This is a genomic window from Pantoea sp. (assembly GCF_039594315.1).
GTDB lineage: Bacteria > Pseudomonadota > Gammaproteobacteria > Enterobacterales > Enterobacteriaceae > Pantoea.
Genome location: NZ_JBCNNP010000001.1, coordinates 1 through 57,671, shown reverse-complemented (window position 1 = coordinate 57,671; position 57,671 = coordinate 1). Strand labels below are relative to the sequence as shown.

Annotated in this window: 45 protein-coding genes (1 of these 45 running past the window's edge); 28 read left to right on the top strand and 17 right to left on the bottom strand. The window is 52.8% G+C overall.

Annotated features, from left to right (window positions below; all coding sequences use genetic code 11):
• Positions 1 to 897, top strand: the 3' portion of a protein-coding gene (locus ABDW13_RS00225) for a LysR family transcriptional regulator (RefSeq protein ID WP_343550357.1). Its footprint begins 18 nt before the window's first position; 897 of the gene's 915 nt are visible here — the last part of the coding sequence; its start codon lies beyond the left edge, outside the window; it ends in the stop codon at positions 895 to 897.
• A gap of 70 nt (positions 898 to 967) precedes the next feature.
• Here ABDW13_RS00225 and ABDW13_RS00220 read toward each other — a convergent pair whose 3' ends face one another.
• The 4 genes from ABDW13_RS00220 to ABDW13_RS00205 are packed head-to-tail and all read right to left on the bottom strand — an operon-like array spanning position 968 to position 5,996.
• Positions 968 to 1,591 (bottom strand): ANTAR domain-containing protein, encoded by a 624-nt coding sequence (locus ABDW13_RS00220; protein WP_343550356.1) that lies wholly within the window; start codon positions 1,589 to 1,591, stop codon positions 968 to 970.
• Complete coding sequence (locus ABDW13_RS00215; protein WP_343550355.1) at positions 1,588 to 2,748, bottom strand: transporter substrate-binding domain-containing protein; 1,161 nt, start codon at positions 2,746 to 2,748, stop codon at positions 1,588 to 1,590. The genes ABDW13_RS00220 and ABDW13_RS00215 overlap by 4 nt, the downstream gene beginning before the upstream one ends.
• 48 nt (positions 2,749 to 2,796) lie before the next feature.
• On the bottom strand, positions 2,797 to 4,503 hold the full coding sequence (locus ABDW13_RS00210) for a nitrilase-related carbon-nitrogen hydrolase (RefSeq protein WP_343550354.1): 1,707 nt from the start codon (positions 4,501 to 4,503) through the stop codon (positions 2,797 to 2,799).
• A complete protein-coding gene (locus ABDW13_RS00205) occupies positions 4,503 to 5,996 on the bottom strand; it encodes a cytosine permease (protein ID WP_343550353.1) in 1,494 nt (497 codons plus the stop codon). The genes ABDW13_RS00210 and ABDW13_RS00205 overlap by 1 nt, the downstream gene beginning before the upstream one ends.
• Positions 5,997 to 6,828: 832 nt before the next feature.
• Here ABDW13_RS00205 and ABDW13_RS00200 point away from each other — a divergent pair.
• From ABDW13_RS00200 to ABDW13_RS00155, 10 genes are all read left to right on the top strand, one after another.
• The gene (locus ABDW13_RS00200; protein ID WP_343550352.1) at positions 6,829 to 8,415 is read left to right on the top strand and encodes an arylsulfatase; all 1,587 of its coding nucleotides are present in this window, start codon (positions 6,829 to 6,831) and stop codon (positions 8,413 to 8,415) included.
• A gap of 54 nt (positions 8,416 to 8,469) precedes the next feature.
• Positions 8,470 to 9,762, top strand: a complete 1,293-nt coding sequence (locus tag ABDW13_RS00195) for an anaerobic sulfatase maturase (RefSeq protein WP_343550351.1) — start codon at positions 8,470 to 8,472, stop codon at positions 9,760 to 9,762.
• Positions 9,762 to 10,760 carry a MoxR family ATPase gene (locus tag ABDW13_RS00190; RefSeq protein ID WP_343550647.1) on the top strand — a complete coding sequence of 333 codons (999 nt, stop codon included), beginning with the start codon at positions 9,762 to 9,764 and terminating at the stop codon, positions 10,758 to 10,760. Before ABDW13_RS00195 ends, ABDW13_RS00190 begins: the two co-directional genes overlap by 1 nt.
• On the top strand, positions 10,760 to 11,686 hold the full coding sequence (locus ABDW13_RS00185) for a DUF58 domain-containing protein (RefSeq protein ID WP_343550350.1): 927 nt from the start codon (positions 10,760 to 10,762) through the stop codon (positions 11,684 to 11,686). The genes ABDW13_RS00190 and ABDW13_RS00185 overlap by 1 nt, the downstream gene beginning before the upstream one ends.
• Positions 11,667 to 12,107, top strand: a complete 441-nt coding sequence (locus ABDW13_RS00180) for a DUF4381 family protein (RefSeq protein ID WP_343550349.1) — start codon at positions 11,667 to 11,669, stop codon at positions 12,105 to 12,107. The genes ABDW13_RS00185 and ABDW13_RS00180 overlap by 20 nt, the downstream gene beginning before the upstream one ends.
• Positions 12,100 to 13,077, top strand: a complete 978-nt coding sequence (locus ABDW13_RS00175; RefSeq protein ID WP_343550348.1) for a VWA domain-containing protein — start codon at positions 12,100 to 12,102, stop codon at positions 13,075 to 13,077. The genes ABDW13_RS00180 and ABDW13_RS00175 overlap by 8 nt, the downstream gene beginning before the upstream one ends.
• Positions 13,074 to 14,600, top strand: coding sequence for a VWA domain-containing protein (locus ABDW13_RS00170; RefSeq protein ID WP_343550347.1), 1,527 nt, complete (start codon positions 13,074 to 13,076; stop codon positions 14,598 to 14,600). The genes ABDW13_RS00175 and ABDW13_RS00170 overlap by 4 nt, the downstream gene beginning before the upstream one ends.
• Positions 14,597 to 15,613: an oxygen tolerance domain protein gene (locus tag ABDW13_RS00165; protein ID WP_343550346.1), complete on the top strand. Its 1,017-nt coding sequence runs from the start codon at positions 14,597 to 14,599 to the stop codon at positions 15,611 to 15,613. Before ABDW13_RS00170 ends, ABDW13_RS00165 begins: the two co-directional genes overlap by 4 nt.
• Positions 15,613 to 16,620: an HAD family hydrolase gene (locus tag ABDW13_RS00160; protein WP_343550345.1), complete on the top strand. Its 1,008-nt coding sequence runs from the start codon at positions 15,613 to 15,615 to the stop codon at positions 16,618 to 16,620. The genes ABDW13_RS00165 and ABDW13_RS00160 overlap by 1 nt, the downstream gene beginning before the upstream one ends.
• A gap of 65 nt (positions 16,621 to 16,685) precedes the next feature.
• A complete protein-coding gene (locus tag ABDW13_RS00155; protein ID WP_343550646.1) occupies positions 16,686 to 18,260 on the top strand; it encodes a mechanosensitive ion channel domain-containing protein in 1,575 nt (524 codons plus the stop codon).
• A 43-nt stretch (positions 18,261 to 18,303) separates the two neighbouring features.
• On the opposite strand, the gene ABDW13_RS00150 is transcribed toward ABDW13_RS00155, so the two are convergent.
• The 5 genes from ABDW13_RS00150 to ABDW13_RS00130 form a co-directional block, all read right to left on the bottom strand.
• Entirely contained in the window at positions 18,304 to 19,770 is a 1,467-nt protein-coding gene (locus ABDW13_RS00150) for an aspartate aminotransferase family protein (protein WP_343550344.1), read from the bottom strand.
• A 12-nt stretch (positions 19,771 to 19,782) separates the two neighbouring features.
• Positions 19,783 to 21,168, bottom strand: coding sequence for a diaminobutyrate--2-oxoglutarate transaminase (locus ABDW13_RS00145; protein ID WP_343550343.1), 1,386 nt, complete (start codon positions 21,166 to 21,168; stop codon positions 19,783 to 19,785).
• A 380-nt stretch (positions 21,169 to 21,548) separates the two neighbouring features.
• Positions 21,549 to 22,349: a prepilin peptidase gene (locus ABDW13_RS00140; RefSeq protein ID WP_343550645.1), complete on the bottom strand. Its 801-nt coding sequence runs from the start codon at positions 22,347 to 22,349 to the stop codon at positions 21,549 to 21,551.
• 272 nt (positions 22,350 to 22,621) lie between these two features.
• The gene (locus tag ABDW13_RS00135) at positions 22,622 to 23,074 is read right to left on the bottom strand and encodes a hypothetical protein (RefSeq protein ID WP_343550342.1); all 453 of its coding nucleotides are present in this window, start codon (positions 23,072 to 23,074) and stop codon (positions 22,622 to 22,624) included.
• 409 nt (positions 23,075 to 23,483) lie between these two features.
• The gene (locus ABDW13_RS00130) at positions 23,484 to 23,693 is read right to left on the bottom strand and encodes a hypothetical protein (RefSeq protein WP_343550341.1); all 210 of its coding nucleotides are present in this window, start codon (positions 23,691 to 23,693) and stop codon (positions 23,484 to 23,486) included.
• 519 nt (positions 23,694 to 24,212) lie between these two features.
• Between ABDW13_RS00130 and arnB the strand changes: the two genes are divergently transcribed.
• From arnB to arnF, 7 genes are read left to right on the top strand one after another with little or no spacing between them, the layout of a single operon-like run.
• Entirely contained in the window at positions 24,213 to 25,349 is a 1,137-nt protein-coding gene (arnB, locus tag ABDW13_RS00125; RefSeq protein ID WP_343550340.1) for a UDP-4-amino-4-deoxy-L-arabinose aminotransferase, read from the top strand.
• 1 nt (position 25,350) lies between these two features.
• Positions 25,351 to 26,337, top strand: coding sequence for an undecaprenyl-phosphate 4-deoxy-4-formamido-L-arabinose transferase (gene arnC, locus ABDW13_RS00120; protein ID WP_343550339.1), 987 nt, complete (start codon positions 25,351 to 25,353; stop codon positions 26,335 to 26,337).
• Entirely contained in the window at positions 26,334 to 28,313 is a 1,980-nt protein-coding gene (gene arnA, locus ABDW13_RS00115; RefSeq protein ID WP_343550338.1) for a bifunctional UDP-4-amino-4-deoxy-L-arabinose formyltransferase/UDP-glucuronic acid oxidase ArnA, read from the top strand. Before arnC ends, arnA begins: the two co-directional genes overlap by 4 nt.
• Positions 28,310 to 29,194 carry a 4-deoxy-4-formamido-L-arabinose-phosphoundecaprenol deformylase gene (arnD, locus tag ABDW13_RS00110; RefSeq protein WP_343550337.1) on the top strand — a complete coding sequence of 295 codons (885 nt, stop codon included), beginning with the start codon at positions 28,310 to 28,312 and terminating at the stop codon, positions 29,192 to 29,194. Before arnA ends, arnD begins: the two co-directional genes overlap by 4 nt.
• Positions 29,195 to 29,213: 19 nt before the next feature.
• Entirely contained in the window at positions 29,214 to 30,875 is a 1,662-nt protein-coding gene (arnT, locus tag ABDW13_RS00105; RefSeq protein WP_343550336.1) for a lipid IV(A) 4-amino-4-deoxy-L-arabinosyltransferase, read from the top strand.
• Entirely contained in the window at positions 30,872 to 31,204 is a 333-nt protein-coding gene (arnE, locus tag ABDW13_RS00100) for a 4-amino-4-deoxy-L-arabinose-phosphoundecaprenol flippase subunit ArnE (protein ID WP_343550335.1), read from the top strand. Before arnT ends, arnE begins: the two co-directional genes overlap by 4 nt.
• Entirely contained in the window at positions 31,201 to 31,569 is a 369-nt protein-coding gene (arnF, locus tag ABDW13_RS00095) for a 4-amino-4-deoxy-L-arabinose-phosphoundecaprenol flippase subunit ArnF (protein WP_343550334.1), read from the top strand. Before arnE ends, arnF begins: the two co-directional genes overlap by 4 nt.
• 28 nt (positions 31,570 to 31,597) lie before the next feature.
• Here the strand turns inward: arnF and ABDW13_RS00090 are convergent, their stop codons facing one another.
• Positions 31,598 to 32,755, bottom strand: coding sequence for an alpha-hydroxy acid oxidase (locus tag ABDW13_RS00090; RefSeq protein ID WP_343550333.1), 1,158 nt, complete (start codon positions 32,753 to 32,755; stop codon positions 31,598 to 31,600).
• 147 nt (positions 32,756 to 32,902) lie between these two features.
• A complete protein-coding gene (locus ABDW13_RS00085) occupies positions 32,903 to 34,246 on the bottom strand; it encodes an MFS transporter (RefSeq protein ID WP_343550332.1) in 1,344 nt (447 codons plus the stop codon).
• A gap of 543 nt (positions 34,247 to 34,789) precedes the next feature.
• Here ABDW13_RS00085 and ABDW13_RS00080 point away from each other — a divergent pair.
• From ABDW13_RS00080 to ABDW13_RS00065, 4 genes are all read left to right on the top strand, one after another.
• A complete protein-coding gene (locus ABDW13_RS00080; RefSeq protein ID WP_343550331.1) occupies positions 34,790 to 40,699 on the top strand; it encodes an autotransporter outer membrane beta-barrel domain-containing protein in 5,910 nt (1,969 codons plus the stop codon).
• A 270-nt stretch (positions 40,700 to 40,969) separates the two neighbouring features.
• Positions 40,970 to 42,415 carry a sugar porter family MFS transporter gene (locus ABDW13_RS00075; RefSeq protein WP_343550330.1) on the top strand — a complete coding sequence of 482 codons (1,446 nt, stop codon included), beginning with the start codon at positions 40,970 to 40,972 and terminating at the stop codon, positions 42,413 to 42,415.
• 115 nt (positions 42,416 to 42,530) lie between these two features.
• Positions 42,531 to 43,352: a TIM barrel protein gene (locus tag ABDW13_RS00070; protein ID WP_343550329.1), complete on the top strand. Its 822-nt coding sequence runs from the start codon at positions 42,531 to 42,533 to the stop codon at positions 43,350 to 43,352.
• A gap of 10 nt (positions 43,353 to 43,362) precedes the next feature.
• The gene (locus ABDW13_RS00065; protein ID WP_343550328.1) at positions 43,363 to 44,373 is read left to right on the top strand and encodes a Gfo/Idh/MocA family oxidoreductase; all 1,011 of its coding nucleotides are present in this window, start codon (positions 43,363 to 43,365) and stop codon (positions 44,371 to 44,373) included.
• A gap of 42 nt (positions 44,374 to 44,415) precedes the next feature.
• Here the strand turns inward: ABDW13_RS00065 and ABDW13_RS00060 are convergent, their stop codons facing one another.
• From ABDW13_RS00060 to ABDW13_RS00045, 4 genes are all read right to left on the bottom strand, one after another.
• Positions 44,416 to 45,519 (bottom strand): NADH:flavin oxidoreductase/NADH oxidase, encoded by a 1,104-nt coding sequence (locus ABDW13_RS00060; RefSeq protein WP_343550327.1) that lies wholly within the window; start codon positions 45,517 to 45,519, stop codon positions 44,416 to 44,418.
• Positions 45,520 to 45,679: 160 nt separating this feature from the next.
• Positions 45,680 to 46,675: a sugar phosphate isomerase/epimerase family protein gene (locus tag ABDW13_RS00055; RefSeq protein ID WP_343550326.1), complete on the bottom strand. Its 996-nt coding sequence runs from the start codon at positions 46,673 to 46,675 to the stop codon at positions 45,680 to 45,682.
• 290 nt (positions 46,676 to 46,965) lie between these two features.
• Entirely contained in the window at positions 46,966 to 47,466 is a 501-nt protein-coding gene (locus ABDW13_RS00050; RefSeq protein ID WP_343550325.1) for a GNAT family N-acetyltransferase, read from the bottom strand.
• 96 nt (positions 47,467 to 47,562) lie between these two features.
• A complete protein-coding gene (locus tag ABDW13_RS00045; protein ID WP_343550324.1) occupies positions 47,563 to 48,171 on the bottom strand; it encodes a LuxR C-terminal-related transcriptional regulator in 609 nt (202 codons plus the stop codon).
• A 139-nt stretch (positions 48,172 to 48,310) separates the two neighbouring features.
• On the opposite strand from ABDW13_RS00045, the gene ABDW13_RS00040 reads away from it, so the two are divergent.
• Positions 48,311 to 48,823 carry a GNAT family N-acetyltransferase gene (locus ABDW13_RS00040; RefSeq protein WP_343550323.1) on the top strand — a complete coding sequence of 171 codons (513 nt, stop codon included), beginning with the start codon at positions 48,311 to 48,313 and terminating at the stop codon, positions 48,821 to 48,823.
• Here the strand turns inward: ABDW13_RS00040 and ABDW13_RS00035 are convergent, their stop codons facing one another.
• Both ABDW13_RS00035 and ABDW13_RS00030 read right to left on the bottom strand, forming a co-directional pair.
• Positions 48,824 to 49,825 (bottom strand): LacI family DNA-binding transcriptional regulator, encoded by a 1,002-nt coding sequence (locus tag ABDW13_RS00035; RefSeq protein ID WP_343550322.1) that lies wholly within the window; start codon positions 49,823 to 49,825, stop codon positions 48,824 to 48,826.
• A gap of 82 nt (positions 49,826 to 49,907) precedes the next feature.
• Entirely contained in the window at positions 49,908 to 50,450 is a 543-nt protein-coding gene (locus ABDW13_RS00030; protein WP_343550321.1) for a D-lyxose/D-mannose family sugar isomerase, read from the bottom strand.
• Between the two features lie 219 nt (positions 50,451 to 50,669).
• Between ABDW13_RS00030 and ABDW13_RS00025 the strand changes: the two genes are divergently transcribed.
• Genes ABDW13_RS00025 through ABDW13_RS00005 form a run of 5 tightly spaced genes read left to right on the top strand, consistent with a single transcriptional unit; the run spans position 50,670 to position 56,823 of the window.
• Positions 50,670 to 51,704 (top strand): NAD(P)-dependent alcohol dehydrogenase, encoded by a 1,035-nt coding sequence (locus ABDW13_RS00025; RefSeq protein WP_343550320.1) that lies wholly within the window; start codon positions 50,670 to 50,672, stop codon positions 51,702 to 51,704.
• A 2-nt stretch (positions 51,705 to 51,706) separates the two neighbouring features.
• Positions 51,707 to 53,224 (top strand): xylulokinase, encoded by a 1,518-nt coding sequence (gene xylB / locus ABDW13_RS00020; RefSeq protein ID WP_343550319.1) that lies wholly within the window; start codon positions 51,707 to 51,709, stop codon positions 53,222 to 53,224.
• The gene (locus ABDW13_RS00015) at positions 53,221 to 54,726 is read left to right on the top strand and encodes a sugar ABC transporter ATP-binding protein (RefSeq protein WP_343550318.1); all 1,506 of its coding nucleotides are present in this window, start codon (positions 53,221 to 53,223) and stop codon (positions 54,724 to 54,726) included. Before xylB ends, ABDW13_RS00015 begins: the two co-directional genes overlap by 4 nt.
• 14 nt (positions 54,727 to 54,740) lie before the next feature.
• Complete coding sequence (locus tag ABDW13_RS00010) at positions 54,741 to 55,778, top strand: ABC transporter permease (protein WP_343550317.1); 1,038 nt, start codon at positions 54,741 to 54,743, stop codon at positions 55,776 to 55,778.
• 37 nt (positions 55,779 to 55,815) lie between these two features.
• The gene (locus ABDW13_RS00005; RefSeq protein WP_343550316.1) at positions 55,816 to 56,823 is read left to right on the top strand and encodes a substrate-binding domain-containing protein; all 1,008 of its coding nucleotides are present in this window, start codon (positions 55,816 to 55,818) and stop codon (positions 56,821 to 56,823) included.
• Positions 56,824 to 57,671 lie beyond the last annotated feature (848 nt).

The window sequence follows — 57,671 nt, the reverse complement described above, 5'->3', positions numbered from 1 at the left end:
TTGCTGCATGCGGTAGTTTCGGTAGCGAAAGCCGGTGGGTTTCGTGAAGCGGCGCGTATGACCGGCAGTAATCCTTCACGGATGAGCGATGCGGTGCGGCGTGCCGAAGAGCAGCTTGGCGTGCGGCTGTTTAACCGCACCACGCGCACTGTGGCGTTGACCGAAGCTGGCAGGGCGCTGATGTCGCGCTTGTTGCCAGCGATGAACGAAGTGGATGCTGCACTGGATGCGCTGAATACTTTTCGCGACACGCCGGGCGGCACGTTACGTTTGAATGTGCCGGTCAGCGCGGCACGTTTGGTGTTGCCAGCGATTGTGCCGGGATTTTTGCAGTGTTATCCCGATATCCAGTTGGAAATAGTCGCAGAAAGCAACGTGCAGGATATTTTCCGCGACAGCTGTGACGCCGGGATTCGTTATGACGACCATCTGGAGCAAGATATGGTGGCGCTGCCGATTGGTCCGCGCACCCAGCGTTTTGCGCTGGCGGCTTCACCTGACTATTTGGCGCAACACGGCACGCCACAACATCCGCGCGATTTAATGCAGCATCGCTGTTTGCATGGACGTTACGCCACTGGCGTGGTGGCGGAATGGGAGTTCGCTTGTGGCGAGGAAACGGTGCGACTGCAACCCAAAGGCCCATTGATATGCAGCATCGGCGCGGCGATGGATTTGACCGTGGAAGCGGCGATTGCCGGAAGTGGCGTGGTCTATCTGTTCGAAGATTGGATCAAACCCGCATTACAAAACGGCAGCTTGCAGCCGCTGCTGCCCGAATGGTGGCTGAGTTTTTCCGGCTTGTGGTTGTATTACAACGATCGCCGCCTGATCCCTGCGCCGTTACAGGCGTTTCTGGATTATGTGCGTGAGCTAAATGAGCGCACGAAACCGTAGCGGCGCGATTTATCGCGTTGTGTTGACCTGGCATTCAGCCCATCCAGGCATTGCGCAATAAATTGCGCCGCTATGGATGGTGCGGCTGTTCAGATTGCAGCAACTTTAATAGATTCAACCACGGCTGGCTGTCGTTAAGCAGCTCGCAACTGAGGTTTTCAATCGTCATATGCTGCGCCATCGCCGCGCGGCGCAGCAGGTTATACGCATCGTCTTCCTCCAGCTGTAATTCGCGCATCACCCGCAGCTGAGCGGAAAACAAAAACTTGCGCGCGCGCAGGCGCTCTTCCTGACGTTTCAACTGCGCTTCCAACTGATTGATGCGTGCGGCGCTATCGAGTGCCAGCGTGAATGCGGTCATCACGCCATCGAAACGCACCGGTTTGCGCATGTAGCTGTCAATCTTCTGCTCGGTGATCCATTGTAAGCGCGACGGCGTTTCCATCGCGGTGAGCACCACTTTCGGCAGCGCCGGCCACGGCAGCTTGTGTGTCGGGTGAAACAGTGCCGGATTATCACCATCAAACACCAACAGTTGCTGCTCGATTAACTGTGCGTCGCTGGGAAATTCCGCGTGAAAGTCACCTTGAATGCCCATGCGCGCAAACTGCTGCGCCAAATGTTGATTATCGCGTTCGGAGCAGCCAATCACGCACACTTTTAGTCCGCGCATTTGCACGTTTTTTCGACTCATGCGCTTTCTCCGCCGTCCGCCAAATGATCAATATCGGTCCACGCCAACCACGGGTCGGGTTTCACCGGCGCGGATTGCTGCCAGAAGCTTTCCAGCTTACCGTTGTGACAGCGCGCCAGATGTGGCGTGAGCCAGCAGTGATTGTTATCGGCGTCGATGTGAACTGGCCCAGCGGGGGAATCCATCTCATCCTGCAACACCGCATGACGCACACCTGCAACTTCATCACTGCCGTGACGCGCGATGGCGCGCGCCAGCAAATGTCCCGCCAGCCAGGCGCTTTGACTATCGACGGAAGGTGACACCTGATCGCCAAAGCGTTGGCGATAGCAGCGCAGAAATTCGCGATTGGCGGCATTGTCGATGCTTTGGAACCAGCTAGCTGAAACCAGATAACCTTCCAACGGTGCGGCACCAATCATCTGCACTTCCGGTTCACATAACGTCAGGCTGAGTTTAAGCGGTTGGTTCAACCACGGTTGTTGCAGGCTGGCTTGATGCCACGCGCGATAGAAGCTGTACGCGCTTTTGCCGACCATGGTGTTGAGGATCACTTTCGGTTTGCGTGCGAGGATATCGGCGATCACCTCATCAACGTTCTCCTCACCAAGTGGCAACAGTTTGCTTTCCACCATGCTGCTGCCAGCGGGAATCACCGCTTCACGCGTGATACGATCCATTTCCCACGACCAAACATAATTAGAGCCGACGTGATAAATCTCGGCATCTTGCTGTTGCAGCAGCCAACGCAGCAGCGGGATCACATGTTGATTGGGCGTGGCACCAAGATAAATCACGCTGTTGCTGCTTTCGAACCCCTCATAACGTGCCGGATGCCACAGTAGCGCATTGGCGGCTTCCACCAGCGGTAAAATGGTTTTGCGCGACGCGGACGTGTAGCAACCAATCAGATGACGCACGCCGTGGCGATGCAGCAGGTCGTGACAATATTCATGATATTTATCCAGCGATCCGCCGGGATCGCGCACCACGGGCGCCAGCGTAAAACCGTAGGCTGGATTGGCGTTGATCTCTTCAATTGCCAGCAAAATACCATTGAGCATTTCACGGCCGATCACCGCGTAATCGCCGGATACGGAATAGAGGATGCCAATCGGAATGACGTTTTTGGCAAGCGGCGGCGCGGTTGGGGACATATAAACTCCGTAGATAAAATGGGTCGCCAAAATTGGCGACCCTGCAAGTTATTGTGGATCGCGCATTACCAGCGGTGTGTAGAAATGGGGTTGACGCATCAGCACCAAATCTTTGCGGCGCACCACATGATTAGGATAGGCGCTCTCAGCCAAACCGGTACTCATGGCTAAACAGGCAACGCCATCATCACGCAACACTTTGCTTTCGCTACGCGGGAAGGCGAAGGTATCCGGGCCAAATACGCCACTTAGCCCAAAACTTTCACCTGCCGCTTCGGGCCAATTGGCAAACGCCAGCCACAAATTGTTTTCTCCGGCGCGCACGCGCGGCAACAGCCAATGATAAGGATCGGCACCGCGTGGAATCGGCCAACTGTGTGGAATTACCGTGCCTGCATGCGCCAGCGGCGTTGGCGTATTCAGCGCGGCCGGGCAGGCGATGATATCGCAGCCTTCCAGCGCCAAAATGCGTCCCGCTTCCGGCACCAGCAAATCTTCACCGAGCAGTAAACCTACGCGCCCACAGGGCAGATCGCAGGTTACCCATTGATCGCCCGCGCTGGCCCACTGTTTATCGGCATCGCTAACGTGAATTTGACGGTAATGCGCGCCCAATCCGGCGCTGCTCGCCAGTATCACGCTGTTGTAAAACTGGTTACCCGCGCGCTCGGCAAATCCCACCACCAAGGCGATATCCAACTCCATCGCCAGTTTGATCACCGCCTGAATCGGCGCATCATCCAGAGCCAGCGCATTCATTTTGCCTGCGTAGCCGGTTAAGGCATGTTCCGGCAGCACCAGCAACTCGACGCCGCGTGCTTTGGCCTGTTCAGCCCAGCTGCGGATGTGCTGCAGATTGGCGGCAACATCATTTTCCGGGCGGAATTGCGCCACTGCGATGGTTGAATCTTTGGCAGTTGGCAACGGATCGTTGCCGTACAAGCCGAAGAAGTCCTGCGGATTCCACATAAAAGTGTTGGTCATCAGCCGCTGATACAGTTCAGGACGACGTTTTTTCAGTAGCGGATTATCTTGCGGCAAGGTCAACTCGGCACTTAACACCTGATCGCCACTGTCGCAGCTTGCTAGTAATTTTCCATGACTATCGCTGATGCAACTGCCGCCGCTGAACTGCACGCCGCGTTCCCAGCCCCAGCGATTACTTTCAATCAACGCACAACCGTTTTCCCAGCCGCGCGTGAGCCAGTAAGGTGCAGGCGTACGTTCGGCCAGCCAATTGCTGATGTGGCAGATAATCTGCGCGCCGCCCACCGCTGCGAGACGCGCGGTTTCGATAAAGTGAATATCCATGCAGATCAGCAAGGCGATATTGCCGATTTCGGTCTCAAATACTTGATGGCCGTAATCGCCGTTTGCCGCCCATTTCGGTTCGGAAATGTACGGATGGGTTTTGCGATGCACGCCAATCAGCCCTTGCGGGCCGATCAGCAATGCGCTGTTGTAGTAGATATCAGTGACCGCGTCACGTTCTGGCATGCCGAATACCAAATAGCAGTTAAATTCACGCGCCACGGCGGCAAACGCCTGACTAGTTGGGCCGTCAGCGGTTTCCACGTATGGGGCAACTTCCGCGCGATCCTGCCAGCAATAACCGGTCGTCGCCATTTCTGGCATCACGATCAGCCGAGCGCCATCGCGTGCAGCTTTGGTGGAAAGCGCCAGCAAGCGCGCCACGTTCTCTTCTTTACGAAAAAGCGTCGGTTCAAACTGGATGGTAGCGACTTTGATGCTCATTATTCAGCCTCCTTGCTCAGCACACGATTGAACGCCGGTTTTGGCCCTTGATAGGCATCAGACGGTTTCCAGTTGGTCGGCATATCCTGCGGGAAGGTTTTGAAGTAGTAGCGGCCACGCGTTGCGGCACTGATCGCCACGTGCAATACCGGGCCAACCAGCATGGCGATAAACGAGGCGTAAACCATTGGATAAGCGCCGAGAACGCCTGCTGCACCAATTGCCACCGCCACACACAAGGCAATCACGCCAGAGGGATTCCACATGCGCAGATACTCTTTGCGGAACTCAACGAAATCCGACGGGGCCAGATGCAGCACTTTGCGGCATACGAAGTAATCAGCAAGGATAATGAACACCCACGTGTTAGTGAGAATGCCGGTAATCGACAAGAACGTACCGGTGTACTGCAAGATGTTGCAGACGTAGAACACCACGCCGAGCAGCCATACCAGCAGCATCCACCATTGACGACCTGGACGGTAGTTGAACGCCATATCCATAGTGTTCGACAACGCGATTGAACCGGAATAGAGGTTCAGCACGTTGATACGAATTTGCGTGATCACGGCAAACAATACGCCGGTCAGGCCAATAATCAGCGGGAAGACAAAGCCAGGATCGAGCGCCAATGACCAAACATCGGCACCTTCAATGTGCGGCATCAGCGTGTAGGCCATAAACGCACCAAACAACATCACCACCACGATTGGCAACAGCATGCCGAGCATAATCGTCGCGGTGCCTTTGTGACTGATGTTCGGACGCGCGAAGCGGCCATAATCGGTTGCCATCAAGCCCTGGAACACAATCTGACCGTTTGCCATGTTCATCACCAGCCACAGCGCGTTGCTATCCACTTCGCCTTTTGGCTGCCAGCCGCTGAAGCCGACCGAAGGATAATGATGCGTCAGTTGATAAATGCAGAAGCCAAACAGCAGGATGAAGATCGGCACGCCCCAGGTTTGCAGGAATTGCATTGAGGACATGCCTTTCCACACGAACCAAATCGCTGCCAGCCCCATCAACGCAAATATCGCGATGCCCGCCACCGAATTAACCGGCACGCCAGCATAGTTGGCAATCGCATGTGAGACGATGGTGCCTTCAAACAGGAAGTAGAAGATGAAGTTGATGGCGTAGATTAGCGAGGTGAAGGCCGATCCCATATAGCCAAAGCCCAAGCCGCGCGTCATCAGGTTGAGCGATAAACCCTCTTTGCTGGCCATTTTCATGATGCAGGAACCAATGATGGTGGCGAAAACCACCATGTAGCCAATCGGCAACAGCAGCAGCGGCCAGCCGACCTGGTAACTCATATCTGCACCGAGGCTGAACCAGAACATCGCCGTTGAGTTGCCGAGCAGCACCAGAATAATGGCGGGAATCGGCCAGCGATAATGCGTTGGTACGCGGCCGACCGCGTAATCTTCTACCGCTTCCGCTTCGGTAATGTCTTGCGGTCCCTGAAACCACGCTTTTAACTTGCTCATAGTTTTACTCCAAAAAAAAGCCCCGCCGACAGCATTGCCGGTGGGGCTTCTTCGCCTGAAATCGATGTATTGGAGTGACATGCAGCCACAAACCGCTTACCAGACTACGGCGCCTGTTCCTGCGAGGCAGGATGCGGTATGGAGAGCAAAGCAATTGGCATGCCAGATTGTGAATGGCGCTGAATCAGCAGTTTTGGCTGATTAATCGGATGTTGCTGCGTTAATTCGGTGCGAGCTGCACCGAAATGAGGCTTGCCCAGAAGTGACTGGATTACTGCTCAGTAAAATCCGAAAACAGGCAAGAGATGCATGCCAACGCGATTTTATTTTTTCATATTAAGTTTTATTCAGAGTGATTTTTATTAACAGCTAAATAAAAAATACAGATTTAAATCAAATTGATAATTAAAAATAAACAAATGGGACATCGAAAAGATAAAGTTTGATGGACATCATAATTTTGAGAATTGGCGAATTTGTCCATATGTTTCAGCTTGTGAAGATTAAGGGCTTTACTACTGTTTAAAGCGAAATGTTTTATTTAATCCACACCATTTCACCATTCCATAATTCTGACCTCATTTCGCAGTCCTTTTCCAGCCGAGCCTGGTTGGTTTCAAACACAGGAAAAATTCAATCTGACTTACTGTCGGAGGGGATGACGTGTGCAAAAAAAACAATATGCGCCACTTCTCCACGCTGAATTTTATCTTAAGCAACAACGTGCAACTCATTAACTAAGGAGGTGAAGAGATCGGCAGTTTATGACCATTTCCAGGCGGACAACTATTAGTCCAGCCGTTCAAGGGCCTATCAAAAAGTGGAGTGCAAAATGTCTCGAATGCCTTTTTGCAAAACGATGTTAGCCTCAATGCTCTCGGTTGCCTGTTGCTCTTTCAGTGCGCAAGCCGCACCGGACAATAGCCAACCTGCTACCGCGCCCGAACAAAATAAGGGCAAACCCAATATTGTGGTGATCTTTGGTGATGATATTGGCTATTGGAATCTCAGCACTTATAACCAGGGAATGTTGGGTTATCAAACGCCAAATATCGACAGTATTGCCGCCGAAGGGGCGAAATTCACTTCCTATTACGCCGAGCAAAGTTCCACCGCTGGCCGATCATCATTTATCACCGGACAAATGCCATTCCGCACTGGGATGAGTAAAGTGGGGATGCCTGGCGCGCCGCAAGGATTGCAGAAAGAAGATCCCACCATCGCCAGCATACTCAAGCAGTTGGGCTATGCCACCGGCCAGTTTGGTAAAAACCATCTTGGCGATCGCAACGAATTTCTGCCGACCGCACATGGCTTCGATGAGTTCATGGGCAACCTTTATCACTTAAATGCGGAAGAAGAACCGGAGAACCCGGACTATCCGCAAGATCCGGAATACAAGAAACAGTTCGGCCCGCGCGGCGTAATTAAGTCCACCGCGGATGGCAAAATTGAGGATACCGGACCGCTGAATACCAAGCGTATGGAAACGGTGGATGAAGAGACGCTGGCGGCCAACAACGACTTCATGGAAAGACAGGTGAAAGCCAACAAGCCGTTCTTCACCTGGTACAACACCACGCGTATGCACAATAAAACCCACATTAAACCGGCTGATAAAGGCGTGACCGGATTGGGTGATTATGCCGATGGCATGGTGGAGCATGACAAAATCATCGGTGAAGTGCTGAAGAAGATTAAAGATCTTGGCATCGAAGATAACACCATCGTGGTTTACACCACCGATAACGGACCGATGACCGCCACCTGGCCGGATGCCGGTATCACGCCATTCCGCGGTGAAAAAAACACCGGTTGGGAAGGTGGCTTCCGTGTACCGGCGATGATCAAATGGCCGGGGCACATCAAACCGGGCACGCTGGTTAACGACATCATTGGCAGCAACGACTGGTTCCCAACGCTGGTGGCCGCTGCGGGTGTGCCGGACATCAAAGAGCAGTTACTGAAAGGCTACAAAACCACCGCGATGACTTACAAAGTGCATCTTGATGGCTACAACCAACTTGATTACCTCACGGGTAAAACTCAGGACGATCCGCGTAAAGAGTTCTTCTACTGGAGCGATGACGGCGATCTGCTCGCGATGCGCTATGGTCGCTGGAAGGCGCACTTCATGATTCAGGAACATAGCGGTATGGACGTGTGGAAATACCCGTTCGTCAAACTGCGTGTACCGCTGATCTTTGACCTGAAAATCGATCCGCTGGAAAAAGGCACCGATGGGATGGATTACAACCATTGGTTCTATGATCGTCTGTTCCTGCTGGGCGGGGCGCAGAAATACGCTGCGGAGATGCTGCAAAGCTTCAAAGATTTCCCTCCACGGCAAAAACCGGGTTCATTCACCGTTTCTGATGTACAGAAAATGATTGATGAAGGCAGCCCGGCCACTAACTGATGCTCTGACCACCACGCCGGGTGATGTGATTCACCCGGTATTCAGGAGGCGATCATGAAATACAGCACCACTGTGCCAGTTAAACCCCTGCCGACGGCGGAAAAATTTAATGGTAAAGGCCCGGCGTACACCCGTCGTTTTCATGTGATGGCCAAGCCAACCGGATCGCGTTGCAATATCGACTGCAATTACTGTTTTTACCTGCATAAAGAGCAGCTGCTGGAGCAGGACAGACATAGCGGCATGAGTGATGAGGTGCTGGAAACCTTTATCCGGCAATACATCGACAGTCAGGATGGCGAACAGGTGGTATTTTCCTGGCAAGGCGGCGAACCGACGCTAATGGGGTTGGAATATTTTGAAAAAATCGTCGCGCTGCAACGCAAATACCAAAAGCCCGGCCAGCGCATCGAAAACGATTTGCAGACCAACGGCATTCTACTGAATGACAACTGGGCACGTTTTCTGCGCCAACACCATTTTTTGGTCGGGATTTCCATTGATGGCCCGGCAGAATTGCACGATCGCTATCGTGTAACGCGCAGCGGGAAACCCACGTTCGAGAAAGTGATGGCTGGTGTGGCGGCACTGAAACGCCATCAGGTGCCCTTCAATGCGCTGGTCACCGTTAACCGCACCAACGCGCGCTTCCCGCTTGAGGTCTACCGCTTCCTGACGCGTGAATTGGGTGCCACTTATATTCAGTTCAATCCCTGCGTTGAACCGGTGGATTTCAAACACACCGCACCACAATTCTGGCGTGATGACACCATTCCACTTACCGGTTCACGCCGTGCGCGCCCCGGCGACCTCGACTCCATCGTCACTGATTGGTCGGTGGACCCGGATGATTGGGGCCGCTTCCTGATTGCGGTTTTCGAAGAGTGGGTGAATAACGATTTAGGTCGCGTGCAGGTCAATCTGTTTGAAACGGCGGTGGCGCAGACCATGGGCATGCCAGCGCAGATTTGTATCACCTCGGAGTTTTGTGGCAAAGGGCTGGCGATTGAGAAAAACGGCGACATCTTCTCCTGCGATCATTACGTCTATCCCGAATACAAACTCGGCAATGTGCAAAGCACCAAACTGGCGCACATGGCGTTTTCCGAACGGCAAAAAGCCTTTGGCTTAGGTAAGCGCGATACCTTGCCCGCCGCTTGCAAACGCTGCCCGTATTTAAAACTCTGTTATGGCGAATGCCCCAAAAACCGCATCGTCAGAAGCGAAGAGGGCGAACTGGGCATGAATTATTTGTGCCCCGGCATTAAAGCGTTCTTCGATTATGCGCAGCCGATGTTGGTTGGTATCGCAACTTTGCTGCAACGCCAGCCGGTGGAGCAAGCATGATGAATAACCGTGAAAAGCTGCTGGCGCTGGAAGCCAGCATGAACCAACAAGTGATTGGTCAGCAGGAGCTGGTGCGGATGTTGATTGTGGCGCTGCTGTGTGACGGACATGTATTGCTGGAAGGTTTACCGGGCTTGGCGAAAACCCGTGCCGTTCGCGAACTGGCGCGCCATATCGAAGGTGAATTTCGCCGGATACAGTTCACGCCGGATCTGTTGCCTTCGGACATTACCGGCAGCGAAATTTATCAGCAGAACGCCACGCGCGAAGAGGATCAGTTCCGGTTTCGCCCTGGTCCGGTGTTCGGCAACATCATCCTCGCCGATGAGATCAACCGCGCCTCTGCACGGGTGCAATCGGCGCTGCTTGAAGCGATGGAAGAGCGCCACGTTACCGTAGCGGGAAAAACCTGGCCGCTGCCGGGCATTTTCATGGTGCTGGCGACGCAAAACCCGGTCGATCAAGAGGGCACCTGGCCGTTGCCGGAAGCGCAGCTGGATCGTTTTCTGATGAAAGTGATGGTTGATTATCCGTCAAAAGAGAATGAGCAGCTGGTGATGCAGTTGGTGCGCGCTGAGCAACAGGCCAAATATCAGGCAACTCCAGCGGCAAGCTCTGCCGCACAACGCGACGCGTTACTGATTAGCCAGCAGGATATTGCCGCTTGCTGGCGCGATATCGCCTCAATTTATGTCGCGCCAACGGTTGAACAATACATTGTCAATCTGGTGGAAATGACGCGCCATCCTGAACAGGTCAGTGAAACTTTTGCCAGCTATATTAGCCTCGGCATCAGCCCGCGCGGCACGCTGGCGTTGGATCGCTGTGGCCGCGCCAGCGCCTGGCTGGATGGGCGTGATGCGGTGTTGCCTGAAGATATTCAGCGCATTGCTCCGGCGGTGCTGCGTCATCGTCTGCTGTTGAGCTATCAGGCCAATGCTGACAACTGCACGCCAGATCAGGCGATTGGCATGCTGCTCAACGCAGTGGTGGCGTAATGGCAACTCCGCTTACGCTTGAACTGGCCGATTTGCTGGCGCTGGCGGCTGACGCACAGCGCCTGGATAATCCACCAGGACAGATTCCGCCCGGCGCGCTGACTGGCGAACGCGTATCACGGCAACAAGGGCGCGGCTTGAACTTTGACAGCCTGCGCCGCTATCAGCCGGGTGATGATGTGCGGCTGATTGACTGGAAAGCCACAGCGCGTCTGCGCTCACCGTGGATTCGGTTGTACAACGAAGAGCGCGAGCGTCCGGTGTTTATTCTGCTCGATCAACGTCTGGATATGTATTTCGCTACCAGCTTGCAGATGAAATCGGTGGCGGCGGGCAACATCGCCGGGTTGCTCGCCTGGCGCAGTTGGCATGACGGCGACCGCTTAGGCTGCGCGATTTTAGGTGATGATGAACTGGCGCTGCATCCCTGCCGCGCGCCGAAGCGTAATCTGATGCCAATCCTCAACGACATCCAGCGCATCAACAGCACGCTTCCTGAACATTATGCGCAAAATCATTCTTCAAGCGTGTCGCTATCTCAGGCGCTCCAGCGCATCGTCGCCTTGCTGCCGTCCGGCAGTTGGCTAGGGATTATCAGTGATTTTCACGATCTTGATGCGCGTTGCGATGCGGTGCTGGCTCATCTTCGTCGCCGCTGTGAGATTACTGCGTTTGTCACGCTCGACGACCTTCATCGCCGCCTGCCTGCGCGGGGACAACTTGGCGCTTATTACCACGACGTTAACACGACGATCTCGCTCTCCACGCAACTCGGCGAACGCATCAATCACAGCGTGACCGAACGCCTGGCGCAGCAGCAGCGGCGATTGCAACGTGTTGGCGTCAAGGTCAAAACCATCGTCACCGGTCAGGCAGTGCTGACGCAGCTTCAGCAGGAGGACGTGCATGCTGGCAAAAGGATTTAGCACGCCGGAGCTGGCACATCCGGCGCTGCCAGGAAAAGTATCATGGTTTCCGTTGCCGCCCGGCTGGACGCTGCTGGGCGTGCTGCTCTTGATCGCGATTATCATTGGCGCGTTGCTGTTACTTGCACGTTACCGGCGTGATCGCTGGCGGCGCGAAGCGCGCAAACAACTGGCGCGACAGCAGCAGGTTGATGGCTGGCTGTTATTAATCAAACAGGTGTTGCTGGTGCAGCATTCACGCGCTGAAGTCAGCCAATGGCAAACGCCGCAACAGCTGCTGGCGCATACCTCGCTGGATGATGAGGTGCGGAACCTGATGTGCCGCCGTTATTGCCAGCCGGATAATCAACTGGATGCGGAGACCAATCAGCGGGTTGCTGGGCAAATGCGCCACTGGCTGGAGAGTTTGCCTCATGTCTGAATGGTTATCACGTATCGATTTTGCCTGGCCGTGGGCCTTCTTATTGCTGTTTTTACCGCTGCTCACTCATTTTCTCATCACGCCGCAGCCGCAGGTCAGTGAGCAGGTGCGCGTGCCGTTTCTGCCGGTTCTGGCTCAAGAACTGCAACTGACGCAGGCGGCGCCTAAGCCCGCCATCGCGCAACGTATGTTGTTTTGGGCTGTATGGGTTTTGCTGGTGTTTGCGCTGGCGCGCCCGGAATATCTGATGCCGCCTAAAACGCTGATTAAACCGATGCGCAACATCGTACTGATCCTTGATGTGTCTGGCTCGATGGAAAAGAACGACGGGATGAATGGCCAAACGCGGCTGCAAGCGGTGCAGCAAACGGTACGCAGCTTTATTACTCAGCGCAAAAATGATCGCATCGGCCTAGTGATTTTTGCCAGCCAGGCATGGCCGTTTGCGCCGATCAGCGAAGACAAACAGGCGCTGCAATTTCGCATCAACCAGCTCGCACCCGGCATGATTGGTCAACAAACCGCTATCGGCGACGCGTTAGGCGTGGCGGTAAAATTGCTTGATCACAGCCTGGAAAGTGATGCATCGAAAATGGCGATTTTGCTGACCGATGGCAACGACACCGCTTCAAAACTAGACCCCAAAGTCGCGGCGCAGTTGGCGGCATCACATCACGTGATGGTGCACACCATCGCCTTTGGTGATGAAAACAGCGATCAGCAAGACAAAGTCGATACCGTGTTACTGGATAACATCGCTCATGTTACTGGTGGTCATGCATGGCGAGCCGCCACGCAACGCGATGCGCTGGCACAGGTGTGGCAACAAATTGATGCGCAAACGCCGGAACAGGTCAAAACGCTCGGTTTGTCGTGGCATCGTCCACTGTTTGCCTGGCCGTTATCTTTGGCGTTAACGCTGATGTTGTTATCCGGAGTGTTCAGCATGGTTGCGAGGCGACGCGCATGAACGACTTTCACTTCCTTTATCCGTGGCGATTAGTGGGATTGCTGCTTTGCCCGCTGCTTTACTTCGGGTTCCGACAGGCGGGCAGCGCATGGCATCAGATAATGGCGAAGCCCTTTGCTCAGGCGTTAATTAAAGGCCAGCGTAAATCGGCACGTCAGGCGCTGCCGTGGTTAGTGGGTTTTGGCGTGCTAGCATTGGCCGGGCCGAGTTGGCAGCGTGAGTTGCCCGCGGCTTTTACGCCGGAAAATAACGTGATGGTGGTTTTACAGCAGGATCTCAGCATGCTGGCGCAAGATGTACCGCCGAGCCGACATCAGCGTATGCAGCAGAAAATTGCCGCACTGATGACGCAGTTGCCGGGTAGCCATTTTGGCCTGGTGGTTTACAGCGGCAACGCCTGGCTCACCACGCCGCTGACCAACGATAGCGATTTCTTCTCACTGTTTTTAAACGCGCAGCAGCCGACATTACTGCCGCAAGAACCCGGCGCAGGATTACAGCGCGCCGTTACGCTGGCGCAAAACAATCTCCCGCAGGCAGCCGATGCGCCTCGGGCCATTATCCTCATCGCCGATCATCTGTCGCCGCAAGAGCTGGATTGGCTGAAGCAGCAGAATTTGCCGTTGCAAATCTGGGTGCCTGGCACGGCGCGTGGCGGCAGCTTACCGGATGAGTTCGCTGCGCAGGGCATCGATACGCGACTCAACGTGACGCAATTTGAGCAGGCACGTGATGCCGGTATTCCGGTGACATTGGTCTCAGCCGAGGACGACGACCTGGCTGCCATCCGTAACCACATCCAGCAAAGCGTGACGGCGCAGCAAAACAGTCGCGAAGATTTGCAATGGAAGAACAGTGGTTATCTGCTGGTTATACCGATGCTGTTATTGCTACTGGTGTGGCGACAACAGATGTTGTGTCTGCTGGTGCTGATTCTGCCCGCGATGCTCTATTCGCCGAACAGTGCAGCATCCTGGCTGGATGCCTGGATTCGTCCCGACGTACAAGGGCAGTTTGCTTTTGAGCGCGGTGAATATGGCGCGGCGGCCAATCATTTTCACGATCCTTTGCGGCGTGGCATCGCCTTCTATTACGCACAGGATTATGTCGCGGCGCTGGGCGCGTTTCGCCAGTTAGCGCCAAGCGCTGAGAGTTTGCTGTGGATCGGCAACTGTTATGCGCAGCAGAAATCCTGGCAACAGGCATTGAACAGTTACGATCAGGCGTTGAGCCTGAAACCGGAATGGGCGATGGCGCAGCAGAACCGGGCGAAGATTGCGCAGATCATCATGCAATTGCGCCAGCAGGAGCGGGATCGTCAGGCCGATCAGCATGAACAAAAAGATGAAGATCCCGATGCGATCAAACACGATCTCAAACCCGATCAGGGCGTCAATCAACGGGATATCAAACCGATTGCCGCTGCCGCGCCCGCGGCGGAGCAGTGGTACAACAACCTCACGCTTTCACCCGGTGGTTTACTGGAAAACCTTTATCATGCAACCCCCGCGGAGCAACCATGAAGACGCTGCTGTTGGCTTTGCTGGTGTTGTTATCTCTGCCCGCGCGAGCGGACATGAACATGACGCGCGAACTGGTCGCGCCAGCGCATCTGGTGCCGGGGCAGCCGGTGACTGTTGCCATCACCTTCTGGACCGACAGTTGGTTTAATCCGCCGCCGCAGTGGCCGGAAATGGTGATCGAGAACGGTAATCTCCTCAGTACGCCGCTGCCAAATCAGCTAGTCACCCGCAATAGCGGCGGCGTGAGCTGGAGCGGCATCCGCATGGAGCGGCAGATCCTGACATGGGATCAAGGCAGTTTGCGCCTTCCCGCGGTGGATGTGGCGATGCAATCCGCGAATCAACCACCGAAAACCGTGTCGTTGCCCGAGCTGGCGAAAGCGGTGGTTTGGCCGGTTGATGTGCGCCAGCCGGATCGATTCTTACCCGCTAGCAAACTTGAATTGACGCAACAATGGAAAATCTATCGCGCGGTAGAGGATAAGCAGTTGCATGTTGGTGATGTGATTGAGCGCGTTGTCACCCTGCGCGCCAACGACGTTATTGCCGCGCAAATTCCGCAATTGCTGTATGCCATTCCCGGCACCGACACGCAGCGCTTGCCAGCGGCGAACAGCGATCTGACACAGGGCCGCGATGAAATTGTCGGCGCACAGCGTCAGGAACGGCTGCGTTATTTGCCGGCACAGCCGGGTGAATTGACCATCCCGCCACTGCGCCTGCGCTGGTGGGATACACGACAACAACAGTGGCAACTCGCCGAACTGCCCGGCGCGCATTATGCCTTTGCCGCCGCACGTTCGGCGGGCAGCGAACAGGCGTTGAAAGCGCGTCCGCCGTTCCAGTGGGAAGCGTGGTTAATCTGGGGGGCGATTTTTTTGCTGTTGCTGCTGCTGGCGTTGTTGTTCCGTCATCCGCTTGGGCGGGCCTTACGCCGCGTTGTTGCACTTACGCATGATTTTTGGCGCGTGGTGGCATTGCCCGATCTCACTCCAACTAAAAGGAAAAGATAATGAAAAGCGCATTACTCGCCTTGCTGTTGACGTTACCGCTGGGAGTGGCTTGCGCCGCTGACGATCCACTCAGCAGCTGGAATGAGGGACAAAGCAAGCAAGCGATTGAAAAGTGGGTGGCTGAAGCGACACAAACTAATGGCAAGAATTTCATTCCACTTGATCAGCGCTTCGTGGTGTTTGATAACGATGGTACGTTGTGGCCGGAAGCGCCGCTGACCTTTCAGTTGCAGTTTGTGCTCGATGAAATTAAGCGTTTGGCACCACAACAGCCGCAGTGGAAACAGGATGCGTTGGTGCAAGCGGTGATCAATAACGACCTGAAAAGCGTAATGCAATCAGGTAAGAAGGGCTTGATGCATCTCATGACGCTGACCCACAGCGGCATGACCACCGACGACTTTGCACAGCGCGTGAGTCATTGGGTTGAGACGCAGCGCCATGCACGCTTTGGCTGCCGCTACGATCAGCTTGGCTATCAGCCGATGCGGCAATTGCTGGATTATCTGCGCGCCAACGGGTTTAAAACCTGGATCGTTTCCGGCGGCGGCATCGATTTCATGCGCGTGTTAGCGCAGAAGATGTACGGCATTCCGCCCGAACAAGTGGTGGGATCGTTCTCATTGAGTGAATTCTCGATCAGCGACAACGGCACGCAATTGCGTAAAACGCTTAATGGGGCGTTTTACGATGACGAAGTGATGAAGCCGGTCGCCATCCATCTGTTTATGGGACGGCAGCCGGTGGCTGCGTTTGGTAATAGCGACGGCGATGTGCCGATGCTGCAATACACCTCGGCTAATCCACATTACAAAACCTTTGGTTTGCTGCTGCACCACACCGATGCCGCGCGGGAGTACGCGTATGACGTTCATCCACCCGCCAGCGGCAAACTGGTGAAAGGACTTACGCTGGCAACGCAACAGGGTTGGACGATCGTGGATATGCAGCAGGACTGGAAAACGGTGTTTGATCCGGCACAGTGCGTGCCGGAAAAAAATCAGTAACTGACGACAACACGGTTTCAGGAGAATGTATGAAGAGTGCATTGGCGTGCCTATTCAGTTGCCTGATGTTGCTAATTGTACCTTGGGTGCAGGGTGCCGAGCCGCGTCAGGCACCATCGCCGCAAGAACAGGCCAGGACGTTAACGCTACTTAATCAGCCCGTTGTCATGCTACAGGCCAAATTTGGTCTCACTACGCCGGAAGAGCGGGTGCAGCGCATCGTTAGTACCGTTCGAACACTGAAAGATAATGACCTCACTCGGCCCGTTGAAACCCACGATTTAACCCGTTATGGCCAGCCCGTCGTGCTGTTTTCGATTAACGGCAAACCTTTTATGTTGTTGGCGCAAGGCGATCTCGATGAAGGGGATGACTTGACGCTGGCGCAAGCGGCGGAACGCGTTCGGCAGCGTCTGGATGCGCTGCGCCTTTCGCTGGCAGAACAATATTCGTCCCACTATCTGCTGCTCTCCAGCGGCAAGGCGCTTTTGGGGGCGCTGTTGTTGGCGGCATTTATGCTGTTTGGCCTGCGTTCTCAAGGATGGTTGAAGCGCAAATATGCGGCGCGACGCGTTCTGCCACAACATCGAGTGCCCGGCACGTTGCGGGCTTTTCTCGGCCCTATCGAAGTGCGCTTATACGCGCTGGTTCTCACCTCAGCCATTATTGTGGCGTTTTACCTTTGGGTGAGTTGGGTGCTGCGACTGTTCCCATGGACGCGTATTTGGGGCATCGAGTTAGGCGGCTATGCATTGGCGCTATTACAAGGGCTCGGATTGGCGGTGCTATCCGCGTTGCCGGGCATCGTGATTGTTGCAGTGATATTTGCTGTTACGGCATTGGTAACGCGCCTGCTCAGATTGGTTCTCAGGCGTGTCGAGACCGGACAATTGCATTTGCCGGGCCTGCATCCAGATACCGTTGGCGTGACGCGCAAACTGATCAGCGTGGTGATTTGGTTATTCGCTTTATCGGCGGCCTATCCCTTTCTGCCAGGCGCCAATTCGCTGGCCTTTAAAGGCATCAGCGTGTTCTTTGGCTTGATGCTGACTTTGGGTTCCGCTGGCGTAATGAATCATGCCATGAGTGGCTTGGTACTGACATATTCGCGGGCGTTGCGTAAAGGCGAAGTGATTCGAATTGCGGAACACGAGGGCGTAGTGAGTGAGGTTGGTATGCTGGCGACCAAGATCGTCACACGGGAAAATTACGAAGTCACGGTACCGAACGCGGTGGTGGTCAGTGGCAGAATTGTCAATCTTAGTGCCACGCTGAAAGGCGAGGGCATCAATATGACCACCAGCGTCACCATTGGCTATGACACGCCGTGGCGACAGGTTGAAGCCATGTTGGAACTGGCGGCTCATCGCACATCCGGCCTTCAACATGACATTCCGCCCATTGTGCGTCAGTTGGCATTGCAGGATTGGTACATCGCCTATGAGTTGCAGGTGCGAATTAACGCGGGCGAATCACTGACGGGGGTACGAAGTACACTGCATGGCCATATTCAGGATGTGTTTAATGAGTTTGGCGTACAGATCATGTCGCCTAACTTTATCAGCCAGCCCGAACAAGCGGTAATGGTGGCGAGAAATAACTGGTTTACGCCACCGGCTAAAGCGGATGACAGCAAATAAAAAAGGGTGCTGAGATAAGCACCCTTTTTAGCCGTTCGCAGTATTAAGCGTTCAGCAGCTGATTGGCAGTTTTCTCAACCAGCGCCAGCAAGACTTTAACGTCTTCCAGCGTAACGGTTGGGTTCAGCAAGGTCAGCTTCAGGCAAGTAACGCCTTGGTTCTCGGTCACACCGACGTTGGCGCGACCCGAATCCAGCAGAGCATCGCCGATACGCTGGTTGAACAGGGCAATCTGCGCGGTATCGGTCAGTTGCTCTGGACGATAGCGGAACAGCACGCTAGCCAGTTGTGGCTGCATCACCAGTTCCAGACGCGGTTCAGAGGTGACAAATTTCGCCACTTCTTGTGCCAGCGTTACGCCGTGATCGATGATCGCAGCGTACTGTTTCTGACCCAGCGCTTCCAGACCCATCCACAGTTTCAGCGCATCGAAACGACGCGTGGTTTGCAGTGATTTGGAAACCAGATTCGGCACGCCTGCTTCTTCGTCAAACTCAGAGTTGAGGTAAGCCGCTTGATAGCGCATCAGCTCATAGTGACGTTCGTCTTTCAGCAAGAACGCGCCACAGCTGATGGTCTGGAAATACTGTTTGTGGAAGTCCAGGGTTACTGAATCCACCAGCTCCAGGCCGTCAAGGTAATCGCGATACTTCTCAGACAGCAACAACGCGCCGCCCCAGGCTGCATCAACGTGCACCCAGATGTTGTGCTGAGCCGCGATACCAGCGATTTCACGCAGCGGATCGATAGCACCCGCATCGGTGGTGCCGGCGGTTGCTACGATCGCCAGAATCTGTTCGCCGTTGGCTTCGGCCTGCGCCAGTTTGGCTCTCAGGTCGTTCACATCCATACGGGCAAATTCGTCAGACTTGACCTGCACCACAGACTGATAGCCGTGGCCCAGCAGCGCCATGTTCTTCTGCACGGAGAAGTGCGCATTCTCAGAACACAGCACTTTGATCTTACGCAGATCGCCAGTGATACCGTGCTGCTGCACCGAGTGACCTTGACGCTGATAGAACGCATCGCGCGCCAGCATCAGGCCCATCAGGTTACTTTGCGTACCGCCGCTGGTGAACACACCTGCGTCGCCCGCTGGATAGCCCACTTGCGCACGCAGCCATTCGATCAATTTGATCTCAATGATGGTGGCGGAAGGGCTTTGATCCCACGAATCCATGCTCTGGTTGGTGGCGTTAATCAGCACTTCTGCCGCCTGGCTTACCACCAGGCTAGGACAGTGCAGATGCGCAACACATTGTGGGTGATGCACTGAAAGACTGTCTTTCAGGAAATATTCAATCGCGCGTTCAATCGCGGCCTGGTTACCCAGGCCGTTTGGATTGAAGTCGAGCGTGATACGCTCGCGCAGTTCGGCAACCGTTTTGCCTTGATACATCTCAGGCTGTTGCAGCCACTGCACAACCGCGGCGCTGCTTTGGGCAATCGCCTGCTGGTACGCCTCAATGCTCTGTGCAGAGGCGGCCAGAATCGGGTTTACTTCAGACATTTACTTTTCCAATCAAACAGGTTTGACGCCAGCGCCAATCAGCGCCTGCTCAAATTTATCCAGGAAAATCGCCAACTCATCGTTGGTGATCAGCAGTGAAGGCAGCAGACGCAATACTGCGCCATGACGGCCACCGCGCTCCAGAATCAGACCTGCTTCGAAGCACTTCTTCTGCAACAGCGCAGAGAGTTCACCGTCAGCCGGGAAGCTGCCCATGTGATCAGCTGCTTCGTTTGGTTTAACGATCTCAATACCGATCATCATACCCAGACCGCGAATGTGGCCGATAACCGGGAAGCGCTTCTGCATCGCAGCCAGTTGCTCTTTTAGCCATTCGCCCTGTGCCGCTACCTTGCCAGCAATATCCTGCTCTTTCAGGATCTTCAGCGTGGTCAGGCCGGTAGCCATTGCCAACTGGTTGCCACGGAAGGTGCCGGTGTGGTGGCCTGGAGACCAAACGTCGAACTGCTTTTTGATACCCAGAACCGCCAGTGGCAGACCGCCGCCCACGGCTTTAGACATCACGATGATGTCTGGCTCAATGCCAGCATGTTCGAAGGCGAAGAATTTGCCGGTACGGGCAAAGCCAGCCTGAACTTCGTCGAGGATCAGCAGAATGCCGTGTTCCTGAGTCACTTTACGGATGCGTTGCAGCCACTCAGCCGGAGCTGGGTTCACGCCGCCTTCACCTTGAACTGCTTCAAGGATCACAGCCGCAGGTTTGCGCACGCCGCTTTCAACGTCGTTGATCAGGTTATCGAAGTAGTAAGTCAGCGCTTTCACGCCCGCTTCACCACCGATACCCAGTGGGCAACGGTACTGATGTGGGTAAGGCATGAACTGTACTTCTGGCATCATGCCATCAACCGCTTCTTTTGGTGCCAGGTTGCCGGTCACGGACAGTGCGCCGTGCGTCATACCGTGGTAACCGCCTGAGAAGCTGATCACGCCGCTACGGCCAGTGGCTTTCTTAGCCAGTTTCAGTGCCGCTTCAACGGCATCGGCACCAGAAGGGCCGGTGAACTGCAAGCAGTAATCTTTACCCTGGCCTGGCAGCAGCGAGAGCAGAGATTCTGAGAACTGATCTTTCAGTGGTGTCGTCAGATCAAGAGTATGTAACGGCAAGCCGCTGGTAATGACATTTTGAATGCTCTGGAGAACATCAGGATGGTTATGACCTAGTGCCAGCGTCCCTGCGCCAGCCAGACAGTCAAGATATTGTTTGTTCTCAACATCTGTGATCCACACGCCGTGGGCTTTAGCGATCGCTAAAGGCAATTTACGCGGGTAACTCCTGACGTTTGATTCAAACTCAGCCTGACGGGCTAAGAATGCGTCGTTGTTTCCGTTAAATGTATTGGCACCAAAACTATCAATACGGACTTTATCCGTCATCATATCTCTCCTTCAACCGGGGCTCGTATGGCTCGCCAATTGACTAATTGAACAAAAAAGAAACAGCTGTGAAAAAACGCCGCCAATATAAAGCCTTTTGACGTACATCACAATGATTAATTTTGTTTAGAATTATTTACCGCTTAGCTTTAAGAATCAGGGATTTGCTGAAGAATTCGGCGCTTAGATTATTTCGCCAGCAGCATGCCGAAATGAATAGAACCTCTTTTTTTCATCTATGACAGAAAAATGGCAGCTTTTCAGCTGCCATTGCGGTTTCGTTAGGACCTAAAAATCAGCGATTAATGCTGATGGCCGCCACCGACTTTGGTGCATACATCCTGCAAGTTAGAGCCAATAGCGGGTTAAAAGAGTGGTAGCAGCTAAAGCCTTGTTGCAGTCCCTTCAGCGAACTGCATCAGTTTAGGGATAAATGTCATAACACCCGCAAAAGCCAGCATCGGGCCAAAAGGCAGAGGATGTTTTATTGAACGATGGAAAAATGCATAACGCAGCAAAACATAAACAATGCCGCTGGTTGCCGCAATCAACAATACCCTCGGCAATGCTTGCCAACCTAACCAAGCACCAAGTGCCGCGAGGAGTTTGGCATCTCCTAGTCCCAAACCCGCAATGCCTTTCCAGCTGCGATAAACTGTGGCTATTAGCCATAGCAAAAGATATCCGGCTACTGCGCCCAATACCGCATTGCTCAATGTTCCGGGAATCACAGAAAAAGTGTGGCATAGCAAACCTAGCCACAGTAATGAAAGCGTTAAAATATCGGGTAAAAGTTGATGTTGAATGTCGATGAGCACTAACGGCAGTAACATCCAACACAGCAGCAATGCTGCGACTAAGGTTAAATTCCATGGCAACAATCCAGCCAGCACTAAGCTAAGCATCAATGTAGCCAACTCTGTAATCGGGTAGCGCACACTGATTGGACTCTTACAGTGACGACAGCGCCCACGTAATGCTAGCCAACTGATCAACGGGACGTTATCGCGTAGAAGAATCTTCGATTGGCAGTTTGGACAGCGCGAACGCGGCGAAATAAGAGTTAAATCTTGATTTGGATAAAGGAGCATCTGTGGCAGGCGATAGATCACCACATTGAGGAAACTACCGACTGCAAGTGCAACCAGACTCGCTAAAGCCACCAATAGAACTTCATTCAACATCCAAGAGCCTAACAAACAGCTCATCGTTCCCTGATCCATTTCAATTGCCTTCCTTTAATGCAAGCTCGTTAAGCGAGATGTGGAGCCAGAGACGTTAATCGTTATTGATGTATTGCACTAGCTGGTGCTGTGGTTACAGCCTAATTTCATGCAGTTTTACGAGGTGTATCGCAGGGAAGAGATATTAAGACAATAAAACGTGTGACATAGGTATAAAGCCAGTAGTTCATATACTGGCTTTGAGACGAGCATGAGAGTGCAACGAGCTGTCTTTAGAAAATTGACCTGGCAAAGGTAATTAATTTTGGGAGCAACTTGCGGTTTTCTGCGGGGGAAGGGTTAGCGTTAGAATGCGCATTGCAATTGTTTAGGTTTATAAGTAAAGGTTCATTTATTTTTAGGCCATAATAAGGAATGGTGACAATTAAGTTTTGTGGCAAGCCGTTACGCTGTAATAATGCACGAAACTGAAAGACTAATTGGTGGTAATTATTATCACGAATGCGGTCATATTCATCATTCCATACTACTTTTATAATATCTTGCTTGCATGTGATGTTGTTTAATAGGCAAATCATTAACCTTTTTTGCGTTTCACTTAAGCTGATACTGATATTAATGCCAGTAAAATGCAGGCGATTATAGCGACAGTCAAGAGAGAAGACGTTATTAAAGTCTTGCTTTTCAATATTGACTAAAGCAATGATTTGTTCACTGGTGATCATGTATCCTCCTCAAGTTGCTACCGGTCATTTAACCAAGCCATAAACATTAGTGCGCCACTGCTTATCCTCTTGGGTTTAGGCAGTGAGTTGCCTCAGCGAGAACCTGAGGACTAATGATATAGACTGGTGCTAATAACGGTTAACAGCATAGGGAGAAAATATGGTTTTGAGTGTCTTGTTAACATTGTAATTCCGTAATAAAAATGGCTGGACGAAAAACCACCCAGCCCAATAAAGCCAATTTGGCAAAAATTAAGGAGCATAAAAACAGCATTTCAAATTTAATGTAAAGTATGAGCGGTACAATCACTATGAGAGCACTCTCGAATTTTTTAGGATGAAGTTTGGATGGGTTCTAAAACTAACATGCAGGGAGTCTAAGGCAGCTTAAATAAAACAGCCGTAATAATTACGACTGCTGCTTAAACATTTGGATTGCTTCCTGCACGTTGCTGGTAGCGAGTGACATCACGCGATCGTTGTTGAGGAACACATCGTATTGACCCGCATTATAGCGAAACACATACAAATCGCCGCGAAAGCGCAACCCTTTAGTCTTCACGCCAATATGGTGTCGACGCAGTGCCGCTTGAGCTAGCCGGTCATTATTGGTGCGCATAATTTTCTCCTCCTCGATCATCAGCCAATAGCCCGACTCAAAGTAGGGTTTGAAGCTTAACTTAACCTTAAGAAGAGTATAGGTAAAGCGCTAAAGTCTTGTTAAATTTTCTCTTTTCTCACTGATCTTAGTGGGAATTCATCCCTGCAAACACCGTCGCTTACTTCATAACCAGCGCGATCATCATGATGCAACATTGATGGCCATTAATCGCTAGCTGCTAATCGGCATTTTTCCTCTACCAATCTTCAACAACCAGGAAAAAAGCCAGAATTCGCTTACTTCATTTAATGTTGCGTTAAGTTTTCCAACGTATTTTTGTTCACAGATAAACAAAAAAGTACTGCTTATGGTTTTATGTACTACGGTTTAAATTAGCACTTTGTGCTATAACCAAGATGTTAGTTTAACTTGCGGTTAATCAGTTGGTTACGGATGGCTAATGATGCGCGTGAAAGCCTGATGTAGAGGTTGATCTAATCACAAGCAATTTGCGGACCTAAAAGTTAAGGTAGGGTTATGAATTTCCTTCCATTCTCGCGCCCGTCATTGGGTGAGGAAGAGTTAGCAGCAGTAAAAGCGGTGTTTGAATCTGGCTGGATCACCACCGGCCCCAAATGTGCCGAATTAGAACAGGCTTTCTGTACTCTCACCGGCAATCAACATGCAATCGCAGTCAGCTCCGCTACCGCAGGGATGCATGTCACACTGCTCGCGTTGGGCATTCAGCCTGGCGATGAAGTGATTACGCCTTCTCTAACCTGGGTTTCCACCATCAATATCATCACGCTGCTTGGCGCAACCCCGGTGATGATCGATATTGACCGCGACACATTAATGGTCACGCCTGAAGCGATCGAAGCCGCCATTACGCCGCGTACCCGCGCGATTATTCCGGTGCATTATGCCGGTGCGCCAGCGGACATCGCCGCGATGCGTGCCATTGGAGCACGTCATGGCATTCCGGTGATTGAAGACGCCGCTCACGCTACGGGTTGTTATTACGATGGACAACACGTTGGCAATCAGGGCACCGCCATCTTCTCGTTCCACGCCATTAAAAACATGACCTGCGCCGAAGGTGGCCTAATTGTCACTGATGATGCGGAATTGGCCGATCGCATGCGCAGCCTGAAATTCCACGGCTTAGGCGTAGATGCCTATGATCGTCAAACGCATGGTCGCAAGCCGCAGGCAGAAGTGATCATGCCGGGCTTCAAATACAACTTACCTGATATCAGCGCGGCGATTGCGCTGGTGCAGTTGGGCAAACTGCCGGCGATTAATGCGCGCCGCGCTGAGATTGCACAACGTTATTTGACTGAATTGGCCGACACGCCATTCCTGCCGCTGGCGCAGCCCGCCTGGGCACATCAGCACGCATGGCATCTGTTCATTATTCGCGTGGATGAAGCGAAATGTGGCATCAGCCGCGATGCATTGATGGAAGCCTTGAAAGCACAAGACATCGGCACCGGCCTGCATTTCCGCGCCGCACACACCCACAAATATTACCGCGAACGTTATCCCGACCTTTCATTACCTAACACGGAATGGAATAGCGATCGCATTTGCTCAATACCTTTGTTCCCTGATATGAGCGACGACGACGTAACACGCGTGATTAGCGCTTTGCGTCAAATCGCTGGAGTTTGAGATGCTGGAAGAAAAAGCCATTCGTAAAGTCTCCGTGGTTATCCCGGTGTACAACGAACAGGAAAGTTTGCCCGAGTTAGTGCGTCGTACTGATGCCGCTTGTGCTCAAGTCGGTTTGGACTACGAAATTCTGCTGGTCGATGATGGCAGCAGCGATCGATCAGGCGAAATGATCGCCGACGCCGCGGATATGCCTGGCAGCCATGTGGTTGGCGTGTTGCTCAACCGCAATTATGGCCAGCACTCGGCGATCATGGCGGGATTTAGCCATGTGACGGGTGACTTGATCATCACACTGGATGCCGATCTGCAAAACCCCCCGGAAGAGATTCCAAATCTGGTGAACGCAGCGCTGCAAGGTTACGACGTCGTCGGTACCGTGCGTCAGAACCGCCAGGACAGTTGGTTCCGCCGCCGCGCGTCACGCACCATCAACGGTTTGATCCAGCGCGTTACCGGCAAAGCGATGGGCGATTATGGCTGCATGTTGCGCGCTTACCGTCGTCACATTGTTGATGCGATGCTGAATTGTCATGAACGCAGCACCTTTATTCCCATCCTCGCCAACACCTTTGCGCGCCGCACCATTGAGCTGCCGGTGAAACACGCCGAGCGCGAGTTTGGCGATTCGAAATACAGCTTTATGAAGTTGATTAACCTGATGTACGACCTGGTGACATGCTTAACCACCACGCCGCTGCGCCTGCTGAGTATTGTCGGCAGTTTGATTGCGCTGGCCGGTTTCGCCTTCTCATTGATTCTGATTGTGCTGCGTCTGTTCCTTGGTGCCAGTTGGGCCGGCGACGGCGTGTTCATGCTGTTTGCCGTGCTGTTCATTTTTGTCGGCGCGCAGTTTATCGGCATGGGCTTACTTGGCGAATACATCGGACGCATCTACAACGACGTGCGCGCACGTCCGCGTTACTTCATTCAACGTGTTATTAATTCTCAGCAAAATGCCGCTTCGGTACAGGAAATTGAACAATGAAAACTATCGTCTTTGGCTATGCCGAAATGGGCTGTGCGGGGATCTCTGCACTTCTGAATGCTGGCTTTGAAATCAGCGCCATTTTCACTCACGCCGATACCTCGCCGGAAAGCCACGCTTTTCCATCCGTTGCGCGCCTGGCGGCAGAGCATGGCATTCCGGTGTATGCGCCGGAAGATGTGAACCACCCGCTGTGGGTTGATCGCATTAAAGCTATGGCACCGGACATGATTTTCTCCTTCTATTACCGTGCATTGTTGAGCGAGGACATCCTCAATGCCGCGCGTGTTGGCGCGTTTAATCTGCACGGCTCGCTGCTGCCAAAATATCGTGGTCGCGCACCGCTGAATTGGGTGCTAGTGAACGGTGAAAAAGAGACCGGCGTAACCCTGCACCGCATGGTGAAACGCGCTGATGCCGGCGATATCATCGAGCAAAAACGTGTCGCGATTGATGATCAAGACAACGCGTTGACGCTGCATAACAAGCTGGTAATTTGCGCTACGCAAGTGCTGGAATCTGCTTTGCCAGCGCTGAAGCGTGGTGAGATTGTGGCAACGCCGCAAAATCACAGCGAAGCGACTGTGGTGGGTCGCCGTACCGCTGCCGATGGCCGTATCCAGTGGGAACACTCCGCGCAGCAGGTTAACAACCTGGTACGTGCGGTCAGTGAACCGTGGCCGGGCGCGTTTGCTTTCGTTGGTACCGTGAAATTCACCGTGTGGAAAGGGCGTGTACATGCTGATGCGCCAGCGGCAAAACCGGGTACCGTGCTCTCTGTTGAACCGTTCCTGGTTGCCTGCGGCGAAGGTGCGCTGGAAATCGTCACCGGCCAAACGGACAACGGCGTTTATATGAACGGCAGTCAGTTGGCACAAAGCCTCGGTGTGGTGAAAGGCGCGTTGCTGTATTCGCAGCCGGTTGCTGCGATCAAACGTCGCACGCGCGTGCTGATCCTCGGCGTTAACGGCTTTATCGGTAACCACTTAACCGAGCGTTTGTTGCAGGATGACAATTTCGAAGTTTACGGTTTGGATATCGGTTCTGATGCCATCAGTCGTTTCCTCGATCGTCCTCACTTCCACTTTGTTGAAGGTGATATCAGCATTCACTCCGAGTGGATCGAATATCACATTAAGAAGTGCGATGTGGTGCTGCCGCTGGTGGCGATTGCAACGCCAATCGAGTATACGCGTAATCCGCTGCGCGTCTTCGAACTCGATTTTGAAGAGAATCTCAAAATCATTCGTGACTGCGTGAAATACAAAAAACGCATCATCTTCCCATCCACGTCTGAAGTGTATGGCATGTGCACCGACCAACATTTCGACGAAGATCATTCCAACCTGGTGGTTGGCCCGATTAACAAACAGCGCTGGATCTACTCGGTTTCCAAACAACTGTTGGATCGTGTGATTTGGGCTTACGGCGAGAAAGAAGGCCTGCGCTTCACATTGTTCCGTCCGTTTAACTGGATGGGGCCGCGCCTCGACAACCTCAACGCCGCACGCATCGGCAGCTCACGCGCGATCACCCAGTTGATCCTTAACCTGGTGGAAGGATCGCCGATCAAACTGATCGATGGCGGTGCGCAGAAACGTTGCTTCACCGACATCCGCGACGGCATTGAAGCGCTGTTCCGCATTATCGAGAACAAGCACAACAACTGCGACGGCCAGATCGTCAACATTGGTAACCCGGAAAACGAAGCCAGCATCAAAGAGTTGGCTGAACGTCTGCTGGCGAGCTTTGAGCGTCACCCGCTGCGCAGCAATTTCCCACCGTTTGCCGGTTTCCGTGAAGTGGAAAGCAGCAGCTATTACGGTAAAGGTTATCAGGACGTAGAACACCGCAAACCGTCGATCAAAAACGCGCGCCGTCTGCTGGATTGGACGCCAACCGTTGAGATGGATACCACCATTGATAACACGCTGGACTTCTTCCTGCGCACCGTCGAGTTGCAGGATAAGCCATGAAAAAAGTAGGTTTGCGCGTTGATGTCGATACCTGGCGCGGCACCCAAAAAGGGGTTCCCGCCTTGTTAGAGCAGTTCAGTTTGCATCAGCTTCAAGCCAGTTTTTTCTTCAGCGTTGGTCCAGACAACATGGGACGCCACTTGTGGCGTCTTCTCAAGCCTAAATTCTTGTGGAAAATGCTGCGTTCGCGCGCGGCATCGCTGTACGGCTGGGATATTTTGTTGGCAGGCACCGCATGGCCGGGACGTGACATTGGTCGCGGCCTTGAGGAAATTATCAGCGCCACCGCCGATCATCACGAAGTGGGTTTGCATGCATGGGATCACTTTGCATGGCAAACCTGGGCTGGCGTGTGGTCACAAGAGAAGCTGTTAGAGCAGATTGGTCGTGGCAAAAAAGCGCTGGAAACGATTATTGGTGACAATGTCACATGTTCCGCAGTAGCCGGTTGGCGTGCTGATGGTCGTGTGTTAGCCGCGAAGCAGACGTTTGGTTTCCACTACAACAGCGATTGTCGCGGCAGCGGGCCGTTTCTGCCGCGCATGGCAGATGGCACTCTTGGCACGGTGCAGATTCCTGTCACGTTGCCAACCTGGGACGAGGTGGTCGGCCAATCTGTCAGCGCCGAGGGTTTTAATGATTTCATCCTCGAGCAAATGCTGGCGGCGCAAGGTTCACCGGTTTACACCATTCATGCCGAGGTCGAAGGGATTGTTGGCTTGAAAGCGTTTGCCGATCTGCTGGTGCGAGCTGAACAAAATGGTATTCGTTTCTGCCCGTTAAGCGAATTACTGCCGGACGATCTCAGTACCTTGCCGGAAGGCAAAGTGGTGCGCGGGCATATTCCCGGACGTGAAGGTTGGCTGGGCTGCCAGGGATAATTTTTTTAGGACTGTTTAAATGCGTATAGGCACCAAAACCGCGTGGCTGATTGCACTCTTTGCACTTTACTACCTGATCCCGATTGAATTCCGCGCCTTATGGCAACCGGACGAAACCCGTTATGCCGAAATCAGCCGTGAAATGCTGGTCAGCGGCAATTGGGTAGTGCCGCATTTCTTCGATTTGCGCTACTTCGAAAAACCAATTGCCGGCTATTGGGTTAATAACATCGGCCAGTTGCTGTTCGGCCATACCAACTTCGGTGTGCGCGCCGGTTCGATATTCAGCACCAGCTTTAGTGCACTGCTGATTTATTGGCTGGGTAAACAGATGTTTGCCAGCTGTAAAATCGCGCTGACCGGCAGCATCATCTTCCTGACGTCGCTGTTGGTTTATGGCGTCGGCACTTATGCGGTGCTCGATCCGATTCTGCTGCTGTGGCTGGTCTCAGCGATGTGCAGCTTCTGGTTGGCGGCGCAGGCCAGCACCACGCAGCAGCGTTTGTGTGGCTATCTGTTGCTCGGTGCCGCCTGTGCGATGGGCTTTATGACCAAAGGTTTCCTCGCCTTAGCGGTACCGGTGTTAGCGATTGTGCCGTGGATGATTTGGCAACGCCGCTTCATGGAACTGCTGCGCTGGGGACCGCTGACCATTGTGGTTGCCACGCTGCTCAGCACGCCGTGGGCGTTGGCGATTAACCAACAAGAAGCCAATTTCTGGCACTACTTCTTCTGGGTTGAGCACATTCAGCGTTTTGCCGAGTCGGATGCGCAACACAAAGCGCCGTTCTGGTACTACATTCCGGTGCTGCTGGCCGGTTGTTTACCGTGGCTGGCATTGCTACCCGGTTCGCTGGCTGGCGCATGGCGTCAGCGCTCGCAGCATGCAGGAGCAGCGTATTTGTTGAGTTGGGTCATCTTGCCGCTGCTGTTTTTCAGCATCGCCAAAGGCAAGCTGCCAACCTATATCTTGCCGTGCTTCGCACCGCTGGCGTTGCTGATGGCGCATTACGCGCACAGCGGCTCAGCGCAGGTCATCAAAGCGTTGAAAGTGAATGGCTGGATCAACCTGATCTTTGGCGCTATCACCGCGTTGGTGGTGTTAGTGGTAATTGCGCCGTGGGGCGTATCACATCGTCCGGTGTATACCAGCGATGAAATGGTGGGTGTGCTGTGTGGTGCGCTGGCGTTCATTGGCTGGGGCGTGATGGGTTGGATGAGCCGCAAGCCGGAAAACGGACGCTGGCAACTGGCGGCATTATGTCCGCTGGCGTTGGCGTTGCTGGTTGGGTTCGCCATTCCGAACAAAGTGCGCGACTCCAAGCAGCCGCAGAGCTTTGTTAGCGCGGTGCATGATCAACTGGCACAAAGTCGTTTCCTGCTGGCAGACAATCCTGGCGTGGCGTCGGCGGTTGCCTGGGAATTGAAGCGCAGTGATATCAATTTCTATGATGCCAAAGGTGAGTTGCAATACGGCTTGAGTTATCCGGATGCGCAATCGCACTATATAGATGCTGATGCGTTTGCCGATTGGCTGCAAGTGCACCGTCGTCAGGGCAAAGTCGCGTTGATCATGATGCTGAACTCAGACGAAAAAACGCCAGATGTACGCTTGCCGGAACCCGATGATGTTTATCGTCAGGGCCGACTGGTGTACTACGGTTACGATGCGAAGCCATGAATTTATTGCTGATTTTATTGGTTAGCATCCTGAGCTGCGCCGCGCAGTTGTGTCAGAAACAGGCGGCGTATCTCGGCACTCGACACGGCAAAAAAACGCTTATCCTGTTGCTGGCGTTGAGTATTTTGCTGCTCGGCGTGGGGATGTTGTTGTGGCTGGCGGTATTGCGTGTGGTGCCGGTCAGCATTGCTTATCCGATGCTCAGTCTTAACTTCGTGTTGGTGGCGATTGCGGCAAAATTGATTTGGCGTGAAACCTATAGCTTGCAGCAATGGATCGGTACGCTGGTGATTGTCGCAGGCGTGGCGCTAATGGGAAGTCATCTATGAAAGGGCTACTGTTAGCGCTGTGCAGCGTGCTGCTGGTGTCGCTGGCGCAATTGGTGTTGCGCATGGCGATGCAGGATTTTCCGCCATTGCTTGAAGTGTTGCTGTTGCAGCATCTCTCCACGTTGTTGATGCTGGCGGTTGGGCTCGGGGCTTACGCGTTGTCGATGTTGTGCTGGATGCTGGCGCTGCGCCACATGCCGCTCAATCGACTTTATCCGTTATTAAGTTTGAGTTATGTGCTGGTGTGGCTGGCCGCGATTTCATTGCCAGAGTTAGGCGAGACGTTCCGCTGGAGCAGTTTCGCCGGGGTGGTGTTGATTGTGATTGGTTTGTTGCTGGTTTCGCTGCCGAAGCGGTCATCTTGAATGACGTTAATAAGATTGCGTGACATTGTCACGCAATTAACCGCAGATATTTCTCGCCCAAATGCGCCAGCGATGGCGCACCTAACATGCCTAAATCCCGGCTCACTTCACTGTTTATCAAATCAATCGCCAGATTCACGCCCGCCGCGCCGCCGACAGCGCAGGCATAATTAAACGGCCTGCCGACAAAACAAGCTTGCGCACCCAAGGCAATGGCCTTGATCGCATCGGTGCCACGTCGAATGCCGCTATCAAACATCACCGTCATATCGCCCGCAGCCTCGACGATTTCCGGCAGCACATAAATCGGCGGAATCACCGTGTCGAGTTGGCGACCGCCATGATTGGACACCACAATGCCGTCAATGCCGATGGCTTTACAGCGCAGCGCATCGTTGCGGCTGAGAATGCCTTTAATCACCATCGCGCCGGTCCAGCGCGCACGAATATGCTCGATATGTCGCCAGGTCAGATGGCTGCGACCGCTGAAATCGCGTACCGCATTTTTCGAAAACAGCGGCGCACCGCGCTGCGCGTTGTTGTTCTCAAAATGGGGCATGCCACTTTTAAGAAGCGTTCGCATTAAGGTGCCGCTTAACCAGCGTGGATGGGTGATGCCTTGCCATGCCAAACGTAAGCTGGGACGAAACGGTGTGGCAAATCCAGCACGCTGATTATTCTCGCGATTGGCTTTGACCGGCGTATCCACCGTAATCACCAGCACCGGAATCGCCGCGCGTTTGACCCGATCAATCAACGCATCGATCTCTGCCAAAGTCTTGGGTAGATAGGCTTGAAACCACATGTTGGGATTGACCTGAGCGACATCTTCCAGCCGCGTCAATGACGATCCGCTCATGATAAACGGCACGTTTTTATCTCGCGCCGCACCCGCCAGCGTATTGTCGCCATCAAAACCGGTTAACGCCGAGATCCCCATGGGTGCGATGCCAACAGGCGCAGCATAACGATGACCGAACAGCTCAACTTCAATATCGCGCTGCGATACATCCACCATATTTTCAGGAATCAGGCTGTAACGTGCATAAGATGCCAGCGTGTTCTGCAGTGCAACATTGTCTTCGACGCCGCCAGAAACATAAGCGAACAGCGGATGCGGCAGGTGATTTCGGGCGTATTTTTCGAAGTCATTTAATGAAAGACAACGCGAATGCATGTTGCGCATGATGATGGCGATCCGATTCGGCGGGAAGTGCAGGAGAAAATGATGAAAATCATGCTATTGCATTGGCTTCAATTCGCAAATCCATAAATCGGCAATGCTAATGCGTTAAATGCATAAGAGCGGCGGATTGCCGCTCTGGTTAAAAAATCAATGTTGCTGCCATTCGTGGTATTCGCCATTGCGGCGACGTGGCGCGGTTTCTGGCAGTCGCAGCAAGCCAATAACCGAAATCACGCCCAGCACCGCGACATACAGCGCCAGGCCGTACCAATGTCCATCGGTCATTTGCAGGATTTTCACCGCCACCAAACCCAACACGCCACTGCCAATCAGCGAACCGACTTGCCATATAACCGCAATGCCGCTGCAACGAATATGCGTAGGAAACAGCTCCGGGAACCAGGACGCTTGCGGCGCATAACACATGCTGTGTCCAAGCGTTAACGCCACAATCATGGCGATTTGCGTCAGCCAATAGCTGTTTTGCTGCAAGGCGAGGAAGAACGGCACAATGGCGAGGACAATCAACAGTGCGCCCATCATGTAAACCGGTTTGCGGCCAATTCTGTCGGATAACGCGCCCATCAGTGGAATGGAAAACACTTCAAGAATCACCGCGACGATCATGCTGTTCATCAAAATGCCGGCATCGAGATTATTGGCTTTGCCCCACGCCAAAATAATCACCGTGAACAGCGCGAAAGCGCAGGCCTCAATCAGCTTCGCGGCAACGCCGTTGATTACCAAACGCGGGTTACCACGAATCACCTCTTTCAGTGGGCGAGATTCAGCCGCTTTGGTTTCACGAATTGCGGCAAACACCGGCGATTCATCAATGCGTAAGCGGATGAATAGGCCAACAATCACCAGCACTGCGCTTAACAAAAACGGCACGCGCCAGCCCCAAGCCATCATTTGATCGGCTGAAAGCGTGGCATTCAACACCGCAAACAGCGCCAGCGGCAGCAGAAAGCCGACGGGCGCACCAATTTGCACCCAACTGGCGAAAAAACCGCGCCGTGATGCTTGCGAATACTCCGCGGTCATCAATACCGCGCCCGCCTGTTCACCGCCGACGCCAAAGCCTTGCAGCAAACGAATCAGAATCAGCAAAATCGGCGCCCAGATACCGATTTTTTCGTAAGTCGGCAGCAGGCCAATGCAGAAAGTACCGAGTCCAACAATCAAAATGGTCGCCACCAAGGCTTTTTTGCGTCCCACTTTATCGCCGATATGGCCAAACACGATGCCGCCAATCGGACGCGCCAGAAAGCCAACCGCATAGGTGGCAAAGGCGGCGAGGGTGCTGATCAACGGATCGTGGCTGGGAAAGAACAGATGACCGAAAAACAGCACCGCCGCGGTGCCGTAGGCAAAGAAGTCGTAATACTCTGCTGCGGTGCCGATAGCAGAAGCACTCGCCACGCGTTTAATCAGTGAAGTGTTATCTTTCTCGGTGACTGACGTCTGGGTCATGGTGGAGGAAGCCATTGCGAATCCCTGTAGAATAATTGTTAGACTACCATACAAGGATGTTTAAGCCGTTGTTGCGAAAATGATCACAGAATGGATGCGATTACGCTGGCGCGAAAACCCAGGATTGATTACCGATTTATTTATACCTGCAAGGTCGTCATTCGTTCTTATTATATGCCTGTAAGGTCGCCATTCATGGTGACCCTTTTAATACAAATATCAATAATAGATGGCGCTAATTAACCAATCTCGGATTATGCAACAAGCAATTTTTCAATTAACTCTGGCGCTACTTATTTATCTATTCGTTTGATTTGAAAATACTTCAACGATTAATCGGCAATTTATTTAATGTTGTATCGCAAGGGTTAATTCTTAATTTGACTTAATCAACGCTTAATTCTTTTACCCCATCTAGACGTTTTCTTTACAAAGTGTTGTGATATCTCAACACAGCACATCATGTATTTCCTGATTTTCACACTCACTTTTCTAAAACGTCATGCCTGGCGGCGCTTCGCCATGCGGAAAAAAACTATTTTCTCTCTGGAGGAAAGGATGTCGTTCAAACTAAAACCGCTTGTGATCAGTCTATTGGCCGCGCAGGGCTTGATGTATCCAGCATTACCCACCTGGGCTGCCGTTATTCAACCTTTTACCCCGGAAAAGAACGACAACAAAGTCGGTGTATTTTGCGTATGTAATGGCAGCACGCAATCTTTAACCGGGCTGCCACAATTCGAACCGGGAAAAAGCGGAGCGGTAGCAACCACAATAGGTCAGTTACAAGATGAAGGGCGTATTTTTACCGACAGCTTGACCGGCAGAGAACGGCTTTCATTGGGCACACAAAATTATGATGTTTTAATTTCTGATGTGGCGAATGGGCTTTATAGCCATTATTCCACTTACGATACCGCGGCATTAAGTAATCTGGCACCGATTAGTCTTAATCAAGCTGTGACGGATTATGAAGATGTTGGCGATCAACAATATATTAATGCTCGCGTAGCGTCGGTGAGCAACGGCACGATTAATGTTCAGCTCGGTACGCCAGGCGCATCCACCACTGAAAATGGCTGGGAAATGGCCGCCAAACAAAGCCGACTGTTTACTGCCATTGGCAGCGGCAACATGAATTGGGATGGGGATAATCGCATTGATTTTACCGCCATTCAGGCACCCAATGGCGCGCGTTGGGCGTTCAGTGATGACCAATTAGTCACATACAGCGGCGCTTTTAGCGTCACCACCAAAGATGGCAACGTCAGCCAATTTAACGTCACCAACCTCAGCCAACTGCAACAATACAATGATTGGCTCATCGGCCAATTGCAGAGCGCCAATCTCGATCCCGCCAGCTATAACAGCGAATTCGACAAAGCCTTCAGCTTCACCACCGGCAGCGTAGTCTGGGCACTGAGCTTGCGCGATCCTGACGATGAAGTGCTGCTGCCGATAGGTGATCGCATTGTACTGAGCGCGGATGGATCGCAAGCCAGCGCGACGATCAATGCGGGTAAAACGCTGGAAGTGGCAAACGCCAGCGGTGGCGCGATGCGAGCCGATAACGGTGCCATCGCCACCATCAATGGCAAATTATCCAGCACCGGAACGCGCACCACCGACAACGATGCGCTGGTGTTAACCAACGGTAGCACCGGCATCAATAACGGCGTGATCAATGGCGGGTTCTTCAATAATGCCGACGGCAGCGGCGTTGATAGCAGCACATTGGGTTACAACGCCGCCACGGTGGATGTGAGTAACAGTCGCTTTACCAACAATGGCGTACTCAACCACGCATTCTCTGATAACTCCAGCGCGATCAGCGTGCAGGATGGCAGTGCGGTTAATAACGGTACTCTCAATTTGGGTGTCACGGACACCATTGGCAGCGGCAGCAGTTCGGGCGTGGTGTTAGGCGGCACCACGTCGAGTTTCACCAACAATGGCACGATTTACATCGGGCGCACGCCGCAAAACACTCAGACCGATGCCACTAACGACGTGGCGATCAATCAAAGCGGCGGCACCAGCGCCATTTCCCAGCTGTTCGATTCCAGCGTGGTCAACAACGGCGATATCGTAATTGGATCGTTAACGCAAAATGCCAGCGCCATGCGCGTGGCCAGCGCGCCGGATGCCACCACGCTGAACAACGGGGTGATTGACGTCAATGGTCGCGCGCAGTTTAAACCGGCGGAAAATATCGCCATGCAGGTGATCGATTCCGGCAGCGGCGGCAACGTGGGCAACGCCGGGATCATCAATCTTAATGGCGATAACAGCACCGGCCTGAAAGTCACTGCCAGCGCAGGCAACAGCGCGCATGCGTGGTCAAGCGGCGCGATTAACGTTAATGGCAACGCCGACAACTTCAACGGCACGCGCAACACCGCCGTGTGGGTTAACGGTGTTGATGGCGGCGCGGCGTCGGCGGATCTCAGTGGGCCGATCAATCTTGACGGTGACGCGGCAATCGGCATTCGCGCAGAAGGCAATGCCACCGTCAATGTGGCGCAAAGCGCGGTGCCAAATTCGGGTAGCGGGCAATATCAGATCAACTTCCTGACCATCGGCCCGGATGCCAAAATCAATCTGCCGAGCAATGGCAGTTATGGCGTTTCCGGTTGGTACTCGACCATATTCCGTATGCAGGATGGCGCTGATTTTGATGGCAGCGGCATGACGCTGACGCCAAATGCCTCTTTCTCAACTGGCGTGATGGGCAGCGGCGCAGGCACCGACATCAACACTCACGGTGCAACCCTGAATATTGGCGGCTATTCCACTGGCGTTGTCGTCGAAGGCGGCGCGCAGGGCACCATTGATGCGGCGACGCAGCTCAACTTTACCGGTTCTGGTGCGACGGCGGCGTTAGTAGATGGCAATAAGCATGATCTTACTGGCTTTATCACCAATGGCATTGCTTTCCCTTATAGCAACACCAGCATGACGAACCACGCCGATATCAACAGCGACTTTGGCGGGCAAATCGGCTTGGTGGCACAAAATCAGGCGCAGTTGGTGAACACCGGCAACATCACGCTGGGTGGCGAAAATGCCTTTGGTATTCAATCGATTTGGGGCGCGAATGTTACCAACAGCGGCACGATTAGCGTCACCAATGGCAGCAGCGCGCTGTACGCGCAAGGCTTCAATTTCAGCGGCGACGGCATTACGCCTGCCACCATTAACAACAGCGGCACGCTGAATGTCACCGCGGGCAATGCGCCAGATTACGCACCGACCGACGGTATTTTGGCGATTGGCGATCGGGTGCAGATCAACCAAAACGGCACCATTAATCTTTACGGCAGCAACGCCGTTGCGGTGGAACTGTTGAGTGGTGCCGGTCTGAATCTGGGCGAAAACAGCAAGGTGGTTTTCCATGATGCCAATCAGGTTGGCTATCTCTCTACCGATGCCAGCTCGAACATTGTCTCCAACGGCGGTGAAACGGATGTCAGCACTGAAGGATCAACCCTGTATCGTTTAGGCGCGGGCACCATTTTCTATCCGCTGCAACCGGCCAATATCACCTTAAGTGGGGCGAACACCACCGGTATCGATGCCACTGGCGTGGGCACCACGCTGTTTGGCACCGATCAATACACTGTGACCGGTAACGGCGCGACGGCGGTGCGAGCGAGCGATGGCGCTTACGGCATTGTCAATAATGCCATTACTTTGAGCGGTGCCAACAGCGTCGGTGCGGCTACTGATAGCGGCGGTGCGGTGCTTTACGTCACTGCACCGATTACCGGCTTAGGTGACAACGTCACGGCATTGAGCAGCGGCAATGGCGCTAGCATCCAGAATTCAAGCAGCATTGACCTTACGGGCAGCAATAACATCGGTGCGCGACTCTATTACGGCGGCAATCTGGTTAACCGCGGCAATATCCATGTCGCCAATGGCGTGGGTGTGGATGTCAGCAATGGCTACGGCCAATACACGCAAATGAGCGGTCAATTGCAGGTCGATAGCGGGATTGCTGCCATGCGCGTCGGTCAGGGCGGCGTATTGAATATTGTGGGCGATGGGCAAGGTGATAACTATAACAGCTACTCCAGCACTATTTTTGCCAGTGGCAATGCCGACGCGGTATTGCTAGATAATGGGGCGAACGGCTTCAGTGCCGATCACGCCGTACTCAGTGCTTACCACGGTAACGTGATCAACAACCGCGCCGAAATCAGCAACATTTCACTGCAACGCGTACGTCTGGATATCAATGGCGGCAACGCGATTCGTTCAGCCACCTCTTTTGATCCCAACGGCAGCGCCTACATCGGCGTCTCGGAAGGTACCGGCTATCTGTTCGAAAACGAGGATGGTTCGACCACCAGCAATGATTTGCTGATCGGACCGAATTATTATTTCTTCATTACCGGCCCGAATAGCACCGGTGTGCGCGCCAACACCACCGGGCGCGTCATCAACCAAGGCACCTTAGCGGTGTACAACCAGGATGGCATGACCGGCGGGTCGGCGATTGTCACCAGTACCGCCAGCGAAGTGATCAACCAGGGCAGCATTATTTCGCTCAGCACCCAATCGCCAATCATTGATTTGCGCGGCGGGCAAACGGTGTTTATCAACCAGGGCAATATCAGCGCGCCTTTCCCGGAAACGGTAATTGTGGCAGGCGGCGCGAGTAACGATCAGTTCGCCTTGCTGTCCGGTAATGTGCTGGGCGACGTCAATACCGGCAACGGTAACGACACGCTGCAACTCTCTGGCGGCACCATTAACGGTAGCTTGACGATGGGTACCGGTAATAATCAGGCGCTGGTCGAAAACGTGAGCCTGGCGAATACGCGCCATATCACTACCGAGAATGGCGCTGGCAGCACCCTGAGTTTTAACGAGATCAACGCGCGTGGCGGTTCGCTGGCAGCGGATGATCTCAGCAAAGGTACTAACCTCGGCGGTGGCTGGAGCACCATCAACTTCTACAACACACAATGGACGTTAACCGATAACCTCAAGTTGGCGCACAGCACCATCAATATTGATAGCGGATCAACGCTGTTTGTCGGCGATGGCGTAAATCCGTTGCTCAGCGGTGCCAGCGACGGTTCGCTGGTGGTGAATAATGCCGGTACGTTGGATCTCACTAACGGCAGCGGCGCGCCAGGCAACACGCTCACGGTTGACGGTGATTTAAATTCCACCGGCGGCCACGTAAAACTCAACACCCAAATTGCCGCAGGCGGTAGCAGCGATCGTCTCCAAGTCAACGGCAATACCAGCGGCACTACGCTGCTGGACGTCACGCCATTGGTTGGCAGCGCGGCAATCATTACGCCAGATCAAGGCATTGCGCTGGCGCAAGTGACAGGAAACGCCAGCGCCAACAGCTTCGCGTTGAGCAATGGCTATGTGGCCAGCGGTCCGTGGCAATACGGCATCTACGGCACGCAAAGTGGCTCGGCGTGGGATTATCGCCTGGCAAACAATTTTGTGACTGATGCGGCGGGCAACCTTGAACGGCCGAAAGTGACGCCGCAGATGCCATCGTATATCTCCGCGCCGGTCGGTTTGGCCTACTACAACATGGCGGTGATGGACGATCTGCATAAGCGTCTGGGGGAACTGCGCGCAGATGACAGCAACGGCAGCGGCGAGATGTTTATTCGCTACCTCGGTTCAAACCTCAAGTACAAATCCAATCGCGAGCAAAGCCAATACGGTTATGACTTTGACCTCGATTACAGCGCGGTACAGCTCGGCGGCAATCTGCTGCATCTGCAAGGCGAAACCGACAGCCTGCGTGCGGGCGTTGCCTACACACGCGGTAATGCGCGCATTCGTCCGCAAGCGGTAGATGGCTACAGCTCAACCAGCTTCGATAACGATACCTTCTCGCTCTACGCCACCTGGCTGCGCGACAGCGGCTTCTACGTCGATGGTGCGCTGTCATTTGATTGGCATCGCGGCGATACCGATATTGCGCGCCAGAAAGAAGTCGGTCATCTGAAAGGCAACGGTTGGGGTGCGTCGGTAGAGAGTGGTTATCCGTGGCAGTTTGCCAACGGCATTCGCCTCGAACCGCAGGCGCAGTTGATGTACCTGCAACTGAATATGGATGATGTCGTCGATCGTGATAACACGCGCGTGACGTGGGGTGATTACAATCAAACCATTGGTCGCGTCGGTGCACGCCTGGATCGCACCTGGCAGGATCCGGCCGGTCAGCAGTATACGCCGTATCTGCGCACCAGCTATACGCGCGGTTGGGGCGGTTCTGCTACCACGCGTGCCAGCGCCAATGGCTCGTCGGATAGCGTGAGCTTCGATAGCGGTAAATTCGGGCAAATGTGGGATGTTGGCATTGGTGGCACCGCAACCTTGAAAAGCGATGTCTCGCTGTACGCTGAAGCGGATTATCGCCAGGAAATTGACGGCAATGGCACCAAAGGTTGGCGCTATAACGCCGGCGTGCGCTGGATGTTTTAATTAACCCATCTCAGATTAATCGTAGGGTCGCCATTTTTGGCGACCTTTTTATTTCAGTAATTTAATAATCTCCCGCGATCGCCATTATCCCACTATTAATTAACCCCATCCTGATGTAATTCCATCAAAACAAAAACACTAAACGGCTTGATCTCACAATTCGAAAAACAAATTTCAATTAATAATTAACATGAAATAAAAACACCGTTAGCGTGAACTTTCTGTTTTGTTCTGCCGTATTTCCTTAAGCGTTTTATACCAGGAGGTATTATGGAAAGAGAACTTTATATATCCACCAACACCGCGTCGGGGCCGAATAGCACCACGCGTACCGAACCCTTCGTTAAAATTATTGCGCTGGTCGCCACGCTCGGTGGATTACTGTTTGGTTACGATACCGGCGTGGTTTCCGGTGCATTGCTGTTTATGCGCGGCGACCTACAACTCACGCCGTTTACCACCGGCTTAGTGACCAGTTCATTACTGTTCGGTGCCGCCTTTGGAGCGTTGCTCGCCGGACATTTTGCCGACGCCATGGGACGTCGCAAGATCATTATTTCGCTGGCATTTATCTTTGCGCTAGGCGCTATCGGTTCCGCTTTCGCTCCTGATGTCATTACGATGATTGCCTCGCGTTTATTCCTTGGTATCGCAGTGGGCGGAGCAGCCGCCACCGTACCGGTGTATATCGCGGAAATCGCACCTGCCAACAAACGCGGCCAATTGGTGACGCTACAAGAGTTGATGATCGTTTCAGGTCAATTACTGGCTTACGTTTCTAACGCCACCTTCAATGAAATTTGGGGCGGCGAACATACCTGGCGCTGGATGATTGCCATCTCCACTGTACCCGCAGTGCTGCTGTGGTTTGGCATGATCTTTATGCCGGAAAGTCCACGCTGGCATGTGATGCGTGGCAATACCCAGGACGCGCGCAAAGTACTGGAGAAAACCCGTGCGGCGGATGACGTCGATTGGGAACTGGAGGAGATTGAAGAAACCATCGAAGAGAACCGGCAAAAGGGCAAAGGTCGCCTGCGCGATTTGCGCACGCCGTGGCTGCGCAAAGTATTTCTGCTCGGTATTGGTATTGCCGCCATTCAGCAATTAACCGGCGTTAATACCATCATGTATTACGCGCCCACCATGCTGACCGCTACAGGGTTGAGCAACGATGCCGCGCTGTTTGCCACTATCGCTAACGGCGTGATTTCGGTGTTGATGACATTAGTCGGGATTTGGATGATTGGCAAAATTGGCCGCCGCCCGCTGGTATTGGTCGGTCAAATGGGCTGCACCGCCTGTTTATTCTTCATCGCGGCGGTGTGCTTTTTCATGCCGGAATATCTTCAAGCTGGCGAAGTGAACTTACTGCGCGCCTATCTGGTGTTGGCGGGCATGTTGATGTTCTTGTGTTTCCAGCAAGGCGCGTTATCGCCGGTTACGTGGCTGCTGTTATCTGAAATATTCCCGGCGAGGATGCGTGGCATTTGCATGGGCGGCGCGGTGTTCGCGTTGTGGATGGCAAACTTCGCCATTTCCATGGCATTTCCGCTTTTGCTGGCGGCATTTGGTTTAGCTGGCGCGTTCTTAACTTTCGCGGTGATCGGCATCGGCGGTTCGATGTTTGTCCTGCGCACTATCCCGGAAACTAAAGGCCGCAGCCTCGAACAGGTCGAGCATTATTTCTATGAACTGTATAACGGCAAACCCTGATGTAAATCACTCAAGGTTCCGGCAGAGCAAGCAAAAAAGATAGCTTACTATCACGCCATATTCACGCGTCACAACAAAACAGAACATCCTTAACCCTATATTTCAGGATAGCACCATGACGTATAAAATAAGCCATGATCGTCTCTGCGTTAATCGTAAAATTGCACCGAATCTCAGCATTGAACAATTTTTCAATCTGATTGAAAAGCTGGGGTTAAATAAAGTTGAAATACGCAACGATATGAAAAGTGGCCGCGTAAGCGATAATTTAACCGGTGAAGACGTGCGCCATTTAGCCGCGCAACACGCATTCACCATTGAAACCATTAATGCGGTTTATCCGTTTAATCAATTAACCGATGAAGTATTGGAAAAAACGCGCGGATTATTACAAGACGCACGAGCAACCGGCGCTAAAGCTTTAGTGCTTTGCCCTTTAAATGACGGAACGGTTATTTCCAATCAGCAAACGGAAGCCGCACTAAAAACCCTGGCTCCGCTGTTTGCCGAATACGGCATCTTGGGGCTGGTGGAGCCGCTTGGCTTCCCGCAAAGCTCGTTACGCTCGGCAGCACTGGCGCAGCAGTTGATTCAACAAGCGGGTGCACCGTTCAAAATCGTGTTGGATACCTTTCACCACCATTTATACGAAGGCGCGGAACAGGATTTCGCTGGCGGCGTGGATGTGCAAAACATCGGCCTGGTGCATTTATCCGGCGTAACCGATACGCGTCCAACCGCGCAATTAACTGATGAAGAACGCATCATGCTCAGCGCCGATGATCTGCTGCGATCGAAGCAGCAAGTGCAGCGTTTAGAGGAGATGGGCTATCGCGGCATCTATGCCTTTGAACCGTTTTCTTCCGTGATGGATGCATGGAGCGAAGATGACATCGCCCGTGAAATCCAATCCAGCATTGCTTACCTGAACAACTAAGGAACACTCCATGACGCTCAATATCGGTGTAATTGGCACGGGCGCGATCGGTCGCGAACACATTCGTCGTTGCAGCAAAGTGCTGCAACATTCTCGCGTAGTGGCGCTGAATGATATCAACCGCGCTAACTGCGAACAGATCATCAACGATCTTGGCATTCAGGCCGAGATCTACGACAACGCGCATGACCTGATCAATGCGCCAGAAGTACAGGCTATTCTGGTGACTTCATGGGGGCCGACGCACGAAGAGTTCGTGCTGGCGGCCATCAACGCCGGTAAAGCGGTATTCTGCGAGAAGCCGCTGGCGGTAACCGCGCAAGGCTGCATGAACATTGTGCAAGCCGAAATCGCCGCTGGTAAAAAGTTGGTGCAGGTTGGCTTTATGCGCCCGTACGACAGCGGTTATCGTGCGCTGAAAGCAGTGATTGATAACGGTGAGATCGGCGAGCCGCTGATGCTGCATTGCGCGCACCGCAATCCTGAAGTGGGTGATTCGTACACCACCGATATGGCGATCACCGATACGCTGATCCATGAATTGGATGTGCTGCGCTGGCTGCTGCAAGATGATTACGTTAGCGCGCAGGTGATTTATCCACGCAAAACGCGCAAAGCATCTTCACATCTGAAAGATCCGCAAATTGTGCTGCTGGAAACCGCTAAAGGCGTGCGCATTGATGTGGAAATCTTCGTTAACTGTGCCTACGGCTACGATATTCAGTGCCAGGTGGTTGGCGAAACCGGCATCGCTAATCTACCTGAACCGATGTCAGTGCAAACGCGCAGCGCGGCGAAACTCTCAACCAGCATTTTAATTGATTGGAAGAAGCGCTTTATCGATGCGTATGACGTTGAATTGCAGGATTTCATCAATAACGTGTTGTCGGGTGAAATGACCGGTCCATCAGCGTGGGACGGCTATGCTGCGGCAGTTGCCGCCGATGCGTGCGTCGCTGCGCAGAATTCGGGCGTGATTGAGGCGATCAATATGCCAGTGAAGCCGGCGTTTTATCAGTGATTGCAAAACGGTGCGCATGGACGCGCACCGTTTTGCGCCGTACTAGCGCTTATTGCTTACCAATGTGCCTTTCAAACCGTGTGGCTCTGAACGCAGATATTGCGGCGGCACTTGCACCTGAGCATTAAGTTCAGCGGCTGCCTGCCACGGCCAGTGCGGGGTATATAATACCGCACGCGCCAGTGCGATGATGTCGGCATCACCCTCCTGCAACGCTTTTTCAGCCTGCTGTGCTTCGGTAATCAAACCCACGCCAATCACTGGCATCTTCACCTGCTGGCGGATTTCACGCGCAAACGGCAATTGATAGCCCGGACCGACACTAATTTTCTGCTGCGCGTCAAGGCCGCCGCTCGATACATGCACATAATCACATCCCGCCGCTTCCAATTTTTGGCTAAAGGCAACGGATTGCTCTACATCCCAACCGCCGTCAACCCAATCCGTGGCCGAAAGTCGTACGCCAACCGCGATGGAATGCGGCAATGCCTCACGCACCGCGTTAAACACTTCCAACGGGAAACGCAGACGATTTTCCAGCGAGCCGCCGTACTCATCATCACGTTGATTGCTCAACGGTGAGAGGAATTGATGGAGTAAATAACCGTGCGCAGCGTGTAACTCAATCAGTTGAATGCCTAAACGCTCGGCGCGTTTGGCGCTGGCGACAAAGGCTTGCTTCAAACGCTGCAAATCCTGTTTTTCTAAGGCTACTGGCGGGCGGTCTTCAGCATTAAAGGCGAGGGCGGAAGGCGCAACAGTTTGCCAGCCACCTTGTTCAAGTGGCAATTGATGACCACCTTGCCACGGCGCAGCGCAGGATGCTTTGCGTCCGGCGTGACCAAGTTGGATGCCAATCGGCATGTTTGAGTATTGGCGAATGTCCTGCAAAACCGTTGCGAGCGCTGATTCGGTTTCATCATTCCACAAACCTAAATCGCCTGGAGAAATACGCCCCTCGGCTTCAACGGCGGTTGCTTCGATGATCAGCAAACCCGCGCCAGAAAGCGCCAGTTGGCCTAAATGAATGCGATGCCAGGCGCTGGCTTTACCGTCTTGCGCAGAGTATTGGCACATCGGAGCGATCACGATGCGATTGTCGAGGGTTAACTTACCCAGTTGCGTGGCACTAAACAGTAAACTCATTGAAACCTCATGATTAATAGTTGAGTGCGAAAATCGGTCACCATAAATGGCGCCCGCTAAATTGTAGAGTGCGATGAGTTTGAATGTTATAGAAAAGGGAAGTTAAGCGGAAAGTGCCAACATTTGTTGGGTGGCCATTCCTGACCACCGTATTGCGGAATTACTCTTGCTCAATACTGGTTAACAGCGCGTTCTGAATGATCTTCTGCGCTTTAAGCGGGTTTTGCTCGCGCTGCGCTTCCTGCAAAGCGGCAATATCCAATTTATCCAGCGCACGGTAAATGTGCTTGAGGAAGCGAATCGACAGGTTAGCGGCTTCAACATGATCTTCGCGGAACGGGAATTGATCGAGCTGCCACACGCCTTGCCAATTGTTGATCTTCAGGACGTAGAAGAACTCAAAGATTTCCGTCATATGCACGGTGCCGACTACGAGATCGTCATCCCAGCCGCGCAGGTTGTCGTTGACGTCCATACCAAACAAGCGACCACGATCGATAATGAGCTGGGCGGAATCAGCTGGCGATTCCCCGGCAAATAGCGCATGACCGAAATCCAGCAGCACGCCGACGTTATCCAGGCCAATATCTTCAATGCCCAGTAAGGTTCGCGCCGCCGAATCCCAGGTCATTTTTACGCGCGGCTCACGGGGTTTGTATTCGATGGCAAATTTGACGTCGGGATTGGCACTCGCCAATTCACGCATGCCGTCCACCGCCATTTTCCACAGATTTTTATGATCGACCTGGAACGGATAATCCCAACCATCCTGTCCCGGCCAGACCTTAACGTAGTTGGCGCCTAATTCGCGCACCACCGTTGCGGCTTCGTGCATCAAATCAAAAGCTTGTTTGCGGATAGCGGCATCGGGGTTAGTGAATGCACCACGCGAAAAGCGGCGTAGATAGATTTCAGGCGTAACGCCGATGGCTTTTAATCCGGCATCTTCCAGCGCTTGTTTAACCTGCGCCACGGTCACGCCTTCGGTGAATGGATAAGGCACATCGACGTAAGAGAGTTCTTCAACGCTGCCCGCCAGCTTGATCTGATCCAAAGTGCTGAGCGCCGGGCCATAACCATCAACGGCGTAACGATCGATATAGTTGGCAAAGTGCCACAATCCGGCACCGAATTTTGGATAGGTGTAGCTACTCATAAGACATTCTCCTCAGATGATTGCGCTAATCGTCATTGTTCTGGCTGATGATTTTTAGATGTGAATATATATTCAGTGATGGTTATATATTCCATTCTGCGCCCTGATATGATGCGTTAACCAGCAGCAGGTGGCGAATTTGCAAGCGCAATCACACAAAATTTGCGCAAAACATCCGTAGGGTCGCCATTTATGGTGACCTGTTTTCCAGAGTGGTTGAAGGCTTTGGTGTAAGCAGAACCGGTCACCATAAATGGCGACCCTACGAAGGAGGATGGAAGAAGAATTAATTAAGCAATAAACGAAAATATCGAATGCTGAACACCTGAAAACTCAAACTCCGCCACTAATTTCATGCCCATATTTACATGCGCTTTAATTGATGGCGCATTATCGTTGCGAATAAATAAAATCCCTTCTCTGCCCGCAACCAATGGGCGCAGCTCGGCAAACATCTTTTTGGCCAAACCTTGATTCCTGGCTTCTGCACTGACGCAAATCGGGCCATAAAGAAACGCATTATTACCGCCGGAATAGGTTGCCAGCATGGCTTTGATAATCGGTAACTCGATGTTTTTCCTCATAGAGGATGTCATAAGAAAGCCCAGTACCTTATCGCCGGCGCGTGCCACGATCACCGGCATTTCGTCAATCATGGCAGCAATGGTGGATTCAGGTAACGCTGCGGAAAGCGACCCGTTGTTGGCAGCGCTGTTTTCCTGTTGCAGTTGAGAAATGCCGCGAATATCGCGTTGGGTTGCGGTGGTTATTTCAAGGCCATTTATTTTCATACTGCTCCAATAAGATATTTATTATGGAAAGCATCATATCGGAGAGTATGGCATCAAGCGTGACGTGGGGTGCGCAGGATACGCACCCAATCCAGTTTATTGCATATTTTTCGCTTGATAACCCATACGATTCAATCGGCTAAAAAACTCTTTATTGCTTGAGCAATTCAGCTTGCGAATAATGCTCTGACGATGATGGCTAATGGTTTTGCAACTCAGTCTCAGTGAATGGCCAATGTCGGTCAGATTGCTGGTTTGACCGAATAGTCGCAGCAGGCCAAATTCGCGTGGTGACAGCGTCTGTTTGGTACGACGCGCGCTATGATCGAACGCTGTTGCATATTGCAATCCCAGCACCGCATTCGATAGCTCTTTTAAGCTGCACTGTTTATCCAGAAAGGTGACTTTGGGCAGCACGCTGGCCACGTAGCTGATCACCGCGCTTTCATTCAGCTCCGTTAACACCACAATGCGGGTTGCCGGCGATGAAAACTGCACTTTAAGCAACAGCTCAGTAAAGAACTGCACGTCGCGTCCGTACGCGGTTAACTCAGTGATTAGCACATCCGTTCCCGCAATTTGGCTGAGAACGCCATCAAGACTTTCTTGTCCTATATTTCTCACCTGAATAAATTTGCCCGCAAAAAAGCGCGAAATACCTTCAGAAATCCATTTGTTATTGTCGATTATCGTTAATGACAACATGTTCACCTCCATCCCAAGAATTTCCTTATTAGACAGAGATACCCATCGGATAAAAATCAGAGCGGGCAAGGGCGGTTTGTATGAAATGTCTGAAATATTGTTAGGATGTAGGCAATGCCAAGACAAAACAGGAGCTGCTATGCAATTAGAGACGACGCGTTTACGCCTTGAACCTTTCCAACATGCGCATTTCGATGGCTTACGGGCAATGGAAAATGATCCTGAGATCATGCGTTATATCAGCAACGGCAAGGTTAAAACCCCGGAAGAGACGCGCGAAACCATTGAACGGGTGATGCAGCGCTGGCAGCAATACGGTTTTTCCTGGTGGGCGATTTGTGAAAAAGAGTCAGATGAGGTGGTTGGCGCGGCTTGCTTGCAACATCTGGCTAATCAGGATGGCGCGCCGCTGGAGATCGGTTGGCGACTGAATGCCAATCATCATGGCAAAGGCTTTGCGACCGAAGCCGCGCAGGCGATCGTGCAGTTTGCAGTTGAGCAGATTGGCGTTAACTATTTAGTCGCGGTCGCCGATCCGGAAAACCAAGCCTCGCAAAAAGTGATGCAGCGTTTAGGTATGAAGCATAAAGGCATCGAAACCCATTACGATGTGCCGTGCGTGGTGTATGAGTTATCGCTAGCACAGTCGTAATCAGGCGATCACTTTGCCGCGCACGATGACTTTTCCCGACTTAATTTCGGCATCGCTGACGCGGCGAATCGCCAGATTCGTGGCTTGCCAGGCGATTTCTTGCAAATCATGCGACACGCAAGGGAAGTGGAAACCATAAATGCCTGCATGTGAAACTTCGTCGATGCTGAACAATGAAACCTGCTGGCCAAGCGCGAGCTTATGTTCAATGCAGGCTTTCACAATGCCCAATGAAATCTGGTTGTTACAACCCACAAAATAATCCGGCGCTGGATTTTGGCTCAGCCAGCGGCTGGTTTCCTGCCAGGCGATATCCATAAAAAAATCGGCATGCAGCACTTCTAACGAACTGACTTTTCCCTGCAAAGCGGCCTGAATACCGATGACGCGTTCGCGTGCCACGTTGGAGTTTTCCGGCCCGGAAACCACCACCACACGTTGCGCATTTTGTTCCAGTAACCAACGTCCGGCCTGCAAGCCGCAATCGAGGTTATCAATATAGACGCCGCTACAATGGCGGGAATCCAGTTCACGGTCGACCAGCACCACCGGAATATTCAGCGTTTCCAATCGCTTGAGATAAGCGGGTTGGTAATGTTGATCGTTGGAAATCACCGACAAGATAATCGCATCGACGTTATAGCCAATCAGTTTGTCGATAATGCGATTTTCGGTTTCCTGCGATTCATAAGAGTCAAACACCAGCGTGTCATAACCCATTTTTTGCGCTTCCAGCGTCATGAGACGTGTCAGGCCACCAAAAAACGGGTTCGCCATATCGGGATTAACGATGCCAATGGTTTTACTCGATTTAGCGCGCAAGCTGCGCGCTGCGGTGTTCACCACGTAACCCAGTTGCTCAGCCGTCTCGCGAATACGTTGCAGCGTTTCCGGATGCACTTTATCCGGCTGCGAAAACGCACGCGAGGCGGTGATTTTGCTGACATTCGCTTGTGCTGCAACGCTGGCTAGCGTTGCCTTTCGTCCTCGCCCAACAGCCAAAAGCAACTCCTTAGTGAAAAGCATCATTTTGTATCATTAACGAATCATGACAGATTTGGCAGCAGGACGCGAATGCAGTTTGTTACGCTAAGCGGTTGACCCGTGGATCGGTGAAAATGTCCAGTTCATCGCGGCTTTCCGACGAGAACTCCGATACCACCGCGCCTTTATCACCCGCCTGGAACCAATGGCGCGTATTCGGTGCAATGGTGTATTGCTCGCCGGGCTTTAACAAAATATAGCGCGTGCAGGTATACCACGCTTCGCTGCCTTCTGGCACCTGACAGACTTTGCTGCCGCTGGCGTCATTGGGCGTCAAATTATCATCATCCACGAACAGATAAACTTCGCCCCAGCGGCAGCGGAAGGTTTCCTGTTTTCCCGGCGTGCCATCAAAAGGGGGATGCAAATGCTCTGGGCACGTTTGTCCCGGTAATAGCACCAACTCTTTGGCGCAGTAACGTGGCGAATTAACATAGGTTAGTAGCTGCAAGCCTGAAATCGGGTAATCCGGCAAGCCAAATGACGCAATTTCAATACGTTGCCGTTCATCATCGGTTAACACCATGCCAGCCAATTGCAAAAACTCCAGTGTACGTTGCGTGTGTTCAGTTGAATGACTCATCCTCTTCTCCAATCAAGATAATGGTATCGATGTCATTGAACATGGCTTAGGTAGCAATGTTCTGTGATGAACATCGCTAATTCACACGCGACATAATCCTATTCGTTTACATATTTGGTCAAAATATAACAAACATCACAGATCTCTCACCTGAGTTATCGCAATATCGCCAGAAGAAAATGATATCGATACCATCAAAATGATTAAGGTGAGGCGCATATGAAAGCATTGGTTTTGGCACAAGCCGGGAAGATTGCCATCGAAGATCGCGAGTTTGATGAGGTGCTGGGCGATAACGACGTGCAGATCAAAATTCATTCCGTCGGCATTTGCGGCAGCGACGTTCATTACTATCAGCACGGCAAAATCGGGCCTTTCGTGGTTAACGCGCCGATGGTGTTAGGACACGAAGCGTCTGGTGTGGTGTTAGCGACCGGCAAAAGTGTCACGCATGTGAAAGTGGGCGATCGCGTTTGTATGGAGCCCGGCATTCCTGACCTTAACTCTGCGCAATCGCGCGCCGGTATTTACAACCTCGATCCTGCTGTGCGCTTTTGGGCCACGCCGCCGATTCACGGCTGCCTGCGTGAAACCGTGATCCATCCGGGCGCATTCACCTTCAAATTGCCGGACAACGTCAGTTTTGCTGAGGGCGCGATGGTTGAGCCATTAGCTATCGGCATGCACGCCGCCACCAAAGCGGGCATCAAACCGGGTGATATCGCGTTAGTGATTGGCGCAGGCCCGATCGGCGTGGTAACCGCGCTGGCTGCATTGGCGGGGGGTTGTTCCGACGTGATCATTTGCGATTTATTCGACGAAAAACTGGCCGTGGCCGCCAACTATCAAGGCTTACACGCGGTGAATATCAAAACCGGCGATTTAGCAGGCAAAGTCGCGGCATTGACCAGCGGCAACGGGGCAGATGTGGTGTTTGAGTGCAGCGGCGCGAAACCGGCTATCGCCAGTATCGCCACGCATGCCGCGCCGGGCGCAACAGCGGTGCTGGTCGGCATGCCAATTGATGCAGCGCCGATGGATATCGTCGCGGCGCAGGCCAAAGAGATCACCTTCAAGACCATTTTCCGTTACGCCAACATGTATCCACGCACCTTGCGTCTGCTGAGCAGCGGCAAACTGCGCGTGCAGCCATTGATCACCCAAACCTACAAGTTCGCAGAAAGCGTTGCCGCGTTTGAGCGCGCAGCAGAAGGACACGCCTCCGACATCAAAATCATGCTGGAAATGGAGTAATCATGGCGCTTTTTGCTGGCATTGACTGTGGTACACAAGGCACCAAAGTCGTGATTGTCGACAGCCAACAAGGCGTGATCCTCGGTGAAGGCAGCGCCACTCATCGCCTGATCAGCGACTCCAATGGGCGTCGCGAACAGGAAGCACAATGGTGGATCGATGCGCTGATCGTTGCCTTTAAGCAGGCGCTGGAAAATGCCGGCGTCAACGGTCAGCAGATTGAGGCACTCGGCGTTTCTGGTCAGCAACACGGTTTTGTGCCGCTAGATGAAAGCGGTGAAGTGCTGCATAGCGTCAAATTGTGGTGCGACACCGAAACCGCAGCGGAAAACGATGCGCTGTTACAGCAATTGGGTGGCGTAAAAGGCTCGCTTGATCAATTAGGTGTGATGATCGCCACTGGCTATACCGCATCGAAAATCTTGTGGTTTAAGCAGCAGCATCCTGAAAGCTGGCCACGCCTGCATACGGTTCTGTTGCCGCATGATTACCTGAATTTCTGGCTGACTGGCGAGCGTGTTGCCGAATACGGCGATGCATCCGGCACCGGTTTGCTGAACGTGCGCACGCGCCAATGGGATCGGCATGTAGTGGAATTGATCGATGATAGCGGTCGCTTGTGGAACGCCTTGCCCAAGTTACTTAGCGCCGATCAATGCATTGGCACGCTGCGTGCCGAAGCGGCGGAGAAGCTGGGATTGTCCGCTAGCACCCGCGTCTCCACCGGCGGCGGCGACAACATGATGGCGGCGATTGGCTCCGGCAACATTGCGCAGGGCACGATCACCATGAGCCTTGGCACCTCCGGCACACTGTTTGCCTGCGCCGATGCACCGGTGATTGCTGAATCAGAGATGATCGCTGGCTTCTGCTCCAGCACCAACGGCTGGCTGCCGCTGATTTGCACCATGAATGTGACGTCGGCAACTACTGCGGTTCAATCTTTACTCGATGAAGATATCGCAGGCTTCAACACCCTGCTGGAGCAAGCGGCGCCGGGTGCGGGCGGTGTGGAAATGCTGCCGTTTTTCAACGGCGAACGCGTACCGCAGTTACCGCATGCACGCGCCAGTTTGCACAACCTCGATAGCGATAATTTTACCCGCGCCAATCTGTGCATGGCGGTGGTGGAGAGCGCCACTTATGGCCTGCGTTACGGCATTGAGCTGTTTCGTCAACAAGGCATCGATGCCCGTGAAATTCGTCTGACTGGCGGCGGCGCACGCAGCGCACGCTGGCGGCAAATCGTTGCGGATGTAATGGGTTGTGAGGTGATTTGCCCGGACGTGAAAGAGACGGCGGCCCTTGGCGGTGCGATTCAGGCGATGTGGGCCACCACGCTGGCTGATGATGCGCAGCAAGATGCCAATGCCGTGTTGCAGCAACTTTGCCAGCGCTTTGTTTCACTCGATGAGTCAACTCGCACGCAGCCTGATGCCGCCCGTCAGCAGCAATACGACGCGTTGTATCAGCGCTATTTACAACGCCTGCAACAAGCCTATCCGGAGGTGCAACTGTGACACACGATGCACAAACCCAACAGCCCGCTTATTTGCTGGAGGTCACTGGCGTACGCAAAGCCTTTGGCCCGGTGGTGGCACTGAAAAATGCCGAATTCTGCCTGCGTCGCGGCTCAATTCACGCGCTGTGCGGCGGCAACGGAGCAGGGAAATCGACTTTTCTCAGCATTTTGATGGGCTTTATTCGCCCGGATGGCGGCGACATCTTTATTAACGGTGAACGCTGCGAGTTTCATCATCCGAAAGAAGCGTTAAATGCCGGCGTCGCGATTGTGCAGCAAGAACTCAGCGCGATTCCCGATCTCACCGTGGCGGAAAACATCTGGCTCGGTCGCGAACCGAAGCGCTTCGGTTTTGTCGATTTCACCACCTTAAATCAGCGCACCACCGCGCTGCTTAAGGAGCTGGATTTCCAGATCTCGGCCACCGAGAAAATGCGCAATCTCAGCGTTGCTGAGCAGCAACTGGTCGAGATTGCCAAAGCGCTGTCACACGCCAACGCCGACATCATCATCATGGATGAACCGACTTCGGCAATTGGTGAGGAAGATGCGCAGAAAATCTTCCAGACCATCAAAAAACTGGCGGAAAAAGGCAAGGGCATTATCTATGTCTCACACCGTTTGTCGGAGATTTTCCAGATTGCCGACAGCTACACCATTTTTCGCGACGGCGCGTACATCAAGGAAGGTTTTATTGCCGACATCACGCGTGAACAGCTGATCGAACACATCATCGGCGGGGAATATGACAGTGAATTCGCCAAGTTCAATCAGCCGGGCGAAGAGGTGATGATGGAGGTCAATAATCTGCGTTGGCGTAACAAAATCAATGATATCAGTCTGCATCTGAAGCGCGGCGAAATCCTCGGCATCTATGGTTTGGTCGGTTCGGGACGTAGCGAATTTCTCGATCTGGTGTTTGGTGTGCATCACGCCGACAGCGGCACCATTCGTCTGGGTGATAAAACGCTGGGACGTCATTCGCCGAAAGAAGCCATTGATTCTGGCATCGCCTATGTCACTGAAGATCGTAAAGAAACCGGGTTGGTGTTGTGCCGCTCGGTCAGTGAAAACATCAATATCTCGTCGTTCAGTGGCATCAGCCGTGCGGGATTCATCAATGAAAAGCGCGAGCAGCAGCGGGCGAACGAGATGATCAAACGCTTTAACGTCAAAACGCCGGACGGCGAGCAGATCGTCGGCAATTTGAGCGGCGGCAACCAGCAAAAAGTAGTGCTAGGACGTTGGGCGCTGCTCGATCCGCAAGTGCTGCTGCTGGATGAACCAACGCGCGGCATTGACGTGGGCGCGAAGAAAGAGATTTACCGCTTTATGTCGGAATTCGCTTTGAAAAATAAAGGAATCATCATGGTTTCATCCGAGCTGGCGGAAATCATCGGCATGAGCGATCGCATATTGGTGTTCCGCGATGGCCGGTTAGCCGGTGAGTTGTCGGCAGCCGACGCCACTCAAGCCGAACTCATGAAGTTAGCGGTTTAATAGAGAGAAAAAACATGAACGGTACGCAATCTTTAACACCCGGGGTTTCGTTTTTCACGCGCAATAAACGGCGTATGCACAAGTACGGCATCATTATTGCCTTCTTTGCACTGTGCCTGATTGTGGCGGCAATTGGTGAATATCAGGTCGCGCAAGGCGCGTGGAGCAGCAACTATTTCCTCAGCAATGAGAACATGTTGATCGTGCTGCGTCAGGTGTCGATCAACGGCATTCTCGCCATCGGCATGACCTTTGTCATTATCACTGCGGGCGTCGATCTATCGGTGGGTTCGGTGCTGGCGTTAAGCGGCATCGTCGCGGCACGCTTCGCTACCATCAATGCTGGTTTATCGATTGGCGATACGGCGACAGCGGTGATGGTGCCGATGATTGTCGCATTGGGCATCGGCATTGTCTGTGGCCTGATCAACGGCACGGTGTTGGCGCGTTATCGCCTCCAGCCATTTATCGTCACCATGGGCATGCTGTCTGCGGCGCGCGGTTTAACCATGCTAACCACTGGCGGCAACCCGGTTTCACAGTTAAATCCGGACTTCCGCTGGCTCGGCAACGGCTACATGGCGGGCATTCCTTTGCCGGTGATCATCTTCCTGATTCTGTTTGGTCTGGCATGGTTATTACTCAATAAAACCATCTTTGGTCGCTACGTGTATGCGGTGGGCGGCAACCCGAAAAGTGCTCGCACATCAGGCATTAACGTAGTGCGCATCAAAGTGCTGGTTTACACCTTGTGCGCCGCGTTGGCGGGCATTGCTGGCTTGATTCTGACGGCGCGTACCGGTTCGGCACAAACCAATGCCGGTGCGGGGTATGAACTGGACGCGATTGCGGCGGTTGTCATCGGCGGCACCAGCATGGCGGGCGGCGTCGGTACACTGGTCGGCACCTTCTTTGGCGTGCTGATCATCGGCGTGATGAACAATGGCCTCGATTTGCTCGGTGTGCAGTCGTATTACCAGCAGATCATCAAAGGCGCTTTGATTGTAGTGGCGGTACTGCTTGATCCTTCACGTAAACAACAACGTGACTAACTCTGTTGATATGAAAAACCCTACCAGGAGAAAAACAATGAAAATGACCAAACTCGCATTGCTCGCCTCGGCAATGATGATGGGGGGCATGACAATTGCCCAAGCCGCGCCGGTTAAAATTGCCGTGTTAATGTACGGCAACAAAGCCGAATTCGTGCAGTTAATGGAGCGTTACGGCAAAGAGCATCCAGCAGTGAAAAGCGGTGAAGCAGTGCTGACTTTCTATGATGGACGCTATGATGCTTCGGTACAAAACGATCAGGCAGCTACCGCAATCCAGACGCGTGCCGACGCCATCATCGTTAACCCGATGGATTTCGAAGCCAATATCGACATTGTTACCAATGCCAATGAAGCCAAAATTCCGGTGGTGGTAACCAACGCGCGCTTGAATACCGAAGCAATGACTTCTGAAGTGGTTTCAAACGATGAGTTGGGCGGCTATCTCGAAGCCAAAGCGGTGCTGGACAAGCTGGAATGTAAAACCAAAAAAGTGAATGTGGTAATCATCGAAGGGCCGAAAGGCGGCAGCGGTGAAATCCAGCGCGGCAAGGGCAACGATAAAGCCATCGCCGAATGTGGCGCAGGGCAAGTCACGGTGTTAGAGCGTAAAACCGCTAACTGGTCACGTGCCGAAGCGCAACCGCTGATGGAAAACTGGCTGCAAAAACATCGCGGCAAAATCAATGGCGTGATTGGCCAGAACGACGAAATGGCGCTGGGTGCGATTGAAGCGATTAAAGGCGCTGGCCTGAATGTGAAAGACTTCGCCATCGCCGGTGTAGACGGCGTTTCAGATGCGATTCATGCGGTGCAGGCCGGTGAAATGGTGTCGATTTTGCAGGATGCCAAAGGCCAAATGCAGGGTTCGATCGACGTGGCGTTGCGTGCGGTTAAAGGTGATAGCTATCAGCCGCAATCGGATATCTGGAAACAATACGCCAAAGACCTGAATTGGGATGGCGGCACCGCGAAGCATTATTATATTCCGTGGACCACGGTAACCGCAGACAACGCACAGCAACTGCTTGATGCACGTAAGTAATTGATTGCCTGCTCTCCTGGATTGGGGGAGCGGGCATGCGTTTCAAGGTTGATGTATATGGCGAGAACCTTGCCTCTCTAGTTACAACATACATAGGCATTTTATAATAATCGCCAACTTCAGCTTCTGAGAGATGTTTGTTTTGGTCAGAAGAATGGGGGGAAAACGGAGGTTAGGAATATGTTGCCATCAGTTTGCTGTAGTGGAACCCAACAGGTTGGTCTCATGAAGCTCGCTGAACCCCTGATCATAGTTATACCGTTCTTCTCATGACTCACTCGGAAGACAAAAATATTTTAATCCCCGCAATCTATATTAAAGAATATTTTAATAAAAGATGGCATAATCAAAAAATCTTTTAATAACTCCCAATGCTGTTACAGGATTCCCGAACTTCAGAAGCGCTGCTTCACTTACATTCATAGTGTTTCCATCATTCAACCTTAAAATGTATGAACCTTTTATAGCAGAAAGCGCCCCTGAAATCTGCGAAAAAGCTAAATCTCGCCTAGCGTCAGGCAACTAAATATTTATTATAAAACATAGTTTTAATTCAACTACTGACCAGAGTGGTCAATGTGATGTCTAAAAGGCCACATCGCCGGCATTTTTGTCATAAAGGGTAGGGATGAGAATATCTTGAATGGGAACACTTGGGATGAAAATGAATGCGCAGCATAGATAGAGGCAGGTGAGATGAATAATCGTGTTTGAGTGCGTTCTGGGATACCTCATTTAACATAATCATGATTATGTGCACTCTAATTGTTACTCCAAAGCGCTAATGTCGTACGGAACAATTCACAGATGTCGTCCCTGAACTAACCTTAGATCTCCTCAGGCTTAGC

Excerpts from the sequence above, each read along its gene's own strand:
- ABDW13_RS00220 (WP_343550356.1), bottom strand. The coding sequence starts at position 1,591 with ATGAGTCGAAAAAACGTGCAAATGCGCGGACTAAAAGTGTGCGTGATT.
- ABDW13_RS00215 (WP_343550355.1), bottom strand. The coding sequence starts at position 2,748 with ATGTCCCCAACCGCGCCGCCGCTTGCCAAAAACGTCATTCCGATTGGC.
- ABDW13_RS00210 (WP_343550354.1), bottom strand. The coding sequence starts at position 4,503 with ATGAGCATCAAAGTCGCTACCATCCAGTTTGAACCGACGCTTTTTCGT.
- ABDW13_RS00205 (WP_343550353.1), bottom strand. The coding sequence starts at position 5,996 with ATGAGCAAGTTAAAAGCGTGGTTTCAGGGACCGCAAGACATTACCGAA.
- ABDW13_RS00200 (WP_343550352.1), top strand. The coding sequence starts at position 6,829 with ATGTCTCGAATGCCTTTTTGCAAAACGATGTTAGCCTCAATGCTCTCG.
- ABDW13_RS00195 (WP_343550351.1), top strand. The coding sequence starts at position 8,470 with ATGAAATACAGCACCACTGTGCCAGTTAAACCCCTGCCGACGGCGGAA.
- ABDW13_RS00190 (WP_343550647.1), top strand. The coding sequence starts at position 9,762 with ATGAATAACCGTGAAAAGCTGCTGGCGCTGGAAGCCAGCATGAACCAA.
- ABDW13_RS00185 (WP_343550350.1), top strand. The coding sequence starts at position 10,760 with ATGGCAACTCCGCTTACGCTTGAACTGGCCGATTTGCTGGCGCTGGCG.
- ABDW13_RS00180 (WP_343550349.1), top strand. The coding sequence starts at position 11,667 with ATGCTGGCAAAAGGATTTAGCACGCCGGAGCTGGCACATCCGGCGCTG.
- ABDW13_RS00175 (WP_343550348.1), top strand. The coding sequence starts at position 12,100 with ATGTCTGAATGGTTATCACGTATCGATTTTGCCTGGCCGTGGGCCTTC.
- ABDW13_RS00170 (WP_343550347.1), top strand. The coding sequence starts at position 13,074 with ATGAACGACTTTCACTTCCTTTATCCGTGGCGATTAGTGGGATTGCTG.
- ABDW13_RS00165 (WP_343550346.1), top strand. The coding sequence starts at position 14,597 with ATGAAGACGCTGCTGTTGGCTTTGCTGGTGTTGTTATCTCTGCCCGCG.
- ABDW13_RS00160 (WP_343550345.1), top strand. The coding sequence starts at position 15,613 with ATGAAAAGCGCATTACTCGCCTTGCTGTTGACGTTACCGCTGGGAGTG.
- ABDW13_RS00155 (WP_343550646.1), top strand. The coding sequence starts at position 16,686 with ATGTTGCTAATTGTACCTTGGGTGCAGGGTGCCGAGCCGCGTCAGGCA.
- ABDW13_RS00150 (WP_343550344.1), bottom strand. The coding sequence starts at position 19,770 with ATGTCTGAAGTAAACCCGATTCTGGCCGCCTCTGCACAGAGCATTGAG.
- ABDW13_RS00145 (WP_343550343.1), bottom strand. The coding sequence starts at position 21,168 with ATGATGACGGATAAAGTCCGTATTGATAGTTTTGGTGCCAATACATTT.
- ABDW13_RS00140 (WP_343550645.1), bottom strand. The coding sequence starts at position 22,349 with ATGTTGAATGAAGTTCTATTGGTGGCTTTAGCGAGTCTGGTTGCACTT.
- ABDW13_RS00135 (WP_343550342.1), bottom strand. The coding sequence starts at position 23,074 with ATGATCACCAGTGAACAAATCATTGCTTTAGTCAATATTGAAAAGCAA.
- ABDW13_RS00130 (WP_343550341.1), bottom strand. The coding sequence starts at position 23,693 with ATGCGCACCAATAATGACCGGCTAGCTCAAGCGGCACTGCGTCGACAC.
- arnB (WP_343550340.1), top strand. The coding sequence starts at position 24,213 with ATGAATTTCCTTCCATTCTCGCGCCCGTCATTGGGTGAGGAAGAGTTA.
- arnC (WP_343550339.1), top strand. The coding sequence starts at position 25,351 with ATGCTGGAAGAAAAAGCCATTCGTAAAGTCTCCGTGGTTATCCCGGTG.
- arnA (WP_343550338.1), top strand. The coding sequence starts at position 26,334 with ATGAAAACTATCGTCTTTGGCTATGCCGAAATGGGCTGTGCGGGGATC.
- arnD (WP_343550337.1), top strand. The coding sequence starts at position 28,310 with ATGAAAAAAGTAGGTTTGCGCGTTGATGTCGATACCTGGCGCGGCACC.
- arnT (WP_343550336.1), top strand. The coding sequence starts at position 29,214 with ATGCGTATAGGCACCAAAACCGCGTGGCTGATTGCACTCTTTGCACTT.
- arnE (WP_343550335.1), top strand. The coding sequence starts at position 30,872 with ATGAATTTATTGCTGATTTTATTGGTTAGCATCCTGAGCTGCGCCGCG.
- arnF (WP_343550334.1), top strand. The coding sequence starts at position 31,201 with ATGAAAGGGCTACTGTTAGCGCTGTGCAGCGTGCTGCTGGTGTCGCTG.
- ABDW13_RS00090 (WP_343550333.1), bottom strand. The coding sequence starts at position 32,755 with ATGCGCAACATGCATTCGCGTTGTCTTTCATTAAATGACTTCGAAAAA.
- ABDW13_RS00085 (WP_343550332.1), bottom strand. The coding sequence starts at position 34,246 with ATGGCTTCCTCCACCATGACCCAGACGTCAGTCACCGAGAAAGATAAC.
- ABDW13_RS00080 (WP_343550331.1), top strand. The coding sequence starts at position 34,790 with ATGTCGTTCAAACTAAAACCGCTTGTGATCAGTCTATTGGCCGCGCAG.
- ABDW13_RS00075 (WP_343550330.1), top strand. The coding sequence starts at position 40,970 with ATGGAAAGAGAACTTTATATATCCACCAACACCGCGTCGGGGCCGAAT.
- ABDW13_RS00070 (WP_343550329.1), top strand. The coding sequence starts at position 42,531 with ATGACGTATAAAATAAGCCATGATCGTCTCTGCGTTAATCGTAAAATT.
- ABDW13_RS00065 (WP_343550328.1), top strand. The coding sequence starts at position 43,363 with ATGACGCTCAATATCGGTGTAATTGGCACGGGCGCGATCGGTCGCGAA.
- ABDW13_RS00060 (WP_343550327.1), bottom strand. The coding sequence starts at position 45,519 with ATGAGTTTACTGTTTAGTGCCACGCAACTGGGTAAGTTAACCCTCGAC.
- ABDW13_RS00055 (WP_343550326.1), bottom strand. The coding sequence starts at position 46,675 with ATGAGTAGCTACACCTATCCAAAATTCGGTGCCGGATTGTGGCACTTT.
- ABDW13_RS00050 (WP_343550325.1), bottom strand. The coding sequence starts at position 47,466 with ATGAAAATAAATGGCCTTGAAATAACCACCGCAACCCAACGCGATATT.
- ABDW13_RS00045 (WP_343550324.1), bottom strand. The coding sequence starts at position 48,171 with ATGTTGTCATTAACGATAATCGACAATAACAAATGGATTTCTGAAGGT.
- ABDW13_RS00040 (WP_343550323.1), top strand. The coding sequence starts at position 48,311 with ATGCAATTAGAGACGACGCGTTTACGCCTTGAACCTTTCCAACATGCG.
- ABDW13_RS00030 (WP_343550321.1), bottom strand. The coding sequence starts at position 50,450 with ATGAGTCATTCAACTGAACACACGCAACGTACACTGGAGTTTTTGCAA.
- ABDW13_RS00025 (WP_343550320.1), top strand. The coding sequence starts at position 50,670 with ATGAAAGCATTGGTTTTGGCACAAGCCGGGAAGATTGCCATCGAAGAT.
- xylB (WP_343550319.1), top strand. The coding sequence starts at position 51,707 with ATGGCGCTTTTTGCTGGCATTGACTGTGGTACACAAGGCACCAAAGTC.
- ABDW13_RS00010 (WP_343550317.1), top strand. The coding sequence starts at position 54,741 with ATGAACGGTACGCAATCTTTAACACCCGGGGTTTCGTTTTTCACGCGC.
- ABDW13_RS00005 (WP_343550316.1), top strand. The coding sequence starts at position 55,816 with ATGAAAATGACCAAACTCGCATTGCTCGCCTCGGCAATGATGATGGGG.